Source organism: Terribacillus saccharophilus, from assembly GCF_002272745.1.
GTDB classification, from domain to species: domain Bacteria; phylum Bacillota; class Bacilli; order Bacillales; family Amphibacillaceae; genus Terribacillus; species Terribacillus saccharophilus_B.
Genome location: NZ_NPBD01000015.1, coordinates 55,839 through 110,477, shown reverse-complemented (window position 1 = coordinate 110,477; position 54,639 = coordinate 55,839). Strand labels below are relative to the sequence as shown.

Here is a 54,639-nt window from a genome sequence, read left to right as displayed (position 1 = left end):
TCATAACTCTTCTTGAGCTGCATCAGCATGAAAGGCATCAATATTAGACGTACTGCTAACGTGATTAAGATAACACTGATCCCGTAATCATCATTGAAGTTACCAGCAATCCATTTGATCAAGTAAGAGAATGGACTGATGAAGTAATGATTGAACCATCCTTCACTAGAAGCACCCCCGCTGCTGCTTTGGCAGCCGGCAAGCAAGACTATCAGAGTAATGGAGCTTAAAATAATACCGTACTTTTTAAAGAATGTGGATACAGATGTGCGTTGCAATTTGTTTTTCCTCCTTGTTGTATCGATTGGTTATCTGGATACAAACAAGAAGCTGCTTCGCCATCATCATCCGGACCGTCCTTCCGCATGGTAGTGCGAGCGAGCCAATGAACGATCGGCTTGCTGTAAGAAACATTAGTAGGAGAATGCGATTGCCAGCTGTCTAATGTACAAACATGCTGCCATTGCATCGCATCACTAGCACGAAAACGACTCGTAACTTTCGTTGTTGTTCTATGCGCCAGGATAAAAGTCATCGTCAAACCAATATAAAAGGCCATCGAAGTAAAATCATCGGCAAACATATTCCAAAAAGCATACAGCATCTGTATACACCTCCTTTCGTTCCTTCTATTTTCCTATAGAATTAGAAACTTGTCAAAGCTGCGCAGGGATTTCCGTTTTGTTTGGAGAAATGGCTAGGAGAAGCGTTTTCTCTGCTAACAGCGGTTTATTTGGACAGTTTTATGACGGAGGGGGACGAACATGATAAACTGGTTAACAAGACTACAAGCTGCAGAGGTGAAACCGATGTTCAAGATACGCGAAGCAAAGGTCTCGGATTATGACCAAGTCGCTGTTCTGTACAAGGAATTATATAATACGCATTACACAAATCAGCCGGAGCATTTTGCCAAGAAGGCAGAACCACTTGACCAGCACGTGTTTGAAAGCAATATATACTTGGATAATAAAAAAGTGTTTTTAGTGGAAAAAACAAAGGAAGTTATGGCGTTTGCCACGATACGGATAACGAATGAGACAATCTCGCACAATGCACACATTTTCATTGAAGAGTTCTGTGTCCGTTCCGATATGCGCGGCAAAGGGATCGGCGGCCACCTATTCGAAAAAATCAAGCGCCATGGAAAAAAGATAGGAGCAACGGAAATAGAACTGAATGTGTGGAATTTCAATAATCGTGCAGAAGATTTCTATGTCAAGATGGGCATGAAGACACGCTCAAAACGGATGGGAATATCATTGAAATAAGTAGAGAAATGTCGAATTAACCCCCTTTAATTAAGGGGTTTTTCTATGTCAAGTAAAAAAGTTTAATTTTTGTAAATATTTATGTAGCCAAGCCTTTTCGCTCCAATTATAATAATCTGGAATTAAATAAATATATTTCCAGGAGGATACATACGTGACAAAGAAGCTATTGGTTGGAATAATCATGGTTTTGCTTTGCCTGCAAGTAGTAGCACCACAGACTGCGTCTGCTGCTATTAAACAAAAAGACCTTGAAGCCTATGCTGCTGAGCTAGGTACAGATGTAGAAGGTTTGAACCGTTATCTCGTAGATTTTGAATGGGGAACAATTGAGGAAATGGAAGTAGGTTCTGTAGATGAATTGCGTGAGTGGCTAGGAGAGCCAGTAACAAAAAAGAATCTACAGGCTTTCTTGGATGAGACGGGTCTTACTGTTGACGATATTAATGCAAGTTTGAAAGAAATGGGTTTGGCAGATAAAGGATATACTGCAGAGGATATTTTACTTTATACGGATTTGTCCTGGGTAATGGATTATCCTGTTACTTCTGAAAATCTTCAGGAACTAGCAATGGAAGTCGGTCTGACAGAAAAAGAATTGGCTGATTTGTTCGCTGCAAATGGATTCGATCTTTACAGCTATGTAACTATGGAAGAATTATATGAAGTGATTTACAACGATATAAATGGCGTATCATTACATTTCCTACTGCAGGAAGTGGAATTGAACCAGGAGGAGTTTGACCAGCTGCTTGCGGATAATGGAGTAAAGCTGGAAGATTTCGCAAGCTATGAAGAGCTTTCAGAGTTTGTTTATGAGGCATCGGGTTATTATGAGTTTTCTCGCGAAGATTATTGGGAAATGATGAGTCCATTCCTTGATCTAATCGGCGTGAGCCAGGACGAGTTTTTCCGAGCTTATGATCATTTGGAAAGCGTAGTATCGAACGATCCAGAAGCATTCATTTCTGGTCTGGAAGATATTGCACTTCGCGCAGAAGCATTGGGAGACTTTGAAACCTCCACTGAATTAACAGAAGAGCAAGGAAAAGAACTCATCTCCATTTGGAATGATTTAATGAATATTTTCCAAATGAAAGCTGAATTCTATTTGGTAGATGGCAATACGAAAACACCTGTAACGTTTGAAGAACTATTAAAGATTACGGATATTGAGAACCGTATTCTACTTGTTGAACTGTTTGACTTGCAAGGTAATCATTTATTGAACTTTACTATCACTGGTGAATTGTTTGGATCTGATTTGCTTACAAGTGCGCCTCCAGTAGAAGCACCTGTACAGGAAAAACCTACTGAATCAGAACAGAAGCACGAAGCACCTGTATTAAAAGAAAAAGTAACACCAACTAAGACTGCAACAGAGACAGTAAAAGAAGAAGGCAAACGTCTTCCGGATACAGCATCTCCTGTTGGTAATATTCTCACAGCCGGTGCAGTATTGATGGCTGCTGGAGCAGCATTATACGCATGGAACAGACGGAAGAGACATAGTAATTAATAACGAGAGCACCACGAATCATTTGATTCGTGGTGCTTTTTCTATATAAAAATGAAACAATCTGACAAGGTGCTCCGTACATATTATGGAAGTGACAATAATGTTTCAGGAAAGGGTGAACGAGATGACAGAACCGGCTATGCAGCTGATTGGTTTGAAGAAGCAGATCGGCTCGAAACTGATTGTGAAGGGTTTGGACTTCGACATTCAGCCGGGTGAGGTATTCGGATTCCTCGGACCAAACGGAGCGGGTAAGACAACGACAATCCGAATGATGGTAGGCTTGATTCGTATTTCAGAAGGCGACGTGCGGATACAAGGAAAAAGCATCAAGACGGACTATAAAGAGGCAATCCGACATGTTGGAGCAATTGTCGAGAATCCGGAATTATATGGGTTCATGTCCGGGTACAAGAATCTGCTTGTATTTTCAAGGATGATTCCCGGGATATCAAAGGAACGCATTGATGAAGTGGTTAAGCTCGTAGGGTTGGAGAAACGCATCCATCAGAAAGTGAAGCGGTATTCCTTAGGTATGCGGCAGCGGTTAGGTATTGCACAGGCATTATTACATAATCCTTCTATCTTAATATTGGATGAGCCTACAAATGGATTGGACCCGTCAGGTATCCGAGAAATCCGTCAGTATATCCGCAGGTTAGCAGAACAAGAGAATGTGGCAGTCATAGTCTCCAGTCATTTGCTTTCGGAAATGGAGCTGATGTGTGACCGGATCGGTATTTTGAAGAATGGGGAGCTTATTTCCATCCAGCAAATTCAAAATACCGAAGAAGACACACCAGCAGAAGTCGTGCAAATCGATTGTCCTGCGGCATATCACGAAAAAGCACAGCGTCTTTTACAGGAAGAATTCGGGATTATAGCAATGGCGAGCAGCGAGAAACTCACATTCCCGATAACACGGGAAGAAATCCCATCTATCATTAAAGCGCTGGCTGTCGCCAATATCGAGCTATATGGTTTTGCTGTGGAACGGAAAACACTGGAAGATAAATTCCTACACGTGATTGGAGAGAATGTCATTGAGTAACTTTTTCCAGCTTGTGCGTAACGAGCAAACCAAGTTATACAGCCAGCTGGCGACCTGGATCATGCTTGGCATTCTTATAGTGGTGGTACTTGGATTTGCTATTTTGATGCGGACAGCAGATGGGTTTGTATCAGATTATGATGATGCGACGTGGAAGCAGCAATTACAAGAGGAAAACGAATCACTTGCGGAATTCGACCCGGCTGATTCGAATATATTGATCAATAACTATCGGATTGAAAATGACTTAAAGCCTGAAGGGATGACTGCTTGGGAATTCCTTTACCAAGGTAATTATATGACAAGTGTGCTCAGCTTGTTGACTATCATAGTTGCTGGCGGAATAATAGCAAATGAGTACCGGTGGGGAACTATCAAGCTATTATTGATTCGGCCAGCAACCAGAACGAAAATATTTTTTGCGAAGTATACAAGTGTACTTTTATTTGCTTTAACTGCATTAATTGTACTATTCATCTTTTCTTGGTTATTCGGGATGCTGTTCTTCGGTCTTGGAGGCGATGGATCCATGCTGCAAGTAAAGGATGGGGAAGTCGTCGAGATATCTGTATGGACGCGAATTGCGCAGGACTATGGGCTTCAGCTAGTCAAGTTGGTCGTATGGGCAACGTTCGCCTTCATGATATCTGCTGCGCTTCGTAATGGTGCCTTGGCAATTGGAACGTCTATATTCCTTATGTTCGCCGGCACCACCGTCATCCCGTTTATTTACGATAAGCCGTTTGCGAAGTATGTTCTATTTTCAAATTTGGATTTGACCCAATTCACAACGGGTATGAAATTAATTGATGATTTAACGCTTACATTCGCGGTAGTGACCATAATTGTGTATTATCTTATCTTTTTGGTCGTAGGATGGGTATTGTTCGCAAAACGCGATGTAGCGGGTCATTAAAATAAGAGAGGGGAATTTAAATGGTAAAAAGAACGACAGAAAAAGTGTTGGCAATTATTGGAGCGGTTTTGTTTCTTATCTTTGCGGTTTGGTCAGGTATAGGTCTTGGAGGAGCTGATGAAGCGACTACTAATGAACTCGTAAACCAAGGTTTAACGCAAGAGGATGCTTCTATGTTTACTGATCTCGTGACAGGAATGTCTATCTGGTTCATTATCCTATACGTGATATGTGCTATTCTTGGTTTTGTTTCTCTGGTTATGCTAAAACCAAATAAAAAAGCAACAGGAGCAGGCATTCTTCTTATCATAACAGCAGTGCTTGGTACGATTCTCTCTGTCTTTACAGGTATTATCGGGGGCATCCTTTACTTGATCGCAGGTATCATGGCGATTGTGCGAAAGCCTGTTGAGCAATATAATGATAGAGGAGAAACGTATTAAGAAGTAACGCAGGAAGGAGGTTTGACATGTTGAAACGAACAGCGGAGAAGGTACTTGCCATCATTGGTGCAATTGTCTTCCTCATTACTGCGGTCATGACAACAGTTCAGGTTGCTACATACGATCCAGAGGCTGCTCGCGAACAGATCCTGGAAAGTGGAGTTGATCAGACAGTTGATACTGGAATGATCGCTGATATCGCAGGTTCCATTGGAATTTTTGTCATTATTGTGAGTGTCATTAGTGCCATCTTGGGTATTGTGGCAGCAGTGAGACTGAAGACGGATCGTAAGCAGACAGGTATTGGCATCATGCTGATAATCGTGGCATTAGTAGGTTCTATTGGTACTTTCCTATCTGGTTTTATCGGCGGTATGGTTTATATTATTGCGGGCGTCATGGTGCTGGCAAGAAGACCAGCAGATGAGATCAGACAATAAGAGAGAAAGAGGGAAGAAGATTGATCAAGCGTACTGCGGAATTTGTTTTAGGGATTATAGGTGTTGCTTTCAATGCCTTAGGTGCGATTTTAGTTGGTGTATTCATTGGAGCAACCGGAGACTTTATAGCAGAAGATATTCGGAATGACCCTGAATTTACAGCAGAAGAAGCCGATATCGTCAGTAATCTTTTCGGAGGCATTGGCTGGTATTATGTGATAATCAGTGCTATTGCAGCTATTCTAGGTGTAGTTGCTCTTGTACTTTTACGTCGTAACAGCAGTTCCACAGTTTCTGGCGTTATTTTCATCGTAACGGCAGTATTATCAGCACTATTAACTATTTTCGTTGCTGCTGTTCCCGCAATTCTTTATCTGGTTGCAGGTATCCTTGCAATAGTACGGAAACCGATTGATACAAACGATAACACGATAGAGAACTATTAAATGAAAAAAGGGGCACTGCTAAAAGCAGTGCCCTTTTTATATGGATAGTGCCAGGAAAGCTAATATTATGCCAATGATATAACTGCTTAGTAAATAACTGATTGCAAGGATAATTCGCCTTCTGCTCCCCAATTGGGCGATCTCCAGGAAGAAGGTGGAGAATGTTGTAAATGAGCCGAGAAATCCGACGGCGAGGAAGTTCTGCCAGCCCGAACCCAAACCAGCTTGATACACAATTCCGATTAAAAAGGAACCTGTAATATTGATCAGGAAGGTCCCAAGCGGAAAGTCGTTCCTCCAGAATGTCTCTACTCTTCTGCTTATTTCGTAACGAGAAATTGCTCCGATCCAGCCGCCTGCAAGTACAAAGATAATACTCATATGGACTGCTCCTTTTGGACTGGATTTGGCGAAAGCCGAAGACCTAGGAGCAGCGCAGCTAAACCGCCCGTTGTACTAGAAGCGAGATAAATCAATCCGATATGTGCCATACCATTTTGGACAAGAAGAGCTGTTTCCAGGCTGACCGTCGAAAAAGTTGTAAATGCTCCAATCATGCCAGTTGTCAGTGCTTTAGATAGTGCAGGTTTATCTGCAAAGTCGCGCCTTTTCACAAAGTTAGTCAAATACCCCATAGCGAAACAGCCAATAATATTGATGCAAAGCGTTCCCGAAGGAAAATTGCCGATCTGCGGCACTAATGCTCCTACCAGATAACGGAGAAGCGCACCAATACTCCCCCCGCAGCCAATTGCGAAATACATTTTCATACACAAACCTTCTTTTTCCGCATATAATGCTGTATGCCTGTATTATACCCCATTATATGTGTTACGCTAATAGGATGGATTTAGAAGGAAAGGTAGTATGATTATGATGAAAAACGCGGCGATACTGAGTGAGGAATATTTCTTATCCTACTTTCGCCTGCTGATGAATACGCGCGGCTGTACTGAAGAACAAGCGTATCAGCTCACAGTCGAGCAGATTTTCGAAGGAGATATCAATCTCTTTGGCGAGGATACCAAAAAAAATTTCAAACTTGCCTATAAAGCAGTAAAAGGAAACTGAAGCTTCCTGACGTGCTCTATTTGACATTGAGAATTGTTATCAATTAAAATGAGAGCAGATGAAGGGAAGTGAATGAAGGTGGCAAGTGTACTGATAGCATTCACCAGTATGTCAGGCAATACAGAAGAAATGGCTGACATTATGGAACAGACTTTGGAAGAAAAAGGAGTGGAGGTAACGAAGCTCCAAATTGATATAGATCAGTTAGACGTTTTTACGATGACCGATTATGATGGTATCTTAATGGGCACCTATACATGGGGAGATGGAGATATCCCTTACGAAATAGAGGATTTCTACGATGAGCTGGATGACATAGAACTGGATGGCAAGCCGGTGGCCCTTTTCGGATCATGTGATTCTATCTATGCAAGCTATGGTGCTGCAATTGATACATTCCAGGAAAAATTCAAAGAGCGCGGAGCGGAAATCGTTCTGGAGACTCTGAAAGTTGACCTATCCCCAGAAGACGAGGATATCCGTAACTGTCAGGAATTCGCTGCTTCGTTTGCAACTGAAGTAGATAAAGAGCGTAGCATTTAAAAAAGCAGTCTGCTTCATGCAGACTGCTTTTTAATTTTTTTAATATAAAAAGGTTTATGTAGAATAATGTCGAATAAATTCGGGTATAGGAACGGATAGGAGGTAGGGCTATGGACATATTCCCTATAGTGACAAAGCACCATGATGACATGATTGAAATTACCGACTCTATTCAAAATTATATCCAATCACTCGGCATTCAGGAGGGGATAGCAGTCATTTCCTCTTTACATACGACTGCGGGTATCACAGTAAATGAGAATGCTGATCCTGATGTAAAGCGGGATTTCCTCCGCAGGCTCAGGGAGGTATATCCTTGGAAACACGAACTGGATTTGCATGCAGAGGGAAATACGGCAGCTCATTTGAAGACAAGTACAGTCGGACATGCTCAGACAGTGCTTATCTCAGATGGCAAGCTCGTATTAGGAACTTGGCAAGGTGTTTATTTTTGTGAGTTCGATGGGCCCAGATCACGGAAATATGCAGTTCAAGTACTTTCGTCTGAAAGGGATGATGCGTGATGGACCAGCTGTCTGTATGTGCAATGTGCGGGACAGTCCTTGATATACCGGAAAAGGGTGAATTGCTGATGCGGTCACCAGAATCATACAGGAATTTATCTCTAGGTAATCCGCTCAAACAGGAAGATACATATACGATTTACCAATATTTCAGCGTACAGCAGCTAGAGCAGATGCTCTTGTCTATAAGAAGTCAAAGTATATCAGGTGTAAGGTGTACCGTCGCAAAGAAAGTAACAAATAGTTACCCAATGGTATCTGTCGAAGAGTTGCTCCAGCGTGTTCAATTCCCACAATTCACAGAGATTGTCCAAAAGGGAGCATTTCAATCTTTTCTGCAGCCGATCATCTCTATGGAAGATGAGAAAATCTTCGGATTCGAGCATTTGCTGCGCGCAGACAAACGGGAAGTCTCACCGGCTGCTCTATTTAATTTTGCGGCAGAAGCAGGCCTCACTAGTATGCTCGATCAGCGTGCGAGAAAGTCTGCAGTCAGGAAAAGAGCACAGGAAGCAATATCAGATGGAGTGAAAAGCTTCATCAATTTCCTGCCATCAACTATTTATAATCCGGATTTCTGTCTAAGGCAGACATTCCATACAGTCGATGAATATGGAGTAAATCCGAAAGACCTTGTATTCGAGGTAGTTGAAACTGAGAAATTGGATGACGTTGCCCGCTTGAAACGTATTTTCAAACGGTATAAGCAAGAAGGCATGATGGTAGCCTTGGATGATGTTGGATCAGGCTATTCCACGCTTGAACTGCTCAAAGAGCTGGAACCCGATTTCGTCAAGATTGACAGAGCATACATATCTTACTGCGACAGTGATACGCAGAAACAGGAATTCCTGTATAAAGTAATTGAGGTTGCCAGCCTTCTTGGCACGAAGGTGCTGGCAGAAGGCATCGAAAGACAGGAGGAACTTTCATTCTGTAAACAGATTGGAATGGATTTGGCCCAAGGCTACTTTATCGGGAAACCTAGTTCTGAAGCTGCCTCAGGAGATTTGCTGTTCCCTTCCAGGTAATAAGAAACCCTATTATCAATTGGATTAAGTCCGATTGAAAATAGGGTTTTTAACTATATTTACAAAATGGATCAAAATATTTTACATTTTCTTAAAAATACCTTCAAGTTCTGGATAGCCTGCCGATATATTGAAAGTCATTATACAGTGTGGAAGTGGCTGTGTAATAGCTATCATCAGGGAGATGCTGGAATGAAATTATTGAAGAATGTGAAAATCAGGACAAAGATGCTTATTTTGATCCTGGTTGGAGCTATTGCGCTAGGAACCGTTGGAGCAGCTGGTATATTTTATACTCGAGAAATGGCGAAGGATGCAGAATTGATGTACAAAGAGAAACTGCTTCCGAATTTATCATTAAGCCAAATTCGCGTCAATAATAGGGCGAACGATGCGTATGTATTAGAAATGATGCTCACTTCTGATGGAGCGAGGAATGACGAGCTGAATAAAATGCTCAATGAATCCATGATAGAAGTTGAGGATGAGTTGAAAAAGCTGGAAAATAGCGGTATGTCAGCAGAAGATAAAAAAATCTTTGACTCATATAAGCAAGAACGCAGTAAACTGAACGACGTTAGGAACCGTGTTCTGAAGTTTGCATTGCTGAATGAAAATGATGAAGCCTACGATCTCTTTGTTGAAGAGCAGATACCGCAGCGTACCGCTGTGAATGATACACTGCAAGAACTGCAAGCGCAGAATACAAAGGAAGCAGAACAAACATACAATGAGGCGAACGATGACGTAAGACAGGCCACAATCATATTATCAAGCGTTATAGGTGTCGCTTTAATACTATTAATTGCGATTGGCATCCTTATATCGAAGCTTATTGTCTCTCCAGTGAAAGAACTGCAAAACTTATTGGGCAAAGCAGCAGATGGAGATTTCAGCTCTGATGGTTCGTATCAATCTAAGGATGAGATGGGAGCACTAACAGCTTCTTATAATGCTATGGCAGATGGCATGCGGTCTATTATCCGAGTTGTGAATGATACGTCCCAGCAAGTGGCTGCATCTGCAGAGGAATTGAGTGCTAGTGCAGAACAAAGCAGTTCGTCATCTGAACATGTAGCTAAAACGGTTCAGGAGCTGGCAGAGGGTTCTGTCCAGCAGCTAGAGCTAATTACAACAGCTACAGGGACAATGGGTAATATGGATCAGCATACGAATAAGCTAGCTTCAAACGCCCAGAATGTGGAAGAAGCGGTACAGAAGACATCTCAACTATCTGTCCAGGGAGTACATGCAATCAGGGATGTAAACGAACAAATGAATACAATTACTTCCCATGTGCAGGAGTTGTCAGCTTCGATTGACAGCCTGAACAAACGGTCCCGGGAAATCAGTGATATTACGAGTGTTATCACGGATATTTCTGCACAGACAAATCTTCTTGCACTGAATGCGACTATTGAGGCAGCTCAAGCTGGAGAACATGGAAAAGGATTTGCAGTAGTCGCTGATGAGGTGCGTAAATTGGCTGAAGAAACAAGAGGGGCAGCAGGGCAGATTGCTGCTTTGGTCGATTTTATCCAAAAGGATACGACGAAAACCATCGATCTGATGCAGCATGCGGCGGATGAAGTACAGGCTGGTACGCGAGTTGTGGATCAAGCTGGCGGTTCTTTCCATCAGATTGAAACTGCAGTAGCGGGTCTGGTTGATGAATTCCGGGAGGTGAGAGTTGCTCTGGAAGGCATGATTAAAGGGACAGATTCCGTCAATATGTCACTTGGTGACGTGAACGGGGTAGCAGAAGAAGGAGCAGCTTCAACGGAAAGTGTGTCAGCTGCAACAGAACAGCAGCTTGCTGCTATGCAGGAAATAGCGGCATCATCCAATTCACTTGCATTTATGGCAGAGGAGCTCCAAACTGCAATAGCTCGCTTCCGAGTGTAAGTTAATTGACTAGCAGATAGTAACCGATAAAGGATAAGATAAATAGCAGGAACACATATATCATCCATTTCATAATGAACCCTCCTCTAAGAAGTAGACGCATACTTCCTGGAAAAGGGTTCATTTTTTTACATTGTTTTCATCCAAGGTGTGCATACTAGTCGCAGTATGTACAAAGGAGGCAATGAAATGGATGCTTTTCAAGCAGGAGAAATCGTCTATGTAATTATCCGCAATCCCCATGCACAGGGAGTAGCCAATATACAGGAGGCAGCGGTCGTTCATAACCCGGAAAAGCCAGGTGAGCTGGCTTTGTTTGTGTATGAAACCTATTATCCGCTCAATGATGAGGTGGCCGTTTATCAGGATCTCGGAGAGGCGGAAGAAGCATATGTGTCCGCTTTTGGCTTAGCCGATGGTGGTTATTATGGTTAAGCCGTTTGTGCCACAGCTTGTGTATATAGAGCCTCGAGCATTGGAATACCCGCTTGGAGTGAAGCTGAAGAACAAGTTCCAGGACATGGGAGTGGAGATTCGTGAGACTACTTCTCACAATCAGGTCCGTAACCTTCCGGGCGATAATGATTTCCAGAAGTACCGTACCGCCAAATCAACGTTGGTCGTAGGTGTGCGGAAAACACTGAAATTCGATACATCCAAACCTTCAGCAGAATACGCTATTCCATTTGCGACAGGCTGCATGGGGCATTGTCATTATTGTTACCTGCAAACGACGATGGGATCCAAACCTTATATCCGCACGTATGTAAATACAGATGAAATATTTGATGCAGCAGAGCAGTACATGCAGGAAAGAGCACCAGAAGAAACACGGTTTGAGGCTTCCTGTACATCAGATATTGTTGGTATCGATCATCTGACGCACACTTTAAAACATGCGATTGAATATTTCGGCCGGTCCAAGCACGGACAACTGCGCTTTGTAACGAAATTCGCTCATGTGGATCATTTGCTGGACGCAGACCATCAGGGACGGACGCGATTCCGCTTCAGCATTAATGATGATTATGTAATCAAGTACTTCGAACCAGGCACCTCCAGATTGAAAGATCGCATCGAAGCTGCGGTCAAAGTAGCCGAGGCTGGGTATCCACTTGGATTCATCGTTGCTCCGATCTATTTACATGACGGCTGGCAGACGGGCTATCCGGAAATGCTCGAACATCTGGAAGCAGCTTTGCCTGAACATGCCAAAAAGAACCTGACCTTCGAATTGATTCAGCATCGATTCACGAAGCCCGCAAAGCGCGTTATCGAGAAAAATTATCCTATGTCGAAGCTTGAGCTGGATGAAAGCAAACGGAAATATAAATGGGGCCGCTATGGTATTGGAAAATACGTCTACCAGAATGAAGAGCAGGAAGAAATTAAGGATGTAATAGGAAGCACAATCTATAAAATGTTCCCGCAATCCAGAATTGAATATTTCACCTGATTCATCTGTTGACAATCACATCCGTGCATGTGATAGTTAAGAGGACAATTGAATTTCGAGGAAGTCCACTAGGGGTGCCGTTTGGCTGAGATAAGAGTAATCTTTATCCCTTTGAACCTGATCTGGTTAACACCAGCGTAGGGAAGTGGAGCCGGATTCGTGTATTTTCTGCACACTTAATTATACGAGTCGCTCCATACTTCTGGAGCGGCTTTTTTATATGGCCGGCGCCAATCACCCTTCCGACGGGCTTTCTCCAATAGGAGGAGAAAAACATGTTTTCTGCACAATTGAGAGAAGAAGCAACCCCGGTATTCGAAGCAATCTATGCACATCCTTTCGTAGAAGGAGTTGCAAATGGATATGTGCCACGTGAGGCATTGATCCATTATGTGAAAGCTGATTATGAGTATTTGACTGCATTTGCTCGTATCTATGGTTTGGCAGTGAGCAAATGCGAAACGCGGGAAGAGATGGAGTTCTATCAGTCCCAAATTCATTTTGTCCTGCACAGCGAGATTCATCCGCATAACGTCTTCTGCAAGGTGGCAGGTGTACGATACGAGGAATTGCAGCGCATGACACCTCCGCCTGCAGCTGACCATTATATTTCGCACATGATGAACAGTGCTGTGCAAGGAGACATCGGAGAGCTAATGGCAGCGCTTCTGCCTTGTCCATGGACGTATCAAGCGCTGGCAGCTCATATTATCGAAACGAAGGCACCCGATGAATCCAATCCGTTCCTGGAGTGGATTCAGTTTTATAGCAGCAGGGAAGATGGCATGCCGAATGTGACAGCAGAGCTTAGCAAGCGACTGGATAAGTGGGCCGAGACAGCGGGATCTGCTGCAAAAGAACGTGCACGAAAAGCTTTTCTTAAAAGCTGTATGCTGGAGCATAGTTTCTGGGAAATGGCCGCCACACAGCAAGACTGGATGATCCCATTGAAAGGGGCGTCTGTTCATGCTTGATATCAAGAGCGCTTTGACAATAGCCGGAACTGATCCATCAGGAGGGGCAGGAATTCAGGCGGATCTGAAGACTTTCCAGGAGCGTGAAGTATATGGAATGAGTGTGGTCACCTCCCTCGTTGCCCAAAATACGATAGGAGTGCAGGCAGTTCATCATGTTCCAGTCGAATTTCTTGAACAACAGCTGGAATCAATCTTCTCAGATATCACCCCTGCTGCTGTAAAAACGGGGATGATTGCATCAGAAGAGATGATGCACTGCGTTGCTGCTGCTTTGCGTAATTCAAAGGCTATATATGTGATGGATCCTGTTATGTATGCCAAAAGCGGGCATGCACTTATGGGAGAGGATTCAAGAGATGCACTGAAGACGCATCTTGTTCCGCTAGCTGCACTTATTACACCGAATATTCCGGAAGCAGAAGAACTTACCGGAATTCATATTGAAGATGAAAATAGCATGAAAGCAGCAGCAAAGATAATCGTCCGGGAGTATGGGGCTAAAGCTGTCTTGATGAAAGGCGGTCATATGGAAGGAGCAGCTGCGGCAGACTTGCTCTACGATGGTAGCAGCTTTAGTGCCTACTCTGCAGAACGTATTCAGACGAAGCATACTCATGGGACGGGATGTACTTATTCTGCAGCTATAACTGCAGAACTTGCTAAAGGGAAATCTCTGCAAGAAGCAGTCAGGATCGGTAAGGATTTTGTGACAGATGCAATTCAATATTCGCTTCAGATCGGTAAAGGAAATGGTCCGACAAATCACTGGGGATACCGTCTGCAAGGCGTGCCAGTCCAGGAGGAGCAGCATAATGAAGTATACTGATGTGATAAAGCAAGTTCGGGAAGCAAACCCTTTGATTCACTGCATTACGAATCAGGTTGTGATTAACTTTACGGCGAATGGTTTAATTGCACTTGGTGCTTCCCCGGTGATGGCGTCAGCTAAGGAAGAAGCAGCGCAGATGGTTCAGCATGCACAGGCGCTCCTAGTGAATATCGGCACACTTGCCGCAGCAGATGTAGAAGCGATGATTTTAGCCGGTAAAGAAGCGAATAGACTCGGAATACCAGTGATTTTCGATCCTGTCGGAGTTGGCGCCACAGCGTATCGGACAGAAACGGCCCGCCGCATTTTGGCGGAGGTGGATGTAACGGTCATTCGCGGAAACGCAGGTGAAATCTCTGTTCTTGGCGGCACATCAGACAAAGTGAAAGGTGTAGATGGAACTGAGGATGGTATTTCACCAAGAGTTGTCCAGCAGCTGGCCAGAGAATTGAATACGATTGTGATTGCAACAGGGAAAATAGATATCCTTTCAGATGGGAACCATACGTATAGTATTGCTAATGGACATGAGATGCTCAGTAAAATAACAGGATCTGGCTGCTTGCTTGGTGCCGTTGTGGCAGCATGCGCGGGAGCAGCAGATAATGTACTGGAAGCATGCATCGGTGCTCTTAGTTTCTACGGTATTGCAGCAGAGGAAGCGGCTAAGACCGCAAAAGCTCCAGGGAGCTTTCAAATCGCTTTTCTGGATCAGCTTTATTTGTTAGGGGATCAAGTGATTGATTCGGAAAAAGTGGAACAATTCGAAGTAGAAGTATAAAGAAACAATCAGCAGAAGTATGTCTGCTGATTGTAGTATGTCATTTTTCTGGATGAGGACCATGCCGATGCGGCTTTGGGATGAAACCATCTTGCTCTAATTGTTTAAACCTTTGATCCAAATGCTTTTCGATTTGGTCTGCCTTCTCTTCAGAAAAGACACCGTATTCTACGTACTTTTCAATAATTTGCTTTTCCTGCTCTAATGCCTGCTTCTGCAAAGCTGCTATTTCTTGCTTCTGCTGATCTGTCAGCACATCGGCAACAGCTTTGTCAGCAGCAAAACCGGCAGCTGGATTTGAAACGACTAATCCGACACATAGAGCGATTACTACTGCCCCAGCTTTCATCCATTTCAACTTTATCATCTCCTTGTAAAAAGCTTGGGCTTACTTTACGCAGTTTTGGGATTGCTATCCATCTTCCACACTTTTTCCTAAATTGGGAGAAGGAGAATTTTGACCTGAGGAATGAGAACATGTTCAACACAAAATGGGGATGTGGAATGTCTTAAATGGAAAAGGAGTAATAAACATGAAAGAAGAATTGGAGCTTTATTTCATAATGGGCAGTCAAAACTGCCAGGACAAGGATCCGGAAGACATACTGGAACAGGCGCTCGAAGCTGGTATTACCATGTTCCAGCTTCGTGAAAAAGGTGAAGGGGCTACGACTGGGCAGGAAAAAAGACAGCTGGCTGAACGGCTGCAGGCAAGATGTCGGGCGTACAGCATCCCTTTCATCGTTAATGATGATGTAGATCTTGCGATTGCGATTGGGGCAGATGGTGTGCATATCGGACAGACAGACGAAGCGATGCAGCAAGTAAAAACTCGCTGTCCAGAGCATTTCATTATTGGTGTGAGTGCTCAAAACGCCGAGGAAGCTAAAAAAGCAATCCAGGACGGAGCCCATTACATCGGTGTCGGGCCAATTGCCGCTACTCGCACGAAGATTGATGCCAAATTCCCAATCGGTCTGACAGGATTGCGGGACATTCGGAAGCAAGTCGGTGACTTCCCAATGGTTGCAATCGGCGGCATCAATCAGAAAAATGCCGAGGCTGTCCGGCAAGCAGGAGCTGATGGTATCTCGTTCATTTCCGTCCTAACCAAAGCGACGGATATCCAGAAAGCAGTAAATGAACTGAAGATGAAGATGGAAAAGGTGCACACGTGAGTGCATCTTTTTTATTTGGTGGAATTAAAATGTAAGGATTTGGTCACAATTCGTTCTATACGCTATCTATATTCTCTTATACGATGAAAGGGACATTTAAAAATTGGAGTGGTAAATATGAAGAAGCCAATGTTGGTCTTGCTGGCATTGTTCTTATATATGCTGCCGCAGGCTGTGTCCGCCCATGCAGTACTGACGGCATCGGATCCAGGACAAGGTGATACGGTGACAGAGAGCATGGATGCGTTCACTCTCACATTTAATTCTGATGTGGAGGATGTTGTAGAGACGAAAGTGACAGTCAATGGACAAGCACTCGCCACTGACTCTGCAGCCGTTGATGGAACGACTGTTACTGTTCCATTAGCTCAGGAAATGGTTGATGGGGATTATGAATTCAGCTATGAAGTAATTTCAGCAGATGGACATGAAGTCGGTAACACAGTCTCCTTTACAGCAGAAGGTCTGACCTCCGCTGAGGAAAGCGATAGCGAACAGGAATCGGCAGTCAAAAGTGAACAAAATAAACAAGTGAATGAACAGGAACAAACAGCAGCAGAAGAATCACATGAAGAAGAGGAAGGTTCCGATACGGGTTTCATCACGACGGGATTGGTAATTATCGCCTTACTTTGTGCCGCTGTTTTGTTCTTCACTTATCGTAAAAAGGGTTAACTCGCCGTGATTCTCGTTCCATTGTTGGAATTGCTGTCGTATATCGCTTTTTCTTTTCTCGCTGGCCATCTTGTTTTCCGGTTTGTACGCAAGGAAGAAGCAGCAATCCGGACACCGCGAAGTGACGTATTAGCTGCTGCAGCTTCTGCTGCACTCGTCACGAGTGGTCCTGTTATTAATCTCGTTTCTATAATTGGCGCACAGAATGGATATGGGCAAGCATTGAGCCAAGTCTTATTCCAGTTTACAGCTGGAAGAGTTTGGATTGGTATCTTTCTCCTGGCTATCTGTATCTGGCTGCTGCTTTATTTCAACAAATTTCCGCTTCTCGCGCTAATCTTATTCCTAGGTATGCTATTTCTTAGTGCGTATGGCAGCCATACAGCAGTGGAGGGTGGTTTGATCGGCGCTTTTACTCATTTCGTCCATTTGAGTGCTGCTGTTTTTTGGGTTGGTGTACTGATTCATGTATGTTTTTATGCATCAGAACAATTCAGTTGGGAAAGTTTCCTAAAATGGTTTACACCATTCGCCATTCTGCTTGTCTTGCTAGTCATAGGCAGTGGCATAATGGTCATGCTGTTTGCTATGGATATTCGAAGCTATGGAAATGCTTTGATGCTGACGTATGGCCAAATGTTGTTCGTGAAGCATGTTGTGTTCATACCAGTACTTGTATTTGCTGTCATTAACGGCATTCTTGCAAGAAAAGCTCATCGTGATTCTGCATTTCGTCCGCTTAACTGGATCCGTGCCGAAGCAATCCTGCTTGCGATTATATTCATTTGCACAGCGATACTTGGCACTTCTGCTACACCAGCGGATATTCCAGCGACCTTAAGCAATGAGGGATCTGCTTCGATATTCGGCAGCATTTTTCCTAGTGTGACAGCTGAAAGTGTCGCAACTTGGCATTGGGGTGTGCTTGGGATTGTTTGCTTCATCGGATTTGGCGTGTTTTTGGCCAGTATCGTTTATCTTTTCAAAAAAAGAGCTGCAGTAAGCTTCGCATTGGCAGCCGCATTCGTTGCTTCGGCACTTTTGTACACTGCCATAATGACTAGTTTACAATTTTAATAGATTCATAGAACGACATTATTCCACCTTTGATCACAGAAAGTTTCTATTAGGCAAACATTCTGCTGGAAAAAGGAAATAGAAATTGGAATAATGTCTTTTTTTGTGTACTGTTGTCGTCAGTTTTCCCAATACATTTCCAAGATAGCCTATGCTAGATTTACTATAATAGTTTCTGAGAGTCTAGAAGGGCAGAGGGTCGGACTCCACTTCAGTGACTATAAAATCTAGCGAGGTGATTGAATGAAAAGAAAACTGGTAAGTGTCGCTGCTGTCGCAATGATAGGGTTATCTGTATTCCAGCCGTTACAAGCTGGTGCAGCTCCTGATGAAACGGCAAAGAATGAGGAAGTCCGCGTTCTCGTTAAGCAGAAGGACGGTGTATTTTCTACTCAAGCAACCGACGAGGTCAAGGAAGAGCATGGTGTCCGCAACAGCTTCGGTAATGAAGGCTTTACAACTGAGGTATCTAAAAAAGAGCTCGAGGAGCTAAAAGCTGACAAAGCCCTGGAAGTGACCGAAGTAAGTGTATATACGAAGCAGGAAGTGTCTGAAAAACGGGATGTATCGACACAAGCTGTATCCGACCGTACACCGTGGGGAATTCAAGCAATTTATAATAACTCATCCATAACTAGAACAAGCGGCGGAAATAATATCAACATCGCTGTTCTCGATACTGGCACGTCTGTTAACCACCCTGACCTTGCTGCCAATGTGGAGCAGTGTGTCGACTTTACCCAAGCATCCAGCGGACAGGTGAATGGCACTTGTGTCGATCGTGATGGGCATGGTACCCACGTCTCTGGTTCTGCACTTGCCAATGGCGGAAATGGTTCAGGTATCTTTGGTGTAGCACCGGAAGCAGATCTTTGGGCTTATAAAGTACTTGGTGATGATGGGCGCGGCTATTCCGATGACATCGCAAACGGTATCCGGAAAGCTGCCGATGATGGAGCAAACCGTGGTGAGAAAGTCGTCATTTCAATGTCTCTTGGCGGAGGACAGGATTCTCTCATCTCCAGTGCAGTTCGTTATGCAAATAGCAGAGGTGCATTAGTCATCGCAGCTACGGGTAACTCCGGCCCGTATGAAGGTTCAATCGGCTATCCTGCTGCACTGCCAGAAGCTGTTGCAGTAGCAAACTTGGAGAACCGTCAGCAAAACGGTACATACCGAGTTGCCGATTCTTCCTCTCGAGGCTACAGTCGTACAGATGGTGATTATGTTATTCAGCAAGGTGATGTGGAAGTATCAGCTCCAGGATCAGCTATCCTATCCACTTATCCAGGAAACACATATGCGTCACTGACTGGTACATCGATGGCTACACCGCATATCTCTGGTTTGGCAGCTAAGATTTGGTCGGAAAACACTGGCTTGAGCAGCTCCCAAGTGAGACAGACATTGCAGTCCCGTGCTCGTGCTAACGATATCCTTGGCGGCTATGGTGCTGCTAGAGGCGATGATTATGCCTCCGGTTTCGGTTTCCCTCGTGTTCAATAAGTTAGGCGAAATAAAGAAGAAGGCTCACATAAGGAGCCTTCTTCTTTATTGTTCCTGCCAGAAATTCTATTACGTATATCTGAGATTGACCTAGTGCTTCTATATTTTTTCGTCAGCTATAAAACTGCCATGTTATAAGTAAGGAGATTAGCAGAATAATAGAAATGATAGTCAATAAATATAAGTAAAACTGAAACTTAGTTGTTTTATCTTGTTTAATATTAATTAGAAAGAAAGCAATAGAGATACTACTTATAATCGTTAAAATATAGTTAGTAACGATATGCGGAAGCACTTCAGTATAAGCTCTATCAATATTACGTAACATTCTTATTATCAATAGACTTACATTCAACACAAAAGCTGCACCGGCAAAGTTTAATAAGTATATCCACTTTCTTATTTTTAGAGATTGCTTTTTTCTTTTCCGACTTAGGATGTTACTTATGATTAAAACAAATGGGGATAAGATAAAAAACAGGAAGCAGTAAACGGCTAAAATAGCATTAATCGTTAACCAATAAGGACTTTTATCCATGGGCAGATAATCTGAAATGGATGTATGAACTTGTTTAATGTCACCATCGTCATTTGAGAAATAGAGAACACTTGTAGGAATAAACAAAGGGTGTCCGTTTTTCATTTTATAAACATCAGGGTATGTTTGTGTGTAAACAGCAGTCGCACCAGCAAGACTCACTTCTATTTCTTTTTCATTAATTGATGTGACTGTAAGTGGAACTAAATAAGCGTATAGATTTAGGAAGCCACTTTCTATCCTTCGAGCAGAGATATACTTACCTTCTAATGATTTTGAACTTGGTAGGTGAGATGAGGATACAGTATGCTGCTCTTTTTCTCCGACTAATTCTTTTACTAACCCATAAGAAATATCAAGCTCTGATGCTTGATTCGTTAAGATAATAACTGAAAAGTTTTCTTCAGGCACTATGTGGAAGTTACTTGAAAAAGAATTGGTATTCCCACCATGTGTAAATCCTTTATACGTACCATCATACTCCCAAAAGCCATGAGCAATACCAGGCGCATGTTCATTCGCAGAATGACTTTGCGAAAGCAATTTCTTAAGGGTATCTTCATTCTCAAATAAAACGTTCTTATTTTGGGACTGTGGCATTAGTGCATTTGAAAACTTAGCTAAATCCTGTGCTGTTCCATTTATTGCTCCGCTCGGATACAGTGACATATAGTATTCTGTTGAGCGTTCGAATTTTCCTTTATCAACAAGTTCATAGCCATTTACTTTGTTTTTTATTATCTGTTCATTGCTTTCTGGTAACAAATAGGCAGTTGAGTCTGAAAAACCTAATCTCTGAAATATATGTTCTTCTACATATTCATTAAAATCCTGATTAGTAATTAACTGAACTATATAAGCAGCTAGACTTGTTGAATAATTTGAATAAGCAACGACTTCACCTGGACGATAAATCTGGTTCGGCTCAGCTATTTGTAATCCTACATCCAAAGGTTTTAATTGGTTAGCATTCGCATTCGCATACCCTAAATCAAAAATTCTCTCCTCAAACCCAGCTGTATGGTTCATTAAATCCAGCATTGTGATAGGATCATCATACTTAAGATGCTTAATAAATCCGTTTGGTAAGTAATTCCTTATATCTGCATCTAAATTGATCTTTCCTTGCTCAACTAATTGCATAACCGATACCCAGACAAACAATTTACTTATTGAGCCCCATTCGAAAATAGAGGTACCAGAATCTATTTTCACTTGGTTTTCAATATCTCCAAAACCATATTCCTTCGAAAGCACAATTTCATTATTTTTTACTATAACGATGCTTGCACCTGCAGTTGTCTTGCCAATATAGTCACTTACATAGTCATCTACGTAATCTTCTACTTCGGATAATGGGATTCCTGATGGAGTTTCGTACTCGTTAGCATAAAGCGTTTGTGGAAATAAAGGAATTAAGGCAATCAGTAACAAAAGGAAAAGTTTCTTATACATGTAGCACCCCCTCATAAAGCCTTTTAATCAATAAGTATGTTAATCCACTTACATCTTTTACTTTTCATTAACTCAGATAATTATCGGGGTAAATTGATTTTACTGAGCTATCCTTTATTAAACATCTGTCCAGAGACTTGTTCGTGACTAAGTCTCTGGATGGAGAATGATGTTTAAATCCTTAATCTTTCAACAAGTTGGCTCCTTTATGAGGGTTCTCCTTTTATATTTTATGTGGCAATCTCCAAACAAGAAGCCCGGAGATTAAAGCGATACATCCGCCGAGTACAATTGTTAGTCCAATGCCAAACCACTCTGATAAGAGACCAGCGCAAACAGAAGCAACTGGAAGTAAGGTAAACGTAATGAAGCGGGATGTGGATTGGACACGACCTAGTAAAAACCGTGGTGTATAGCGCTGTCGAATTGTTTTCATGATCGGGTTAACGGCACCTGCAGCTGCTGTCCCAATCATATTGAAGCAAGCCGCGAGCCAAATAGTATCCGTCAGCCCGACACAGATGATGGATAAACCGCCAATCACTTTAGCAACGAATAATATCTGTTTGTACGTAGAGAACCGATCGGCAAAGAAACCCAGAGATGTACCTAGAATGGCTCCGATTCCGCCAGAAGATAATACAATGCCAAGCAGCAAAGGATCTTTTGTGAGTTGGTTTACATAGATGACCAGCAAAACAATGAGAAATTGTATTCCGAAGTTGGAGATTAGCGATATAAGATTGGTGTACCAAATTTCTTTCTGTTGATAGATGAAAGAGAATCCTTCCCTCAGCTCGTGTATGTATTGGGATATGGAGAAAGTTCTGGAGCTGGTTGTTTGTTTTTCGTATGGAAGCAGGAGCACTAACCAAACGGCCAGTAAGGAAAGACCGCTTACTGCTAATAAGCTGTAATGGATGTTGAAGAATAGAAGAACAATACCGCCTATGCTCGGACCAGTCACGATGGTTAGCTGAAATATAGCACTTTCCAGACTGTTAGCTAAAAGAAGCTGTCGATCGGCAACTAGATGTGGAATGGTAGTAAACTGAGCACCCTGATAGAATTGACCAGCGAATCCGATGCACATGGAAATGACACAGATAAGCAGGAGACTTATCTGTCCGGTTAAGGCAGATATACTTAGCAGCAAAAAACAGAGAAAGCGGGCAAAGTCAGCAAACAGCAGTACATACTTCCAGTTTGCACGGTCGAGAAAAGGACCGATAAGAGGCTGCAGTAGCATCGTCGCCCGTTCAGCCGCTATGGCGATCGTAACAGCGATAGTGGAAGAGGTTACTTCAAGCACTAGCAGCGGGAGCAGGATGCTGTAAACCTGTCCAGCCATGGAAGCCATTGTGGTACTCATCATCAGGCGTGATAACGGATGGGTTAGCGTAATTTTCTGCATAGTCATGTGATCACTCTTCCAAAAAGGTTTGCAGTTCGTGATCTAGGGAAGCAATACTCTTTTTATTTACGTAGTAAGCTTGTTTATCTGACCCGATTAGTCCAGCGGATTTGAGCATTTTCAAATGATGGTGCAGTGTTGATTTCGCAACGGGAAGCTGCTCCGTTAATTGCTGGAGCGTTTGTTCACCTTCCAACAAACGTTTTAGTAAGTTAAGTCTGGTTGCATCACCTAATGCTTTATACTTTCTTACAAGCATCGTATCCGGATTATATCTGTTTTCTGGATCGATGCTATTAGCGTGAATTGGATAATAAAAAACCTTTGTATCAGGCAGGTCTGCACTGATGGTCCACGGTCTGTAGAGATAATGCGGGATAAATAAAATCGTATCAATGGTACCGTCTGGTTCGAAGTTTGTACTGTTTGTCACCCAGCGTATGAACGTCAATTTATCCATTGCTGTCAGCTTATGTTCTTTATTTGAAATATCACGTTTCAGCATATCCTGCAGGAGCGTTTCCTTCGGTCTAATTACTTCTTTGAACCATTTTTTCATAACAGATATTAAGTGTTTTTTCAGGAAATTAATATCTGAATCGGCAATAAAAGCAATATAATGTGGGAAGAAAGGGTTGTCTGCGGTAACTTCTTGAAGAGTTGCTAGTGAGCTTTCATTTCCCTGAGCAGCCTGCGTTCGATATTTTTCAAATGCGCTTCCAATGTAGGGAAGACTTTGTTCCCGCAATGTCTGTTCCGGCATGTTGGAGAGCTCATCTGTCCATTCATCTAAGGTTGTGGCATTTGAGTGGTGCAGCAACTAGAGCAGTGCTTTCCAAGTATTGTGCTGATGGATCACATGCAGTTCTTGCTGAAGATCTGTCGAAAAGCCATTTTCGGGATCATCCCACATCTTTTCCACATGCTCTAGTGTCCCAGCAAGTGAGACATTCGTTATTGCGGCAATTCCTAAAGCTGCTTCCCATAGTAACGATGTTTCAAAACGAATGGTATAATCTTGCTTTGCCTTAAATCCTGTTTGAATTATTTTCATATCTACCACCTCATTAAATATTCTATATTATTAGAATATTATATTCAATAAAAATAGAACGGAGCGATGAAATGAATAATTATCATTGTGCATTCGGCGTTTATGCTGTTATACATAAAGAAAACGAACTGCTTGTCATCCATAAAGGAAGCGGCCCATATATCAATCGCTATGACTTGCCAGGCGGAAGTCTGGAAAGCGGAGAGGGTTTACTGGAGGCTGTCATTCGTGAAGTGAAGGAAGAAACAGGTTTAACTGCAGCAGTGAAGAAGCAGATTGGCGTTGTAGATTTTAAGCTTCCTTGGCAGTGGAAGGACTTTACCCATGTACATCATACAGCTGTCTTTTATACAGCAGAGGTAACTGGAGAATTGCGAGTTCCTGAGCAATTTACAGGGCAGGATGCGCTAGGGGCAGAATGGATGCCTATTGATGGTTTATCTATTACGAACAGCTCACCTTTGGTCACACAGGCGATCAATTGGCTATTGTCGTCTGAAATGCCAATAGAAACAATCGTTTATCCAGAGTGGGGAATCAAAGAGACGAGTTTCCAGGAAGGAGATCAGGGTATTAGATAAGGAAAAAAAGAGGGTGCAGCTTAGGTGAAAAAAGTGGGCTTGTATGTATTCAGTCTGATGTTTATTGTGGCTGGTATTTTGCATTTTGTATTGGATGATGGTTTCGTTGCCATGCTGCCAGCGTATGTACCATTGCGCTATACATTAATTTATCTGACTGGCATTGCCGAGATTCTCCTGGCTATAGGACTACTTGTACCGGCTACCAGGAAATTAACTGCTATTGTCACTATCGTTTACCTGATTGCGATCTTCCCGGCAAACATTTACAGTGCCGTCTATGATATCCCGATGCCAGGCTTTGAGGAGACCAACCAAGCACTTCTTTATGCTAGGCTCTTTGTACAGCCGGTACTTATCTGGTGGGCTTGGAAGGTTACGAGATAAAACGCATCTGCAATTCCTCGAAAGGCTTCGCATATAGTGAGAATATCATGTATGCCGAGGTGACCTATGCGCTCCATTAGTTTGTGTATGATTGTTAAAAATGAAGAAGAGGTGCTGGCAGGCTGTTTGGAAAGTGTCCGGGATTTAGTGGATGAAATAATTATCGTTGATACAGGATCTACTGATCGGACAAAGGAAATTGCAGAACAGTACACATCACGTATCTTTGATTTCAAATGGATTGACGATTTTTCTGCTGCTAGAAATTACAGCTTCAGTAAGGCAACGGGAGAGTATGTTATGTGGCTTGATGCGGATGATGTGCTGCTGCCAAAGGATCAAGAGGCTTTTCGTACTTTGTGGAGCAATTTGACTGATGAAATAGATGTCGTATCGATGTATTATCATACAAGTTTGGATGCTGAGGGCCGGCCGTTATACCTCTATAGGCGCAATCGAATCGTAAAGCGCAGCAAGAATTTTCGCTGGCATGGTGCCGTCCATGAATACTTGGAATTCGGCGGTAATATCGTGGCATCGGAAATAGCTGTCACACACCGTAAAAGCGAAAAAACTCATACGATTTCAGACCGCAATCTGAGAATTTATGAGTCCTTCGTCGCTTCTGGCAGGGAACTGACACCACGCGATATGTTTTATTATGCAAATGAGCTGAAGGATCACGGGAAGTTCGAACTTGCCAAGTCTTACTATATGGAGTTTCTTCAATCAGAAAAGGGCTGGGTGGAGGACAATATCCGGGCATGCCAATATCTGGCAGATTGTTGCAAAGCAGAAGGAGATATAGAAGGGTATCGCATGCATCTGTTCCGTTCCTTCCGTTATGACCGGCCGCGACCGGAATTCTGCTGTTTAATCGGTGACTTACTGACAGAGGATCGAAATTATGATGCAGCTGCGTATTGGTATGAGCAGGCCTTGGATTATGAGGGGAAGGAGCTGTCTGGGTTCAGTGTACCTGCTTATACAACTTGGTATCCGTATTTGCAGCTGACGCTATGTTATTCTCGGATCGGTCAGCTTGCTCAGGCAAAATCGGCCCATGAAAAAGCTGTGTCCTATAACCCCAATCATCCAAGTATCCTTCATAACACAGCATTCTTTGAGAAGCTCAGTCATTAATTTCCTTTTACTGCTTCATGTGTCATAATACGTACTATCAAGGTAAGATATGGAGGATTAGTTGTGGCATTAGATATAATTGCTTGGATTATCATTGCGGTGGCATTCATCGCTAGTTTCGCGGGAATCGTTTATCCCGTCATTCCTTCTCCGCTTATGCTTTGGATTGGATTCCTAGTTTTCCAGTTCATGCTCAGTGATGGAGATTTGTCTGTATTCTTCTGGATTGCGATGGTTATCCTGACGGTGATTCTGATTATCTCGGATATTATCGCGAACAGTTATTTTGTTAAAAAATTCGGAGGCAGCAAGTGGGGAGAACGAATTGCAGCAATCGGTGTAATTGTCGGTTCCTTCATCATCCCGCCTTTTGGTATCATTATTGTGCCGTTTGTTGCTGTGCTTATAACAGAACTTATCCAAAAAAGAACACCGAAGGAAGCTATCTATTCTTCAATTGGCTCACTTCTAGGTTTCCTTGGCGGATCGATAGCAAAGATTGTAATACAATTAATCATGATTGTGTGGTTCTTTATAGCAGCTTTCGTATAAAAAAAGCGAGCATCTCTGCTCGCTTTTTCTTATGCGTATTCTGTTTTTTGCAATCGCATATCTAAAATATAATAACCGAATGGAATGACGGATGCGAGCAGGGCTAAGATTGCCCATTTCATTCCCCAGCCAACTTTCAAGGTCGTGTAGCCGGTCCAAATGACATACAGGACGAATAAACCGCCATGGATGGCACCTATGTAGGTGACGAAGATTGGTATATCCATCATGTATTTCAAAGGCATTGCCAAGAACAATAACAAAAGTAAGGAAGTCCCCTCGAGAAATCCGATGATACGGAACCATTTCAATGTCGCTTGCATGAAAGCCCTCCCAGAAACTATTTATAAATAGTATAAGCAAGCTTGCTCCTATTTACCACTCATCGGGAGAACTTGTCATAACATTGTCAAAATATCATGTTACATCATAGATGGACGGACGTCTGTCCTGGAATACTGGGATGCGGCTGCGAACGTCGTCCACTTGGTCAAGAACTGCTTCACCATACAGAATGGTCGCTTCCTCGCCGGCTTCAGCAATGATCTCACCCCATGGTCCGATGATCAGGCTGTGTCCGGCGAATTCATTAGCAGGATCACTTCCTGCACGATTGCAAGCAACAACGTAGCATTGGTTTTCAATTGCACGGCTGAGCAAAAGAGCACGCCAGTGATCTAGTCGCGCTTTAGGCCACTCGGCAACGACGAAGAGCACTTGCTGATCATGAATCATATGCGTGCGGATGAATTCGGGAAAACGGATGTCGTAACAGATGACACCAGCTGCTCGCTTATTTCCAATCGAAAAGGAAGCAGATCTGTCTCCTTGCGTCAGAAATTTCTCTTCGTCCATCAACCGGAATAAATGGGTCTTATCATATTCATGGAGCAGCTCACCTGCTGGTCCGAAGACAAGCATCGTATTATAGACACCAGTTTCGGTCTGCTTGGCAATGGAACCAGCGACGATGTATTTTTGGTGTGTTTTAGCTAGTCTGCTGATGAAGCGCTTCGTTGTTTCTCCCTCTGCATCACTTATGCTATCAAGTCTTGTCAGGTCATAACCGGTTGTCCAAAGCTCCGGCAGCACTAGGACATCGGCATCACCCTGCGCCTCATTTATTAAATCCTCCACTTTTCTGTAATTAGCATCCGGATCACCAAAAACGATATCATGCTGGATTAAGGCAAGTTTCATTGTGTCACTCCCTTATTAGCCGCAACGAATGTCTCGACACTTCGCATGGCGTCCACGACTTGACCTGAATCGGAAACATGCATGAAATGAATGGATTCACCTGGGGCGACAGCGCCGTCTGCAGCAATCTTCATCGCTTTGTCCAAATCTTCTTTTATGCCAAGTTCTTTAAGTACCGTTGGTAATCCTAGCTTTTGATAAGTTGGAAGCAAAGTGAGAATCTCGTCAAATTTTTCTTCCAATGCAAGCTGAACAAGGATACCGTAAGCTACTTTATTTCCGTGCAGCTGCTCATGTGTTTGTGCAAGTCTTGTCAGTCCATTGTGAATGGAATGCGCACCAGCAATTCGGCCGTATTCATCACCGAAACCGCCTACCATACCTCCTGCCATGATGATTGTTTCTGCAACTCGGAGAAATGCACTGTCTGCACGTTTATTTTGTAAAGAACAAATAGCTGCATCTCCTTCGGCAATCAGGATATCCCGGCATAACTTAGCTGCATTGCGGGATATCTGAACAGCAAGCGGCTGATCCGTCATATTTTCGGTAAGTGCATCTGCTTCGTACCATTTGGCCAATGTATCACCGATTCCGGCAATCAGATATGGTACAGGTGTTGTGAGCAGCAGTTTCGGCTCGACAAGCAACATGAATGCGCTGCGTGGGAATACGGTATATTCGACGAAATTACCTTCTTCATCATAAAAAACGCTGAGTGAAGCCCATGGGGAGCAGTTAGAAACGATAGTCGGAATTAGGATGACTGGCAGCCCTGCATCGTTGGCAGCAGCTTTGGCAGTATCTAACACTTTTCCGCCTCCGACACCGATTATGAATTGAGCAGCTTCGTCTGTTGCGATGCTTGCTAACCTAGCTGCTTCTGCATGTGTGCACTGGCCGTTATAAGCGACTCGTTTCACTGGTAACTCGATAGGATCCAAGAATGGGGAAGCCGCTTTCCAGGAAGCATCTCCGTGAATAAGCAAACCATTTGTCCAATTCAATTCCGAAAGCCTTGCTGGAAGGCTTTCCAGTATATTATCCTCACAGACGTAAAGATTCGGAGCGCCTTTTATGTTGATGGTCATGTTGTCACCTCATTGATTTTTTACATAAAAAAACTCTTCCAGACGAATATGGAAGAGGGAAAGGCGTGTGTCTAGTCCCCTTATCCCTCAGCGTCTCGCTGTTGGAATTAGCACCGTGTGCAAATGCACCGGTTGCCGGGCTTCATAGGGCCAATTCCCTCCGCCTTCTCTTGATAAGAGTGTGTGATTCATGTATGATTTGTTCATTATCGCACTCTATTTCTAACACTGTCAAGATTGGTAATAGTCAGAATAAGAAGAGTGAAACAACAGGAGAGTGAGTAAGATGGATTTTCCGTTTTCGGATGCATTGAAACGACTGCCGGAACAGTTCTTTGCCGGCTTAGTACATAAGGTAGGTCTGCTGGAGAAAGAGGGGCACGATATCATCAAGCTCGGACAGGGAAACCCTGATCTCCCGACGCCGCAGCATATCGTAGAGAAACTGAAGGAAGCCTCCGATAACCCTGCTTATCATAAATATTCACCATTCAGAGGCTTTGATTTCCTCAAAGAGGCAGTCTGTGACTTCTATGCTCGGGAATACGGCGTTAAATTGGATCCAGCGACTGAAGTGGCCATCATGTTTGGTTCTAAAACAGGTTTGGTGGAGATCAGCCAATGTCTGTTGAACCCAAGTGACTTGGCACTGCTTCCAGATCCCGGGTATCCTGATTATATGTCCGGCATAGAACTTGCACAAGCACGGACGTCGCTTATGCCATTAACTGCTGAAAATGAATTCCTGCCTGATTATGGCGCTATTTCTGCTGGTGATCTAGAAGAAGCGAAGCTGATGTTCTTGAACTATCCAAACAATCCGACTGCTGCAACAGCGGATCAGAAGTTCTTCGATAAAACAGTGGAACTGGCAAAGGAACATAACATTTGTGTGCTGCATGATTTCGCTTATGGTGCACTCGGGTTTGATGGAGAAAAACCACAAAGCTTCCTGCAATCCGAAGGCAGCAAAGAAGTTGGCATTGAAATGTACACCTTGTCCAAAACGTATAATATGGCCGGCTGGCGCATCGCCTTTGCAGTTGGTAATGCATCTGTAATTGAAAGTATCAACTTAATCCAGGATCATGTTTATGTAAGTTTGTTTGGCGGCATGCAAGAGGCTGCTGCTTACGCTCTGACAACGGATCAGACATGCGTGGAGGAACTCGTACATACGTATGAAAGCAGAAGAGATGCTTTCATCGGCCATTTACGTGCTATCGGCTGGGATGTACCCGAGCCAAAAGGTACTTTCTTCGTTTGGCTGCCAGTTCCGCATGGTTACACATCTGAGGAATTCGCTGATCTGCTGCTGGAAAAGGCGCATGTGGCGGTCGCTCCGGGGAATGGTTTTGGAGAATACGGAGAAGGATACGTACGCGCAGGTTTGTTGGATACAGAAGAAAGATTACTGGAAGCAGCGATGCGAATCGAAAAGCTCGGTATCTTCTCAAAAGCATAAGAAAAGAGCCAGCCCTATGTGGGACTGGCTCTTTTGTCTGTTAGCTTGTCACTGCGCAGCGATTTGGGCCGAATTCTATATCGGCTTCGTCTGTGCTGTCAATGGTGGCTTTTCCTTGATTGGCTTCCCGAATCAGCTGGTAGCTATTCGGCTGCTGGGGAGGAATGCTATCCAAAACGGAGGAAGCAAATTGGCTCGCATCCTGCAGCTGCAGTCTGGGATTTTTTCTGTATATATCTTCCATTCGTGCTTGGACTGTACCGTCCGTTTCGATCTCTGACAGCTCGGAAAAATGGGAAGGAAGGACAATCAAGTCCAACGACAATAATGGATACTTTTCATATAAGGTGTTGTGCAGATCCTTTACCCATGGTTCTGCGTGACCGGCTAAATCTGGTCGGCCGATCGATTCGGTAAAGAGCGTATCTCCAGACAGCAGAAATGTGTCATCAACGACAAAGCTGATGCTTCCTTCTGTGTGACCTGGTGAGGCAATACTGCGCATGCCTTCCTCCGTTTTTCCGAATGGAATCGTCATACCGTCTTGTAAAGGAGAGAAGGTGAATGTCGCTTCTTTTCCATCATCAGCAGGGAACCAATATGTCGCTCCTGTTTCTTCTGCCAGCTTCCGTCCGCCAGACAAATGGTCCGCGTGAAGATGGGTATCAAGTACATGTTTGATCGTCCATCCGTTGTCTTTAGCGAAGGATGAATAGGCTTCGGTGAACCTTGCCGGATCTACTACAGCTGCTTCTCCATTGGAAACGACCATGTAGGATAGGCAGCCTTTCCCAATACGCATGAATTGATAAATTTCCCCGCCATATGTGAGATCGCCAACTTTACGGGGACTGAGTGTTTCTCCCCAAGCTTGCATGCCGCCAATGACATGGACGGTATTTTCCATTCCTGCTGCTTGTAAGAGGGAGACGGCTGTCTGAGCTGATTTGCCCCGATAGCACATTACATAGACAGGATCATGTTCTGGCAGTTCTTTACGGGCCTTATTTGGGTCTGCTTTGATAGCGGCAAACGGAATATCATATCTTTTAACGCTATCGGCTTCAATTGACCAGTCCTGTACATCCGCTTCTTGCCGGATATCAAGCAGATGAACGGTATCTTTCGCTTTTATTTTTTCTGCCAGTTCTGCTGTGTGCAATGGATTCATGCAATCGTCTCCTTTAAAAATCTTTTTTGATTATAGGAAGGAGCAATTTGACTCCTTTCTTATTCACAGGGAATATCCTGCTGTCAGCGAGCAGGTGACTTGCATAACCGGCTGTGCCGGCAAGCTGGGTGCCGAATAGGGCGGTCTCTTGTTCAAAGAATGTCATCAATATGTAGAAATAGATCAGTCCGATCAAGGAGTGAGTGTATGACCGATGGGCAAGGAAAGATGCAATTCCAATGTAACATCCGCTCATGACAACCCAGGTATGCCCCGTGTACAATCCGGTCAGCAGAACAGCGATACCTGTAATCAGCAGCATGAACTTCTTATTGATTACGCGGGAGAGGACCATAATTCCTGCTCCGATCGCTAGCCCAATATAACGATCTTGGCCGAATAAATTCCACATACTATATAGGATGAGCAATAATCCGATAAAAATTGTAATATTGCGGATGGCTTTGTGTGAAAAAGTAATTCGGTTGGAGAGGAGACCTCCTGTATCCAAATCTGGTACAAGAGCTGCAACTGCTGCCGTACAAGTCATTGTGACCGTCACAGCGCCTTCAGCATTCAAGGCGGTGGCACTGGCGAAACCTGCGCCAGCTCCGATTAATAGATGTGTGATTCCTTTCATTCTAGCTGTGCCTCCAAAAGTTAGTCTTTAAAAGCATACTAGAATCTTTATGTCATGGCTATCCGTATTGTTTCTGATGCGCTTTCTTACGGGAAAGATAATCTTCGTCTTCTCTTATTGCATCCCATCTTTTTTTGAAAATCTGTGCAGAAGCAGCTTTTTCATCATCGATTTGCCGGTCGTGTTTTTCCGTCTTGTCTGCATCCTTGTACTTTTTACCGCCCTTATAATTAGCATAGCGGCGAGCGCGGGTATAGCCCATCTGAATGTATTTCCTGGCCATATCCATCCCGACAAAATCATCCTGTTTGCGGTATTCCTCAAACATCTCCGAAATTTTATGGCAGGATTCCTCTGCAATTTCTGGTGTTTTGAAGCGCCAATGGGGAAGGATTTCACTTTTATAAGGCTCCACCATCAGCACACCCTGCTCACCGCGGCCGATGCGGTACTTATCTGGATGTTTACGAAAATCGGTCGAGGCATCAAAATGATCGTAATAGCCCATTTCCATCCTCCTGTCTCTGTTGTTAATGTATATAGTTACCGAATGTGCTCCATGTGAAACACGATTTTTTCTTATGGACATAGGAGGCAGCCGCACTCGTTTGTGATAAAATGAAAGCAATGGTCTCACGTCAGAAAGGAATGGTTACAGGTGGGTAAAACAAAAGTAGGAATCGTCTTCGGCGGAAAATCCGCGGAGCATGAAGTATCCTTACAATCTGCAAAAAATATTGCCGATGCAATTGATAAAAATAAATATGATGTTGTTCTGATTGGTATCGATAAAGAAGGAAAATGGCAGCTGAATGACAAGGCTGACTATCTGCTGAACGCACATGATCCAAAAAATATCGAACTGAAGCCTTCCGAGCAAGGAATCGCTGTTGTACCTGGTGTGAAGGAGAAACAGCTCGTTAATCCGAGTCAAGGCGCTGTCCTAGATCAAGTGGATGTTATCTTCAGTATCCTCCACGGTACACTCGGCGAGGATGGCAGCATGCAAGGGATGCTGCGTATTGCGAATCTTCCGTATGTAGGCCCGAATGTGCTTAGCTCAGCTGTGTGCATGGATAAGGACATTGCAAAGCGTCTATTGAAGGAAACGGGAATTCGAGTAGCGAATGGCTTCACATTCAAAAAACGCCAGCTTGGCTCTATCCGTTATGAAGAGGTAGCAGAAGTGCTGGGCACCACAGTCTTCATCAAGCCCGCGAACCAAGGCTCCTCTGTCGGTGTAAGTAAAGCGAAGACAGAAGATGAGTTCTACAAAGGCTTGGAAGAAGCTTTCCGCTACGATACGAAAGTTCTTGTCGAGGAAGCAATTGTTGGCCGCGAAATCGAAGTGGCGGTACTTGGCAACGAAGAACCGATCGCTAGCTTACCAGGAGAGATTCTGCCGAAAACAGAATTTTATTCTTATGAATCCAAGTATATCGACGAATCAGGAGCAGAGCTTGCTATCCCAGCTCAGCTTTCCGAGTCTGTTACAGAACAAGCAAGAAAGCTTGCGGTTGAAGTATTCCAGACACTTGATGTCGAAGGGCTTGCACGTGTCGACTTCTTCTTAACAGAAGAAGGGGAATTCGTTGTAAATGAAGTAAATACACTTCCAGGCTTCACGAAAATCAGTATGTATCCGAAGCTTTGGGACATCACTGGTATTTCCTACCCAGACCTCATTGATCGTCTGATTCAGCTTGCTATCGAACGTCATAAACGAGATAACGAACTAAGCAACGCAGCCTTTCAGCATCAGTAATCGTAGTAATTTAGTGTATTAATAAAGGGAAATACAGACTATGAAGAATCTTACGTAGAATTCTCGAAGTCTGGATTTCCTTTTTTATTCTTAAACGGCAAAAAATTTGGAACTATCGGTCCTAGAGTTACCTTTAATACTCTGTTGCTCCTGGTAAACACACAATTCAACTAGGATTGATTGGTGCAGAAGTAAAAAAATTGAGTTCGAGGCACTCGAAAACGAAACTATAAGATTTAATTGCGCAGGATTAGGAGTAATTAAAAAAAAATTCTTCGTGGTGTGGTATATTACTTTCGCTCGAAATAGATATTTATGGTTAAAGAAGATAACCTGCTAAATCAATTTTTCTAGATTTGTTTTTATAATGGATTAATAAGAAAAGTAGTATATATAAAAATAGAGAATCTACACTAGCGTAGGTGGAAAGCGAAGTATTCCGCCGGCGGGTTACTGAAGCAGTCCTAAGTAATATACCAGCCTTTTCCCATATGCAAAATTATTCAGCTGTGATACAATGAACTGCAGAAAAGAATAAAAAATCCAGGCCATCCTGGGAGAGGTTCTAGCACAACCCTCTATAAAAAACTAAGGAACTATATCCTTGGGTATAGTCTTTTTTATTTTTTTATGGATAATTGGCAGCCTCTTCCTATTGGAAGAGGCTTTTTTATTGGATTGTCTGGAAAAAAAGGAGAAACGTAATGAAGAAGGGTAAAGCCATCGTCGTATTTAGCGGCGGCCAAGATAGTACAACTTGTTTGTTTTGGGCAATGGAGCAGTTTGAGGAAGTGGAAGCTGTTACATTCAATTATAATCAGCGCCACAGTTTGGAAATCGAGGTAGCCGAACAGATAGCCAAGGAACAAGGCATCAGACATCACGTATTGGATATGTCTTTATTGAATCAGCTTGCACCAAACGCATTGACAAGAGACGATATCGAAATTGAACAGCAAGAAGGGGAACTGCCGTCCACATTCGTACCGGGACGTAATCTAGTATTTCTATCCTTTGCAGCGATCTTGGCGCATCAAGTAGGCGCGAAGCATCTTGTGACAGGTGTATGTGAAACAGACTTCAGCGGCTACCCAGACTGCCGGGATATCTTTGTGAAATCATTGAATGTATCTCTCAATCTATCAATGGATAAAGATTTCGTCATCCATACCCCGCTTATGTGGCTGGATAAAGCAGAAACATGGGAAATGGCAGATCAGCTAGGTAAGCTTGATTATGTAAAAGAAAAAACACTTACCTGCTACAATGGCATCGTTGCCGAGGGCTGCGGAGAGTGCCCGGCTTGTAAGCTGCGCCAAAACGGTCTTGATCAATATGAAGCGAAAAAGGCGGAACATGTATGATCCAGCAAATTTATCCGCAAGTGCAGCATGATTATAGCTACGAATTGAATAAGGATCTGCATTTCGCTGCAGCACACAGTATCCAGCATCCGGATGCCGGTAAATGCCAGCAAGTGCATGGCCATACGTATTTTGCCAATGTTACGATTGCTGGGGATGAATTGGATGACAGTGGATTTTTATTCAATTTCTCCACCATCAAAGCATTGATTCACAAGAAATTTGACCACACCTTATTAAATGATCATACAGACGTATTCGGGAAAGACGATTTCCCGACAACAGAAGTGATGGCACGTAAAATATATGAATTGATTCAACAAGAGCTGGATCAGCTGCCTCACCAGCCGAAGTGCCTGCAAGTATTCTTGCGTGAGACGCCAACCAGCTATTGCGTATATCGACCAAAGCGAGGAACAGAGAATGGCAAGTAAATTTCCGGTTTTAGAAGTATTCGGTCCTACTGTACAAGGAGAAGGTATGGTTGTCGGACAAAAGACGATGTTCGTACGTACAGCAGGCTGCGACTATAGCTGCAGCTGGTGTGATTCTGCCTTTACATGGGATGGATCAGCCAAGGATGACATTCGGCAACTGACTGCCGAAGAGATATGGAATCAATTGGAGGAAGTAGGCGGAGATCGTTTCCGTCACGTGACTATCTCTGGAGGAAACCCTGCATTACTTAAGAATCTAGGAGAGTTCACAGAGCTTCTGAAAAAGAAAGAAGTGAAAGTAGCTTTGGAGACTCAGGGAAGCCGGTATCAGCCGTGGTTCCTGGAAATCGACGATCTCACTATATCGCCTAAACCGCCAAGCTCGTTGATGAAGACTGATTTTCATCGTCTTGATGAGATAATTAACAATCTGAGAGAAGCAGGGCGTCTTATGCATGTGAGTTTGAAGGTTGTTATATTCGACGAAGAAGACTTGCGTTATGCAACGAATGTTCATAAACGTTATCCAGATGTGAGTTTTTATGTACAAGTCGGTAATCATGATACAGCTACTTTGGATGATGCAGCATTGAAGGATGCATTGCTGTCTAAGTATGAATGGCTGATTGATCAGGTGTCCGCTTCCAATGAACTGAATCATGTGCGTGTCCTGCCACAGCTTCATACACTTGTGTGGGGAAACAAACGCGGTGTATAAACGAAAAGACGAGTTCTTAGACTCGTCTTTTTTTTATGCCAAAAAGTGGGCAGGCACCTTCTATTCTTTAGATTAATAGTATACCAAGTCGTTAAATTAATAAAAAATGCTTGAATTTATATTAATAATAATGCATAATAATTCACATAAATAAATCGAGCATTCAGCACGGAGAGGGAGATTCATAATGGCAAAAGATAAAATCGTACTCGCATACTCTGGTGGTTTAGATACTTCTGTAGCAATCAAATGGCTGCAGGATAAATATAATTATGACGTCATCGCAGTTGGTTTGGATGTCGGTGAAGGCAAGGACTTGGATTTCGTTCAGGAGAAGGCACTTCAAGTTGGAGCTATTAAATCTTATACAGTAGACGCAAAAGCTGCATATGCAGAGGAATATGTGCTTCCAGCTTTGAAAGCGAATCTGCTTTATGAAGGGAAGTATCCGCTAGTTTCTGCACTTAGCCGGCCTTTGATTGCGAAGGTATTAGTAGATATCGCGAAAGAAGAAGGAGCTGTGGCAGTAGCACATGGCTGTACTGGTAAAGGAAATGATCAAGTACGTTTTGATGTGAGCTTCACAGCGTTGGACCCGGATTTGAAAATTGTTGCTCCTGTCCGTGAATGGGCAATGAGTCGTGATGAAGAGATTGAATATGCGGAGAAGCATGGTATACCGGTTCCTGTTGGGAAAGAGAGCCCATACAGTGTCGATCAGAATCTATGGGGACGTTCCAACGAATGCGGTATTCTGGAAGATCCATGGGAGCAGCCGCCAAGTGACGCTTTCGGATTGACTGTAGACCCGGAAAATGCACCAGATGAAGCGCAAATCGTGACAATTACATTTGAAAAAGGGAAACCAGTCGCACTTGATGGAGAAGCTTATCCATTGGATGCACTTATCTTGAAATTAAATGAAATCGCAGGTAAGCATGGTGTCGGACGTATCGATCATGTCGAAAATAGATTAGTAGGAATCAAATCTCGTGAAATCTATGAATGTCCGGCTGCAGTGACATTAATTGCTGCACATCAGGAATTGGAAGCTTTGACGATGACACGTGAAATTTCCCAATTCAAACCGATTGTCGAGCATAAGCTTGCACAAACAATCTATGACGGTCTATGGTATTCGCCGTTAACAAAAGCGCTGCAAGCATTCATTGAGGAAACGCAGCAGACAGTCTCCGGTAATGTCAAAGTGAAGCTGTACAAAGGACATGCACTTGTTGTCGGTAGAGAATCTGCTGAATCTCTATACAGCTTTGATCTGGCAACATACAAACCAGAAGATAAATTCGATCATGATGCAGCACTCGGTTTCATCCAGCTTTGGGGTCTGCCAACAAAGGTTCAGGCAGAGGTTGCTCGTAAGCTGACAGTACAAACGGAGGCACCTTCACTATTGAAAATTGATAAAAAAGAAGCTGTGAAACAATGAAGCTCTGGGGAGGAAGATTCACGAAGCCGACCAATGAATTAGTAGACGCCTACACTTCCTCCATCGGCTTTGATCAGAAACTGGCTAAATACGATATTCAAGGCAGCCTGGCACATGTAGCAATGCTCGGCAAATGCGGCATCATCGAACAAGATGAAGCAGAAACTATTGCTGATGGATTAAAGCATGTTCTGAACAAAATCCTGGCAGGAGAGGCAACGCTCTCGCAGGCAGATGAAGACATTCATATGAATGTGGAACGGTTGTTGATTGAGCAAATCGGTCCTGTAGGGGGGAAGCTGCATACTGGCAGAAGCCGTAATGACCAGGTAGCATTGGATATGCGTCTTTATTTACGGGAAGCAATTGTAGAAATTATCGGGCTGCTTGGTGCTGTTCAGACAGCGCTGACAGAACAGGCGAAACAGCATCTGGATACAATTCTTCCTGGCTATACACACTTGCAACGGGCGCAGCCGGTACTGTTCGGCCATCATCTTATGGCATATGCATATATGCTACAGCGTGATGTGGAGCGGCTTCAGGATAGCTGGAAGCGTGTGAACAAGATGCCTCTTGGAGCAGGTGCTTTAGCTGGTACGACATTCCCGATTGATCGGCATTTTGTAGCAGAGCAGCTGCATTTTGATGCTATCACCGAAAACAGTCTGGACAGTGTAAGTGACCGTGATTTCGTGGTGGAGTTCCTGGCAGCTGCGAGTTTGATCAGCATGCACCTTTCACGACTTTCAGAGGAATTGGTTCAATGGTCTAGCGCAGAGTTCAACTTCATAGAATTGGATGATGCATTTTCTACAGGCAGCAGTATGATGCCGCAGAAGAAGAACCCTGATGTAGCAGAGCTTGTCCGCGGTAAATCCGGCCGTGTTTTCGGACATTTGATGGGGATGCTGACCACCTTGAAAGGATTGCCTCTTGCTTACAACAAAGATATGCAGGAAGACAAAGAGGGCATGTTCGATACAGTAGAGACATTAAAGGGTGCACTTGGTCTTTTCGCGCCAATGATTGAGACGATGCATGTAAAGCAGGATAATATGTATCACGCTGTTCGAAATGATTTCTCGAATGCAACAGATTTAGCTGACTATCTTGTAGCAAAAGGGATGGCGTTTCGGGAATCGCATGCTGTTGTCGGGCAGACAGTGCTGTACAGTATCGAGCAAGGGAAATATTTGCTGGATCTTGGACTTGAAGAGCTTCAGCAGTTTTCTAATCTGATAGAAGAAGATATCTACGAAGCACTTGCACCGGAGACAGTCGTTGCAGCCAGGAATATCCCTGGTGGTACGGCGAGAGTTCGGGTTCAAGAGCAAGTGGATGATATAGAAGCCTTGCTAGAAACAAATAGACAGTGGACAGAAGAGCAGGCTGCCAAACTGGAGGGGTGAGCAGCTGCTCACCTTTCTTTTGTTATTTATGTATATTTATGAGATGTTTAGAATAAAGATAAAGTTCGTTTCGGAAAGGAGCAGCATGAATGGAAGAGACAAAAGGTTATTTGATGCTCAGTACAGGAGATATTTTGGAAGGTGTCTGGCTGGGGAAAACAACAGAATCAGATGGGGAAATGGTTTTCAATACAGCAATGACAGGCTATCAGGAAGTTATGACTGATCCTTCCTACGCCGGCCAGATAGTTACGATGACGTACCCATTGATCGGAAACTATGGTTTCAATACGCATGATAAGGAAAGTCATACGCCGTCTATTCATGGGCTTGTCATTTCAACTCCATGTGAAACACCGGCTCATTACCAAGCAACCCAGACATTGCAGGATATTGCCAATGAGCATAACTTTCCGATTCTGGCGCAGGTGGATACACGGAAACTGACGAAAATCATCCGTAAGCATGGGGACGTTTATGGAAAGATGACCAAAACACCAGGAGCTGTTCCGGAAAAGGCGAAAGTATCCGAAAAGATTGTAGAAAGTGTATCGGTGAAAAAGGCGCAGTTCCACTCGGCAGAAGGTCAGTCGGCAGCTCATGTGGCTATCATTGATTACGGCTATAAGCATTCGATTCGGGATATGCTGCTAGAAAATAAATGCGACGTCACAGTCTTTCCTTTTGATACGACACTTGATGAGCTAAAGAAAGAAAAAGTGGATGGTGTACTGCTGTCGAATGGTCCTGGAGATCCGAAATCTCTGCACTATTTAACTGGCGAAATCAAACGGATTGCAGAATATTACCCAACTTTAGGAATTTGTCTTGGGCATCAGCTTCTGGCGCTTGCATTCGGCGGTAATACAATGCGGCTGCCTTATGGACATAGAGGGAGCAATCATCCAGTCCAGCATTTGCCTAGCGGAAAGGTATCGATCACTTCCCAGAACCATGGATATGTCGTAGACGAAGCTTCTATTTCTCAGTCCCGGTGGAATATCCTTTACAGTAATGTGAATGATGGATCGGTAGAAGGGCTGCAGCATTGCTCTAAACCGATCATGAGCGTTCAATTCCATCCAGAGGCACATCCCGGCCCAAGCGATACGTATGATGTGTTCGAACAATTTTTGAATTCGGTACGTAATAGAGGAGTGACAGCATATGCCTAAGCAAGCTCACATCAAGAAAGTCCTTGTTATCGGTTCTGGCCCGATTGTAATCGGGCAGGCAGCAGAATTTGATTATGCAGGCACACAAGCATGCCTTGCCTTGAAAGAGGAAGGCGTAGAGGTCATCCTCGTCAATAATAACCCTGCGACAATCATGACGGATCAGGCATTTGCCGATCAGGTGTACTTGGAGCCACTCACCTGTGAATCCTTGACCAATATAATCGAAAAAGAAAGACCGGATGGCCTGCTGCCTACTTTAGGCGGCCAGACCGGCCTTAACCTGGCGGTAAGCCTGGATCAGGCAGGTGTATTGGAGGAATACAACGTTACATTGCTAGGTACACCGCTTGATGCAATCCAACGCGGAGAAGATCGGGAGCTATTCAAGCAGATGATGGAGGATATCAATGAGCCTGTCCCGGAAAGTCTTCCGATTACTTCAATTGAGGAAGCAAAAGCTTTTTCAGAGAGTACAGGATTTCCAATCATCATCCGTCCTGCCTATACATTAGGCGGAGCTGGAGGAGGAATCGCAAACAATCTGCCGGAACTGCTGCGATATGTAAAGAGCGGAACTCAGGCAAGCCCGATAAATCAGGTGCTTATCGAGCAGAGTGTGAAAGGCTGGAAGGAAATTGAGTACGAAGTTATGCGGGATGCTAATGATACATGCATCATCGTCTGCAATATGGAAAATATCGACCCTGTCGGAATACATACAGGAGACAGTATCGTTGTCGCGCCTTCCCAAACACTGACAGACAGGCAGTATCAAATGCTTCGGACTGTATCATGTAAAGTCATCCGTGAGCTAGGTGTCGTTGGAGGCTGTAATATCCAGTTTGCGCTAAATCCGCATAGTGATGAGTACGTCATCATCGAGGTGAACCCTCGGGTAAGCCGTTCCAGTGCTTTAGCTTCCAAGGCAACAGGCTATCCGATTGCTCGTATTGCTGCAAAGCTAGCACTTGGCTACCATCTGCATGAGGTACCGAACCCGATTACAGGAGATACATTTGCAAGCTTCGAGCCTGCCATCGACTATGTAGCGGTGAAAATACCCCGCTGGCCATTTGATAAGTTCACGCAGGCTGATCGTCTGCTTGGAACACAAATGAAAGCAACAGGCGAAGTTATGGCACTTTCCCGTAACCTGCCAGCCGGTCTGCATAAAGCGATACGTTCCCTGGAAATCGGCTTGGAGGAATTCCGTTTGCCGTCAGCTGAAGCGTTAACGGATACGGAGTTACAGCAAGGACTTATAGATGCAGATGATCGCAGACTGTTTCTGGTTGCTGAAGCACTGCGCCGGGGAGTATCAATCGAGACATTGCATGACTGGACAGAGATTACAACATTCTTCCTACATGAGATGAAGCGGATTATCGATGTTGAGCAAGAGTTAGAAGAAGGCGGCTGGCAGCCGAATGAGGTACTTCTCCGAAAAGCAAAGACACTTGGTTTCAGCAATGTTGCCCTGGCCAGAGTCCTCAATCAGCCTTTAGCAGCAGTGGAAGGATTAATTAAGGAGCAGGAAATCAAGCCTTCCTACAAGATGGTTGATACATGTGCAGCTGAATTCTCTGCGCAAACTCCATATTTCTATTCCAGCTGGCAGGAAGAAGATGAGGTCGAACCGTTATCTGCAGCAAATAAGAAAGTAGTGGTGCTCGGTTCTGGTCCTATTCGGATAGGGCAAGGTGTGGAATTCGATTTCTGCTCTGTACAATCGGCTTTATCTTTGCGAGAACAAGGTATTCAATCTGTTGTTATTAACAATAATCCCGAAACTGTAAGTACGGATTTCAATACAGCTGATCATCTGTATTTCGAGCCTCTCACGAAAGAAGATGTGCTGCACATTATCGAAAAAGAACAGGCCGACGAGGTGCTCGTCCAGTTCGGAGGGCAGACAGCGATCAATTTAGCGGCGGATCTGGAGGAAGCTGGCGTAACAATCGCCGGAACTAGTACATCTTCCATAGATCGTGTGGAGAATAGAGAGGCTTTCTATGATTTGCTTCATACGCTGAACATCCCGCATATTCCGGGTACGACAGTGATGGATACAGCATCATTGCACGACGAGGCTCGCCGAATTGGTTATCCGATTCTAATCCGTCCATCTTATGTGATCGGTGGTCAAGGGATGGTCATCTTACATTCTGAGGATAAGCTGGAATCTTATTTAAAAGAGCTTCAGCAGCAGATTCACACATCACGCCTGTTTCCGCTGCTTCTTGATAAATATGTGCCTGGCATGGAGGTAGAGGTGGATGTTGTTTGTGATGGTGCAGACATCCTTATCCCAGGCATCTATGAACATATTGAACCGGCTGGAATCCACAGCGGTGACAGTACAGCAATTTTCCCTGCTCCTAGTTTGAGTGAATTAGAGAAAGATATGATCGTCAGCTATGCAAGTCGAATCTCAGATTCTCTTAACGTGAAAGGCATCATGAACATTCAGTTTGTCTTTAGTGAAGATCGTAATATTTTATATGTCCTGGAGGTTAACCCGCGCGCGTCCCGTACCGTTCCTATTTCCAGTAAAGTGACGGGAATCCCATTGGTAGACTTAGCTACCAGAATACAGATGGGAGAAGCTTTGCAGGATTCTGGTTATTCACTCGGACTGCAAAAAGAAATACCGTTTTATGCAGTCAAGCTGCCTGTCTTTTCCACCACTAAATTGGCAGGTGTCGATCCGCTTCTTGGACCGGATATGCAATCGACGGGAGAGGCAATTGGATTAGGAAAGACGGTTACTGAGGCATTGAATAAGGCATTTGGCTGGAAGGAAAAGACACTCCGGTCTTTGACAGAAGATGCCATAATCCTTTTAGATGTTGAATCCTCCGATTTGGACGGACTGGAGGAATTACTTGAACAGCTGCAAGCGCATGTTGTACTGACAGAGCAGACTGCAGCACTTCTTCCGGATAGTGGTTCATTTGAGGTCGTTTCCTATGAAGAAGCAATCCTTTTGATTGAAGATCAAAAGATGACTGCTGTATGCAGTACGAGAAAAGGGTTCCAAGGTATTCGCGAATCTGCATGGAAGACAGAAACACCGTGTATGACAAGTTTGTCGACGATGCAAAGCTACTGGCTGGCTAGTCAGGAAAAATTCTCTGACAGTCTATCGATGTCGGATTACTTGGAGCAAACGGAAAAGGAGCATGTGCAATGAAACAGACGATAGAACAGCAATCCATAGCAGGCAAAAGCCTGTTATCACTGCAGGATTTGACGAAGGAAGAAATTCTCTATGTGCTGGATCTGGCTGCCGAACTGAAAAAACAGAATAAAAAAGGTGAGCTGATTCAGCCGTTGGCGGGGAAAACCTTAGGAATGATTTTTGAAAAGTCATCCACACGGACGCGTGTTTCTTTTGAAACAGGTATATATCAGCTTGGTGGTATGGGGCTTTACTTGAACTCCAAAGATTTGCAGCTTGGTCGCGGCGAACCGGTTGCCGACACGGCGAAGGTTCTATCTGGTTATCTGGATGCTATCATGATTCGTGCCAATTCCCATAAGATGGTGGAAGAACTGGCGGCGCATGCTACTATTCCGGTGATCAATGGCTTAACCGATTTGTTCCATCCATGTCAGGCTCTCGCGGATTTGCAGACGATTTTGGAGTACAAAGGAACATTGGATGGCGTGAAGCTAGCTTATATCGGTGATGCTAACAATGTTGCTAATAGTTTAATGATTGCAGCAGCGAAAACAGGAATGCAAATTCGAATTGCATCTCCTGCTGGATATCAGCCGCTCCCTGAAATTGTTGAAATAGCGAGAGAAATCAGTGATGATCCAGATTTTCTTCTTATTACAGAGAGTCCGGAAGAAGCTGCCTCAGGTGCAGATGTACTTTATACAGATGTCTGGACGAGTATGGGACAGGAGGAAGAGACACAGGCTAGGCTGACAGCTTTCCAAGGATTCCAAGTGAATGAAACGCTTATGGATTCTGCTGCGTCAGATGCTATCTTCCTGCACTGTCTGCCGGCACATCGGGGTGAAGAAGTGGCAGCAGCTGTCATTGATGGTCCGCAATCGGCAGTATTCCAGGAGGCTGAAAACCGCCTGCATGCTCAAAAAGCATTAATGCTTGCTGTTATGGGGAAATAAAGGATAAAGAAAAGAAACCACCTGTAAAAAGGTGGTTTCTTTTCTTTATCTATGCGTTCACAAGGCTCGGAAAATCATGTAGACTAAAGAGTATATGTCCACTTACTCTACGTAAGGGACTTCTAGGATACAGGAGAGAATAATTACTATGTTAACTTACGTAGCGCCAGCTATATTCTTGGCGTTTGTCTATTTATTGTCTATTATTCCGTTTCACCAGACGGTTGGTATTACCAAGAAACAACATTTATTGATGGCATCCTTCGCTATCTATGTGATCGCTGTCATCTGTCTTACATTTTTCCCATTGCCTGTGGATCAGAACCTTATCGAAGAAAATCAGCAGCTGGAAACAAGCTACCGCTGGAATACATCACCGCTCACTTCCATAATGCAAATTTGGCATACAACACAAATCGATGGCTTCGGATATGGACTTGCCCTTAAAAATCTGGGCGGTAACATTCTTTTATTCGTGCCACTTGGCTTTTATTTGCCTTTGCTCGTTCGCCGGACCAGGTCATTCTTTATTGTGGTTCTCTGCGGTCTTGTATTCAGTACAGCAATTGAGTCGACACAAGGGCTGCTCAATTATTTTGTCGGTTATAATTACCGCTCTGTCGATATTGATGACATTATCCTGAATGTATTAGGAGCTATGCTTGGCTATGCATTTTATTGGATTGCCCTGCGACCATTATTGAAAAGGGACAAGCTGTGATCAGCTTGTTTCCTGCTGGGAGGATTCTTTAAATCCAAGCAGTTCCGGCGAAAGAGAGTTGAGCGGTCCCAGTTTGCGCAATTTCGGATAGAGAAGCCACGTTATAGAAAGTAAGGCAAGGCCGATGCCTGCAGCACAAAATACCCACGACACAGGAATAAGAGTAGCTGCATAACCGCCAGCTAGTGATCCGAGTGGCATGGCAATTGTGCTGAAGCTAGCACTTGCACTTGTCACTCTGCCGATCAAGGAAACAGGAAGCAAGGTCTGTAACATTACCGCGAAGGTAACATTGATGCAGCCGACAGGTATCCAGGCAAGCCCGAAAAGGAATACGCTCAGCCAAGTCCATGGTACGAAGGCAGCTGCTGCCCAGATTGTAGAAGCCAATAACATGGTGAAAATTGTTGCTTTACCAATGGGTAGCTTGCTGAAGGAAGTTGCTAATAGTGCACCTAATAAAGCACCGCAAGACATTGCTGCTAAATACAAACCATATACAGCAGGTCCTTGACGTTCATCTGCGAAAGCAGGCATGACTGCCATTGCTGCGCCTATTGCCAAATTACATAATACTGCACCCATTAGTGCAGCTGACAATATGGTTGTGAATAGAATTTTAAGGCCTTCTTTCAATTCAGTGAAATAGGAGTTTATTGCTGTACGAGCAGTGCCGGATGTGTCGGTCTCTACTTTTTGGTGTGGAATTCTAAGGAAGCTGAACAAAAGGAAAGCGATGCAAAAGGTGAGTGAGTCGATGATGAACAAAAGGGTTGCGCCGAAGATGGCAATCATTACCCCTGCAATCGCATTAAAGATCAAATCGACACCTTGGTAAGCGAAGGAGAACAGTGCATTTCCAGCAGGCAGTTCTTCTTTTTTTAGAACGAGCGGCAATGCTTTTGTTTCTGTTGGGTAGGCAAAAGCGTCAATACTAGTCAAAATCGGCATAATAACAAGCACCAGTGTGACAGAAAGAAAGTCCAGCCAAGCCGCTAGGGGAATTATCAGAATAAGCACAGCTTGTAGTGCCTGCGTCCATAATAATGTGGCGCGAATCGGCCAGCGGTCAACTAGCGGGCCAATCAGAAATTGCAATACATTTGGAATTTGCGTCAAAAAGCCGGCCAAACCGGAATAAAACGCACTGCCGCTCAAGTCATAAACAAGCCACATTGCGGCAATGAAGTATATGCTATCACCGATATTTGTTACAATTCGCCCCGAGAAAAGCAAGCCATAATTGCGCTGTTTAAGTATAGCGAACATTTTCAGTCCTCCTCATCCATCTCTACGTGATCAAATGACGGTGTGTCAATTTCGAAACCGTAGGCAGAAAAATGATACAGCCTACCATTAGGATCATCTTCAGCTGCCTCACTTCTTTCCCGCAGTTTCTCCATCAAACCGAATAAACCCTGAATAAATTCCTGGAAGTCTGCCTCGGTGGCGCTGATTTCCCATATGCTGCCGACTTTATCCCAATCTTTCGGATCAGTGGAACCGGCCGCTTTTGCAAAGGATGATTCTGGTGCAGTTAGGATCGCTGATTTTGTCTTATTTGCCATTTGTACATATAGCTGTCTTGTCGATTCACTGAGTTCTTCCGCGTAAGGCAGCAAATCTTCTGATGGGAAAAAGCCTCTGGCCGCAGCTCGATAGAATTTCTGTACAATACCATTTTTTTCTTCAGTCCGAATTACTTCGATCAACCCGTTTTTCTCCAGCTCTTTCAAGTGATAGTGGATCTTTGGCCTGCTTGTTTCCAGTAAAACAGCAAGCTGCTGGCCGGTATAAGATGTTTCGACTAACTTCATGATCATCTCTGCACGCAGTGGATCACTAATTGCTTTCAGCTGTTCAAAGGTCGTCAATGCCATTGCTTGTTTCACTTCATGTCCTCCTCAGTAAACATTTATTGAACGGTCAACTTTATTTTACGGTTTAAGTTTATAATCAGTTCCACATATTGTCAATCGAATTTTCAGACTTTTTTCCTGCTGTACAAGTACATAAAAAATATGTTAAGGTGGTACCAATCGAATAGGTTTTCTCTTGGGGCAGGGTGAAATTCCCGACCGGCGGTGATAGACAGCTTAGCTGTCTTCAGTCCGTGACCCGTTTTTATAACGGTGGATTTGGTGAGATTCCAAAGCCGACAGTACAGTCTGGATGGGAAAGAGAAACGGCGTGCTATCCACATGCCACCAGCAGCTATTTCGTTATTTGACGATAGTTTGTTTCGCTATACTTTTAAAGCTAAAGCCCCAGAATCCAATATTCTGGGGCTTTTTATATAAAAGTTAGTGCTAAAAAGGAGCAAAATGGCAGCAACAGCCAGCTTGCACCTTATTCGAGTTATTCTTTTTCAAGAATTTTGGTAAAAGAGTTTTTGAATGTTACATCCCCGATAACCGTCACATAGCCCCGAGACGGTAATATTCCCATTCGTAATGCATGATACTAAGCATGACATTTCTTGTTTCCTTGAGAAGCGCTCAGAAGAAAAGGAGGAGAAAAGTGTTTACTGGAATCATTCAGGAAGTAGGCAGCATGATTGATGTAAAAAAACAGGATAAAGCCATGCAGCTCACAATTGCCAGCGAAAAATTGACTAAGGATATGCACATAGGCGACAGTATCGCTGTTAATGGTGTTTGTCTTACAGTTACTAGTTTCACCCCGCATGCTTTTCAAGTAGATGTTATGCCGGAGACATATCATTATAGTTCTTTGTCTCATTTGCAAAGTTCCGATGCAGTGAACCTGGAACCTGCTCTGCAGCCTAATGGAAGGCTAGGCGGTCATTTTGTAAGTGGTCATGTAGATACTACAGGGGCTATCCTATCGATTCGAGATGAGTCAAATGCTCGTTACATTGACATTGCTGTAACAAAAGGGCTGCAATATTTGATGTCCAAAGGCTCCATTTCTGTTGATGGTGTGTCATTAACAGTGTTCGAAGTCAGAGAAGATATGTTTACCATTTCGTTAATTCCAGAAACGAGGAAAGCGACGATCTTAGGTGATAAGAAAGCTGGCGATATGGTGAATCTCGAATTTGATCAGCTTGCCAAATACATGGAACGGCTGCTTGAGCATCGAAAAAGCCCTCAGCCTTCAGGCATTACAACAGAGACATTAGCACAGCACGGATTCCTGGATTAGGAGGAAAATGAATGAAAGCGACAATAGACAGTGCAATAGAATACTTGAAAAGCGGCAAAGTCATTATCGTTACAGACGATGAAACAAGAGAGAACGAAGGAGATTTGCTAGCTCTAGCAGCATATGCGAGCCCCGAGACAGTTAATTTCATGGCTTCTGTCGGAAAAGGTCTGATCTGTGCGCCTATTTCCCGGGAAATTGCCGAAAGATTGGATTTGCCCCCGATGGTAGCTACAAATACAGATCCGCACGGGACAGCGTTCACTGTCAGTATTGATCATATTGATTCTACCACTGGCATCAGTGCATTCGAACGGTCCCATACGATTTCTAAGCTGGCAGACAGTGCAAGTAAACCATCTGACTTCCAGCGTCCGGGACATATTTTTCCGCTAATCGCCAAGCAAAATGGTGTACTTGAGCGACCTGGACATACAGAAGCAGCGGTTGATTTGGCTAGATTAGCTGGAACAGCAGAAGCTGGCTATATATGCGAAATCATGAATGAAGACGGTACAATGGCGCGCATGCCAGAGCTTGAGAAACTAGCAGAAATGCACCAGCTCCCGATCATCACAATCGCTGATTTAATCGCGTATCGGCAGTTGAATGAGGTTAAGGTAGAGAAATAGAAAGCGAAAATTGCAAGCTAGCGAAGTAAGCATCACCTAATAAAAAAAGAGGACAAATTGTCCGATATATAAAGGAGTAATCACATGGTTAACGTAATTGAAGGAAATGTAGTAGGATCAGATTTGAAAATTGGGGTCGTTGTAGGAAGATTTAATGAGTTTATAACAAGCAAGCTGTTGAGTGGTGCAATTGATACGCTAAAGCGTCATGGTGTCGATGAAGCGAAAGTGGATGTAGCATGGGTACCTGGAGCATTTGAAATACCGCTTGTTGCTGAAAAACTTGCCCAGAGCAAAAAATACGATGCTGTCATCACATTAGGCACTGTTATCAAAGGCTCTACACCGCATTTCGATTATGTCAGCAATGAAGTGGCAAAAGGAGTAGCGAGTGCTGCCAGTAAGGCCGGAATCCCGATTATCTTCGGTGTGTTGACAACCAATACAATCGAACAAGCAATTGAGCGTGCAGGTACGAAAGCAGGCAACAAAGGCGCTGAAGCAGCTGTTTCTGCAATTGAGATGGCCAATTTACTAAAACAGATCTAAGCGAGGAAGCAGAGGGGGACCTCTGCTTCTTTTTTGTATTTAGAAAGTAATGTATATTTGTGGTGGGGGTGCTTATATGATAATACATTATAAATCCACAGGGGCTACGAATGAATTTAGATCACCCCGAAAAATACATATCATTGGTTCTGTAGGCAGCGGAAAGACGACACTGGCTAAAGAAATGTCCAAACTAATAGGTGCGACACATTTCGAGCTGGATAACGTTGTATGGAAACGATCCCCTGCAGGAGACACCCGCCGTTCTGACAGGGAGAAGCGAGAGATCTTGAAAGATATCATCGTTTCTGATACTTGGATTATCGAAGGTACCCATACAGATGATTGGATAGAAGACAGCCTTGTGAATGCAGATTTGATTATTTTGCTGGATCCGGCATACAAGATAAGAAATATCCGAATCATCAAACGCTTCATGTTCCAGAAATTAAAAATAGAGATAGCTAATTACACACCTTCACTTCGCATCTTTCTGCGTATGTTCAAATGGAATCGTTACTTTGAGCATACAGCTAAGCCGTTTATCTTTGATAGGTTTTCTGCATACGGTCATAAGATGATTATTGTGGAGAATAAATTGGATGTAATTGAATATTTGACCTTTCTAAAAAGGAATTCGGAAGCAGGTTAACAGCCTGTTTTTTTATTTTTGGAAAAAAGATACATAAATTACTTTGACACACAGAGTAATATGTTTTATGATTACTTTATCAGATAGAGTAATTAAGAAAGAAGGGATGCCACATTCGGAGTGATACGATTCGAGGGCATTTGGATTCCATTATCCTTCGTCTGCTGATGGACGAAGATAAATATGGTTACCAGATATCGAAGGACATAGCAGCTTGGACCAACGATGCATTTCAAATTAAGGAAGCAACACTTTATGCGGTTTTCCAGCGACTGGAGCGACGAGAATTGATTGAATCCTATCAGGGAGAAAAATCGCATGGGGGTAAGCGTAAATATTACACGATAACGACGCTTGGGAAAGCTTATTTTCATGAAGCGGCGAAAGAATGGAAAGAAGCAAAACAATTAATCGATGTATTTATGGAGGGTGTTTAATGCAGAAGATCAATATGTATGTGGAAGAGCAATTCGCAGATCTGCCGGAGACAGAGCAGGTAGTGAACTTGAAGGAAGAAATAAAGGATTCGATGGAAGAGAAGGCTGCAGATTTCATGCTGGATGGGAAATTAGAAGAGGATGCAGTGAATAAGGCAATTGTTGACTTCGGGAATTTGGCGGAAATCAAGAGAGAATTCCAGCTCCAGCATGCACCGCAAAAAACAACAGAAAAAAAGAAGAAGCAAAAAGAAGATATGAGCACCTTGAATCTGGGGTTTTCTATTTGTGGCAGTGGATTGATTATTGCTCTGCTCGTTTTTGTAAACATGTACTATACACCACATGAAATTTGGTTCGTCTTTCCAACATTCGCTATCCTTTGGTGGCCGGTGAGTATGGCTTTCGTCTGGATGAAAGCTAGGAAAAGAAAGGTGATGCAGCGATGAAGCCATGGAGATTGTTCGTTGCATTTATGTTGCTGAGTCTGGGTGGTTTCTCTGTTTATATTAACTTGATGACCACACCAGAGGAGATTTGGTATACGTATAGTTTAGGTGCCAGCGTTATTATTGCTTTGCAAGTTCTTTTCCCGAATCAATTAACAATAGTGACATGGTTGTCGGCAATCGTTGTGGGAGCAGTACTAGTAAATGAAAATATGTCTGATTCACCTTCGACACCGTGGTATTTGTACACGTTAGGTGCCTTGGGGTTATGGGCGATTGCTGTTATGCTTCGAAGACATCTGGCGAATATGGGAGTAGCTCTGGTTATCAGCTTGGCTGTTTGTGTGTATTATTTCGGTCTGCATCAGTATTTTGGTCATGAAACACCTTGGTACGGCTTCGTTATCTTCGCGTTGAGCTGGTGGCCGCTGTCTATCATCGGTCATCGCAGCTCCAATTTATTCTTCAGTGTATTAGGATTCGGTGCACTCAGTGTGTTCTTCCTGTTTGTGAATATAGCCTATTCTCCATCGGTAATCTGGGCGATCTACCCAATGTTCGCCGCAGCCTGGTGGCCGTTAGCAGCTTATTTTTACAGCTATCGCCGCCATATTAGTAACTGAAAAAAAGACACCCTGAAGGGTGTCTTTTACTTATTTTGAATACATACTTTTGGTTATCTTGCCTAGTAGACTGCTTGGAATTAGTTTCATGAGTAGAACGGCTGCGTGAATGTTCGCAGATGGGAAGACGACCCGTTTTCCTTTTACGAATCCTAGAAATCCTTGTTTTGCAACATCCTCGGGTGCGTCACGGAACGATGACATAATTTTGTCGTTGCCGGCACGTTTAAAGAACTCGGTCTGCGTAGGACCAGGGCAGAGCGCCGTAACTGTTACGCCGCTGTCTGTCAATTCCTCCGAAAGTGCTTCCGAATATCGCTGTACGAATGCTTTGGATGCGTGATATGCCGCCATATATGGACCAGGCAGGAAGGCGGCCATGCTGGAAATATTCAATATCCCATTCGGTACATTCTTGAATGGGGAGTGAATGATATCATCGATGAACAGACGAGTCAGGTTTGCCAATGAAACCATATTTAGATGCAGCAGCTTTTGCTGGGTCTCAAAGCTCGTATCCTCGAATTTGCCGCTAAGTCCGAAGCCAGCATTATTCACAAGCACTTCAACGGTCTTTCCTTCATCTCGAATCTTTTGATACAGTTCATATGCACTGTTAGGTACGGACAAATCATGAGGAATGACAGTCACATTCGAATCTTGCAGTTCTGTTTGCAGGGATAGGAGTTTATCCTTGGAACGGGCTACGATAATTAAATCATAGCCCGCTTTGGCGAACCATTTTGCTATATGGTAGCCAATTCCGCTGGAAGCTCCTGTAATTAGAGCAGTTGGTTTCATTGTGCTTCACCTCATTTTGACAATCTTTATAAATATGTACCCTGTTGCCGGGCGGAAGAAACGCTATCTGCTTTTAGTATACCCTTTGCGCTGTTTGGTTACCAACTGGTTGCAAGGTTTTTCTTTACAGAAGAAAGGGAAAGGGCTTACAAAGGAAGAAGGAGGGAAAATGATGGTACAGAAAAACGGTGCAAAAGGCGACAAAGACAAACATGGCTTTTCCAAGGCTGAAAGTGAGAATCGGGAAAAGCAGCTTGAAAATAAACAAGATATGCTGGTAGACGATGTACCTGTGGATGAAGTAGAGCGAGATCTACAAGATGATCGACATAAACATCGGACAAAGCAAGCTTCCAATTCGGATCCGGAAGAATGAACCTGCATCAAGTAGATGCGGGTTTTTTTATGTAAAAGAAAAGCAGATGCGTCATGTAGACATCATCTGCTGGACTGTTCGAGCAGTTTTTCGATTGCAGGTTTCATATCCATTGGACTAGTCTTTGGAGCAAATCGCTCGACGACATTTCCATCCGCATCTACGAGAAACTTTGTGAAGTTCCATTTGATATTCTTAGAGAATAGTCCGCCAGCCTGGCTGGTCAAATGTTTATAAAGTGGGTGGGCATCAGGTCCATTCACCTTTACTTTATCGAACATCGGAAAACTGACGCCGTAATTGCGCTGACATACAGCGGCAATTTCTTCACTGCTGCCAGGTTCCTGGTTCATAAATTGGTTACATGGGAAACCGAGTATCACTAAACCGTTGTCCTGATAATCTTTATACAGCTCCTGCAGCTGCTCCAGTTGAGGTGCGAAACCGCATTTGCTTGCTGTATTTACGATGACGATTACTTTTCCAGCGTAATCCTTTAAACTAACTTCTTTCCCGTCTATAGTAACAGCCGAATAATCGTATACTGTCATGTATGTCGTTCTCCTCCTCTTGTCTGCATTTCCAATGTAGCACAAACAGTGAAGAAGAGATAACAATCAGTCCTTTAATGGTAAAATGTAGAAAAAGGGGGTTGTTCCTATGGAGTTTTTTCTAAAGCGATTTGATCATGTGCAGCTTGCTTGTCCAAAAGGCAGCGAAGAGCAAGCGAGGGAGTTTTTCGTGGGTATTTTCGGTTTTGAAGAAATTGAGAAACCAGCTAACTTACAAGCAAGAGGCGGTGTTTGGTTCAGCTGTAACGATATTATCGTTCATATGGGTGTAGAGGAACCTTTTTCACCAGCACGAAAAGCCCATCCTGCTTTTGAAGTAGAAGGGCTGCTGTCTCTCAGGCGCTATTTGGATAAACATGATGTGGAATTCAGTGATGATGCTGACTTGCCGGGTGCTGATCGAATTTATGTAAACGACCCTTTCGGCAACAGATTGGAATTTTTGGAATGGCATTAAAAGAAGAACCCCCTCAGGGGGTTCTTTTAGTTTGCTACTGTTTCTTTATCTAATTTCGCAAGACGTGCTTCCACTTCTTCTTCAGTCAAGCCGTGTTCTGCAACGTACATGTTACGAGGAGAACGGCGGCAGCTGTCAGAACAGCCGCGAAGATATTTGTGCTCATTTTCTTCAGAGCAGATAATCTGGCGGTTACAGGAAGGATCTGCACAATTAACATAACGTTCACAAGGCTGTCCATCGAAGTAATCTTTGGCAACTATAACGTGTTCTGTTTGATTGATCGGTACAGAGATACGTGTATCGAATACGTACATGCGGCCGTCCCAAAGTTTGCCTTGTACTTCAGGATCTTTTCCGTAAGTGGCAATACCGCCATGTAATTGACCGACATCTTCAAAACCTTCGCGC

General features: G+C 43.7%; 64 protein-coding genes, 1 pseudogene and 4 riboswitches (2 of these 69 running past the window's edge). Of the genes and pseudogenes, 45 read left to right on the top strand and 20 right to left on the bottom strand.

Features of this window, described 5'->3' with window-relative positions; all coding sequences use genetic code 11:
• Both yidC and CHH58_RS18220 read right to left on the bottom strand, forming a co-directional pair.
• Positions 1–278: the 5' portion of a membrane protein insertase YidC gene (gene yidC / locus CHH58_RS14790; RefSeq protein ID WP_095228731.1), read on the bottom strand. It extends 505 nt beyond the left edge of the window; only the first 278 of its 783 coding nucleotides appear in the window; it begins with the start codon at positions 276–278; its stop codon lies off the left edge, out of view.
• Positions 227–604, bottom strand: coding sequence for a hypothetical protein (locus tag CHH58_RS18220; RefSeq protein WP_141235104.1), 378 nt, complete (start codon positions 602–604; stop codon positions 227–229). The genes yidC and CHH58_RS18220 overlap by 52 nt, the downstream gene beginning before the upstream one ends.
• A 160-nt stretch (positions 605–764) precedes the next feature.
• On the opposite strand from CHH58_RS18220, the gene CHH58_RS14785 reads away from it, so the two are divergent.
• From CHH58_RS14785 to CHH58_RS14755, 7 genes are all read left to right on the top strand, one after another.
• The gene (locus CHH58_RS14785; RefSeq protein WP_095228735.1) at positions 765–1,271 is read left to right on the top strand and encodes a GNAT family N-acetyltransferase; all 507 of its coding nucleotides are present in this window, start codon (positions 765–767) and stop codon (positions 1,269–1,271) included.
• A 154-nt stretch (positions 1,272–1,425) separates the two neighbouring features.
• Positions 1,426–2,790: a processed acidic surface protein gene (locus CHH58_RS14780; RefSeq protein ID WP_095262742.1), complete on the top strand. Its 1,365-nt coding sequence runs from the start codon at positions 1,426–1,428 to the stop codon at positions 2,788–2,790.
• Between the two features lie 124 nt (positions 2,791–2,914).
• Positions 2,915–3,841, top strand: coding sequence for an ABC transporter ATP-binding protein (locus CHH58_RS14775; RefSeq protein WP_095228917.1), 927 nt, complete (start codon positions 2,915–2,917; stop codon positions 3,839–3,841).
• Positions 3,834–4,757, top strand: coding sequence for an ABC transporter permease (locus tag CHH58_RS14770; RefSeq protein WP_095228739.1), 924 nt, complete (start codon positions 3,834–3,836; stop codon positions 4,755–4,757). The genes CHH58_RS14775 and CHH58_RS14770 overlap by 8 nt, the downstream gene beginning before the upstream one ends.
• 20 nt (positions 4,758–4,777) lie before the next feature.
• Positions 4,778–5,200 (top strand): DUF4064 domain-containing protein, encoded by a 423-nt coding sequence (locus CHH58_RS14765; RefSeq protein WP_095228741.1) that lies wholly within the window; start codon positions 4,778–4,780, stop codon positions 5,198–5,200.
• Between the two features lie 26 nt (positions 5,201–5,226).
• Positions 5,227–5,640 carry a DUF4064 domain-containing protein gene (locus CHH58_RS14760; RefSeq protein WP_095228743.1) on the top strand — a complete coding sequence of 138 codons (414 nt, stop codon included), beginning with the start codon at positions 5,227–5,229 and terminating at the stop codon, positions 5,638–5,640.
• Between the two features lie 20 nt (positions 5,641–5,660).
• A complete protein-coding gene (locus CHH58_RS14755; RefSeq protein ID WP_170937646.1) occupies positions 5,661–6,086 on the top strand; it encodes a DUF4064 domain-containing protein in 426 nt (141 codons plus the stop codon).
• Between the two features lie 36 nt (positions 6,087–6,122).
• Here CHH58_RS14755 and crcB (CHH58_RS14750) read toward each other — a convergent pair whose 3' ends face one another.
• Complete coding sequence (gene crcB / locus CHH58_RS14750) at positions 6,123–6,467, bottom strand: fluoride efflux transporter CrcB (RefSeq protein ID WP_095262741.1); 345 nt, start codon at positions 6,465–6,467, stop codon at positions 6,123–6,125.
• Positions 6,464–6,856 (bottom strand): fluoride efflux transporter CrcB, encoded by a 393-nt coding sequence (gene crcB, locus CHH58_RS14745; protein WP_095234342.1) that lies wholly within the window; start codon positions 6,854–6,856, stop codon positions 6,464–6,466. The genes crcB (CHH58_RS14750) and crcB (CHH58_RS14745) overlap by 4 nt, the downstream gene beginning before the upstream one ends.
• 97 nt (positions 6,857–6,953) lie before the next feature.
• On the opposite strand from crcB (CHH58_RS14745), the gene CHH58_RS14740 reads away from it, so the two are divergent.
• The 10 genes from CHH58_RS14740 (at position 6,954) to thiM (ending at position 15,203) form a co-directional block, all read left to right on the top strand.
• Entirely contained in the window at positions 6,954–7,157 is a 204-nt protein-coding gene (locus tag CHH58_RS14740; protein ID WP_095234343.1) for a hypothetical protein, read from the top strand.
• Between the two features lie 78 nt (positions 7,158–7,235).
• The gene (locus tag CHH58_RS14735; protein WP_095228919.1) at positions 7,236–7,700 is read left to right on the top strand and encodes a flavodoxin; all 465 of its coding nucleotides are present in this window, start codon (positions 7,236–7,238) and stop codon (positions 7,698–7,700) included.
• Between the two features lie 110 nt (positions 7,701–7,810).
• The gene (locus CHH58_RS14730; RefSeq protein ID WP_095228751.1) at positions 7,811–8,224 is read left to right on the top strand and encodes a secondary thiamine-phosphate synthase enzyme YjbQ; all 414 of its coding nucleotides are present in this window, start codon (positions 7,811–7,813) and stop codon (positions 8,222–8,224) included.
• Entirely contained in the window at positions 8,224–9,255 is a 1,032-nt protein-coding gene (locus CHH58_RS14725) for an EAL domain-containing protein (protein WP_249275148.1), read from the top strand. Before CHH58_RS14730 ends, CHH58_RS14725 begins: the two co-directional genes overlap by 1 nt.
• A 192-nt stretch (positions 9,256–9,447) precedes the next feature.
• Positions 9,448–11,160 carry a methyl-accepting chemotaxis protein gene (locus CHH58_RS14720; protein WP_170937644.1) on the top strand — a complete coding sequence of 571 codons (1,713 nt, stop codon included), beginning with the start codon at positions 9,448–9,450 and terminating at the stop codon, positions 11,158–11,160.
• A gap of 189 nt (positions 11,161–11,349) precedes the next feature.
• Positions 11,350–11,595, top strand: coding sequence for a transcriptional regulator SplA domain-containing protein (locus tag CHH58_RS14715; RefSeq protein WP_038557971.1), 246 nt, complete (start codon positions 11,350–11,352; stop codon positions 11,593–11,595).
• Positions 11,588–12,616, top strand: coding sequence for a spore photoproduct lyase (gene splB, locus CHH58_RS14710; protein WP_095220051.1), 1,029 nt, complete (start codon positions 11,588–11,590; stop codon positions 12,614–12,616). The genes CHH58_RS14715 and splB overlap by 8 nt, the downstream gene beginning before the upstream one ends.
• 60 nt (positions 12,617–12,676) lie before the next feature.
• Positions 12,677–12,777: riboswitch (TPP riboswitch) on the top strand.
• Between the two features lie 114 nt (positions 12,778–12,891).
• Positions 12,892–13,590, top strand: coding sequence for a thiaminase II (gene tenA / locus CHH58_RS14705; RefSeq protein WP_095233486.1), 699 nt, complete (start codon positions 12,892–12,894; stop codon positions 13,588–13,590).
• Entirely contained in the window at positions 13,583–14,419 is an 837-nt protein-coding gene (thiD, locus tag CHH58_RS14700; protein WP_095233487.1) for a bifunctional hydroxymethylpyrimidine kinase/phosphomethylpyrimidine kinase, read from the top strand. The genes tenA and thiD overlap by 8 nt, the downstream gene beginning before the upstream one ends.
• Positions 14,406–15,203: a hydroxyethylthiazole kinase gene (thiM, locus tag CHH58_RS14695; RefSeq protein WP_095228758.1), complete on the top strand. Its 798-nt coding sequence runs from the start codon at positions 14,406–14,408 to the stop codon at positions 15,201–15,203. Before thiD ends, thiM begins: the two co-directional genes overlap by 14 nt.
• 40 nt (positions 15,204–15,243) lie before the next feature.
• On the opposite strand, the gene CHH58_RS14690 is transcribed toward thiM, so the two are convergent.
• Positions 15,244–15,552, bottom strand: coding sequence for a YckD family protein (locus tag CHH58_RS14690; protein WP_249275152.1), 309 nt, complete (start codon positions 15,550–15,552; stop codon positions 15,244–15,246).
• A gap of 184 nt (positions 15,553–15,736) precedes the next feature.
• On the opposite strand from CHH58_RS14690, the gene thiE reads away from it, so the two are divergent.
• The 4 genes from thiE to CHH58_RS14670 all read left to right on the top strand — a co-directional run bounded on the left by thiE (position 15,737) and on the right by CHH58_RS14670 (position 19,639).
• Positions 15,737–16,381 (top strand): thiamine phosphate synthase, encoded by a 645-nt coding sequence (gene thiE / locus CHH58_RS14685; protein ID WP_095228762.1) that lies wholly within the window; start codon positions 15,737–15,739, stop codon positions 16,379–16,381.
• 117 nt (positions 16,382–16,498) lie between these two features.
• On the top strand, positions 16,499–17,056 hold the full coding sequence (locus CHH58_RS14680; RefSeq protein WP_095233489.1) for a copper resistance CopC family protein: 558 nt from the start codon (positions 16,499–16,501) through the stop codon (positions 17,054–17,056).
• Positions 17,057–17,062: 6 nt separating this feature from the next.
• Positions 17,063–18,133, top strand: coding sequence for a copper resistance D family protein (locus CHH58_RS14675; protein WP_095262738.1), 1,071 nt, complete (start codon positions 17,063–17,065; stop codon positions 18,131–18,133).
• A gap of 243 nt (positions 18,134–18,376) precedes the next feature.
• Positions 18,377–19,639 carry a S8 family peptidase gene (locus CHH58_RS14670; RefSeq protein WP_095261387.1) on the top strand — a complete coding sequence of 421 codons (1,263 nt, stop codon included), beginning with the start codon at positions 18,377–18,379 and terminating at the stop codon, positions 19,637–19,639.
• A gap of 112 nt (positions 19,640–19,751) precedes the next feature.
• Here the strand turns inward: CHH58_RS14670 and CHH58_RS14665 are convergent, their stop codons facing one another.
• From CHH58_RS14665 to CHH58_RS14650, 4 genes are all read right to left on the bottom strand, one after another.
• Entirely contained in the window at positions 19,752–21,632 is a 1,881-nt protein-coding gene (locus tag CHH58_RS14665) for a serine hydrolase domain-containing protein (RefSeq protein WP_170937642.1), read from the bottom strand.
• Between the two features lie 223 nt (positions 21,633–21,855).
• Complete coding sequence (locus tag CHH58_RS14660; protein WP_095262736.1) at positions 21,856–23,052, bottom strand: MFS transporter; 1,197 nt, start codon at positions 23,050–23,052, stop codon at positions 21,856–21,858.
• 4 nt (positions 23,053–23,056) lie between these two features.
• Entirely contained in the window at positions 23,057–23,809 is a 753-nt protein-coding gene (locus CHH58_RS14655; protein WP_095262735.1) for an ArsR/SmtB family transcription factor, read from the bottom strand.
• 57 nt (positions 23,810–23,866) lie between these two features.
• Positions 23,867–24,100, bottom strand: a complete 234-nt coding sequence (locus CHH58_RS14650) for a hypothetical protein (RefSeq protein ID WP_095262734.1) — start codon at positions 24,098–24,100, stop codon at positions 23,867–23,869.
• A gap of 71 nt (positions 24,101–24,171) precedes the next feature.
• Here CHH58_RS14650 and CHH58_RS14645 point away from each other — a divergent pair, with 71 nt between their 5' ends.
• The 4 genes from CHH58_RS14645 (at position 24,172) to CHH58_RS14630 (ending at position 26,763) form a co-directional block, all read left to right on the top strand.
• Positions 24,172–24,681 carry an NUDIX hydrolase gene (locus CHH58_RS14645; protein ID WP_095262733.1) on the top strand — a complete coding sequence of 170 codons (510 nt, stop codon included), beginning with the start codon at positions 24,172–24,174 and terminating at the stop codon, positions 24,679–24,681.
• Between the two features lie 24 nt (positions 24,682–24,705).
• Positions 24,706–25,068 carry a DoxX family protein gene (locus tag CHH58_RS14640; RefSeq protein WP_249275147.1) on the top strand — a complete coding sequence of 121 codons (363 nt, stop codon included), beginning with the start codon at positions 24,706–24,708 and terminating at the stop codon, positions 25,066–25,068.
• A gap of 66 nt (positions 25,069–25,134) precedes the next feature.
• Complete coding sequence (locus tag CHH58_RS14635; RefSeq protein ID WP_095228776.1) at positions 25,135–26,211, top strand: tetratricopeptide repeat-containing glycosyltransferase family 2 protein; 1,077 nt, start codon at positions 25,135–25,137, stop codon at positions 26,209–26,211.
• 63 nt (positions 26,212–26,274) lie between these two features.
• Positions 26,275–26,763 (top strand): DUF456 domain-containing protein, encoded by a 489-nt coding sequence (locus CHH58_RS14630; RefSeq protein ID WP_249275146.1) that lies wholly within the window; start codon positions 26,275–26,277, stop codon positions 26,761–26,763.
• Between the two features lie 29 nt (positions 26,764–26,792).
• On the opposite strand, the gene CHH58_RS14625 is transcribed toward CHH58_RS14630, so the two are convergent.
• From CHH58_RS14625 to CHH58_RS14615, 3 genes are all read right to left on the bottom strand, one after another.
• Positions 26,793–27,086 carry a DUF3817 domain-containing protein gene (locus tag CHH58_RS14625; protein ID WP_095220064.1) on the bottom strand — a complete coding sequence of 98 codons (294 nt, stop codon included), beginning with the start codon at positions 27,084–27,086 and terminating at the stop codon, positions 26,793–26,795.
• Between the two features lie 94 nt (positions 27,087–27,180).
• Positions 27,181–27,963, bottom strand: a complete 783-nt coding sequence (locus CHH58_RS14620) for a carbon-nitrogen family hydrolase (RefSeq protein WP_095228780.1) — start codon at positions 27,961–27,963, stop codon at positions 27,181–27,183.
• Entirely contained in the window at positions 27,960–29,054 is a 1,095-nt protein-coding gene (locus tag CHH58_RS14615) for an iron-containing alcohol dehydrogenase family protein (protein ID WP_095262732.1), read from the bottom strand. Before CHH58_RS14615 ends, CHH58_RS14620 begins: the two co-directional genes overlap by 4 nt.
• A 77-nt stretch (positions 29,055–29,131) precedes the next feature.
• Positions 29,132–29,234: riboswitch (SAM riboswitch) on the bottom strand.
• Between the two features lie 106 nt (positions 29,235–29,340).
• Here CHH58_RS14615 and CHH58_RS14610 point away from each other — a divergent pair.
• Complete coding sequence (locus tag CHH58_RS14610; protein WP_095228784.1) at positions 29,341–30,519, top strand: pyridoxal phosphate-dependent aminotransferase; 1,179 nt, start codon at positions 29,341–29,343, stop codon at positions 30,517–30,519.
• 40 nt (positions 30,520–30,559) lie between these two features.
• Here the strand turns inward: CHH58_RS14610 and CHH58_RS14605 are convergent, their stop codons facing one another.
• From CHH58_RS14605 to CHH58_RS14595, 3 genes are read right to left on the bottom strand one after another with little or no spacing between them, the layout of a single operon-like run.
• Positions 30,560–31,690 carry an MBL fold metallo-hydrolase gene (locus CHH58_RS14605; RefSeq protein ID WP_095262731.1) on the bottom strand — a complete coding sequence of 377 codons (1,131 nt, stop codon included), beginning with the start codon at positions 31,688–31,690 and terminating at the stop codon, positions 30,560–30,562.
• A gap of 13 nt (positions 31,691–31,703) precedes the next feature.
• Entirely contained in the window at positions 31,704–32,330 is a 627-nt protein-coding gene (locus CHH58_RS14600; protein ID WP_095228788.1) for a metal-dependent hydrolase, read from the bottom strand.
• A gap of 58 nt (positions 32,331–32,388) precedes the next feature.
• Positions 32,389–32,844 (bottom strand): DUF4385 domain-containing protein, encoded by a 456-nt coding sequence (locus tag CHH58_RS14595; RefSeq protein WP_430980846.1) that lies wholly within the window; start codon positions 32,842–32,844, stop codon positions 32,389–32,391.
• A 144-nt stretch (positions 32,845–32,988) separates the two neighbouring features.
• Between CHH58_RS14595 and ddlA the strand changes: the two genes are divergently transcribed.
• The 10 genes from ddlA to CHH58_RS14545 all read left to right on the top strand — a co-directional run bounded on the left by ddlA (position 32,989) and on the right by CHH58_RS14545 (position 45,512).
• Positions 32,989–34,095, top strand: coding sequence for a D-alanine--D-alanine ligase (gene ddlA, locus CHH58_RS14590; RefSeq protein ID WP_095262729.1), 1,107 nt, complete (start codon positions 32,989–32,991; stop codon positions 34,093–34,095).
• 553 nt (positions 34,096–34,648) lie between these two features.
• Positions 34,649–34,693, top strand: a riboswitch (PreQ1 riboswitch).
• 106 nt (positions 34,694–34,799) lie between these two features.
• Positions 34,800–35,459 (top strand): 7-cyano-7-deazaguanine synthase QueC, encoded by a 660-nt coding sequence (queC, locus tag CHH58_RS14585; RefSeq protein ID WP_095228794.1) that lies wholly within the window; start codon positions 34,800–34,802, stop codon positions 35,457–35,459.
• Positions 35,456–35,893 (top strand): 6-carboxytetrahydropterin synthase QueD, encoded by a 438-nt coding sequence (gene queD, locus CHH58_RS14580; protein WP_095228796.1) that lies wholly within the window; start codon positions 35,456–35,458, stop codon positions 35,891–35,893. Before queC ends, queD begins: the two co-directional genes overlap by 4 nt.
• Entirely contained in the window at positions 35,883–36,614 is a 732-nt protein-coding gene (gene queE / locus CHH58_RS14575; RefSeq protein WP_095228799.1) for a 7-carboxy-7-deazaguanine synthase QueE, read from the top strand. Before queD ends, queE begins: the two co-directional genes overlap by 11 nt.
• Before the next feature lie 187 nt (positions 36,615–36,801).
• Positions 36,802–38,061: an argininosuccinate synthase gene (locus CHH58_RS14570; protein ID WP_095262728.1), complete on the top strand. Its 1,260-nt coding sequence runs from the start codon at positions 36,802–36,804 to the stop codon at positions 38,059–38,061.
• Positions 38,058–39,473, top strand: a complete 1,416-nt coding sequence (gene argH / locus CHH58_RS14565; protein WP_095228803.1) for an argininosuccinate lyase — start codon at positions 38,058–38,060, stop codon at positions 39,471–39,473. The genes CHH58_RS14570 and argH overlap by 4 nt, the downstream gene beginning before the upstream one ends.
• A gap of 89 nt (positions 39,474–39,562) precedes the next feature.
• A complete protein-coding gene (locus CHH58_RS14560) occupies positions 39,563–40,648 on the top strand; it encodes a carbamoyl phosphate synthase small subunit (RefSeq protein WP_095233503.1) in 1,086 nt (361 codons plus the stop codon).
• Positions 40,641–43,844 carry a carbamoyl-phosphate synthase (glutamine-hydrolyzing) large subunit gene (gene carB, locus CHH58_RS14555; RefSeq protein WP_095262727.1) on the top strand — a complete coding sequence of 1,068 codons (3,204 nt, stop codon included), beginning with the start codon at positions 40,641–40,643 and terminating at the stop codon, positions 43,842–43,844. Before CHH58_RS14560 ends, carB begins: the two co-directional genes overlap by 8 nt.
• Positions 43,841–44,791, top strand: coding sequence for an ornithine carbamoyltransferase (gene argF, locus CHH58_RS14550; protein ID WP_095233505.1), 951 nt, complete (start codon positions 43,841–43,843; stop codon positions 44,789–44,791). Before carB ends, argF begins: the two co-directional genes overlap by 4 nt.
• A 148-nt stretch (positions 44,792–44,939) precedes the next feature.
• Positions 44,940–45,512, top strand: a complete 573-nt coding sequence (locus CHH58_RS14545) for a VanZ family protein (protein WP_095228810.1) — start codon at positions 44,940–44,942, stop codon at positions 45,510–45,512.
• Here CHH58_RS14545 and CHH58_RS14540 read toward each other — a convergent pair whose 3' ends face one another.
• Both CHH58_RS14540 and CHH58_RS14535 read right to left on the bottom strand, forming a co-directional pair.
• A complete protein-coding gene (locus CHH58_RS14540) occupies positions 45,513–46,781 on the bottom strand; it encodes an MFS transporter (protein WP_095262726.1) in 1,269 nt (422 codons plus the stop codon).
• Positions 46,782–46,783: 2 nt separating this feature from the next.
• Positions 46,784–47,404: an ArsR/SmtB family transcription factor gene (locus CHH58_RS14535; RefSeq protein ID WP_095220083.1), complete on the bottom strand. Its 621-nt coding sequence runs from the start codon at positions 47,402–47,404 to the stop codon at positions 46,784–46,786.
• A 155-nt stretch (positions 47,405–47,559) separates the two neighbouring features.
• A riboswitch (FMN riboswitch) is annotated at positions 47,560–47,700 on the top strand.
• A 332-nt stretch (positions 47,701–48,032) separates the two neighbouring features.
• Between CHH58_RS14535 and ribE the strand changes: the two genes are divergently transcribed.
• The 7 genes and pseudogenes from ribE to CHH58_RS14500 all read left to right on the top strand — a co-directional run bounded on the left by ribE (position 48,033) and on the right by CHH58_RS14500 (position 52,022).
• Positions 48,033–48,680: a riboflavin synthase gene (ribE, locus tag CHH58_RS14530; RefSeq protein WP_095228814.1), complete on the top strand. Its 648-nt coding sequence runs from the start codon at positions 48,033–48,035 to the stop codon at positions 48,678–48,680.
• A gap of 11 nt (positions 48,681–48,691) precedes the next feature.
• Positions 48,692–49,309, top strand: a pseudogene (gene ribB, locus CHH58_RS14525) (3,4-dihydroxy-2-butanone-4-phosphate synthase); the annotation flags it as partial.
• A gap of 87 nt (positions 49,310–49,396) precedes the next feature.
• Complete coding sequence (gene ribH, locus CHH58_RS14520) at positions 49,397–49,861, top strand: 6,7-dimethyl-8-ribityllumazine synthase (protein WP_095228817.1); 465 nt, start codon at positions 49,397–49,399, stop codon at positions 49,859–49,861.
• A 76-nt stretch (positions 49,862–49,937) separates the two neighbouring features.
• Entirely contained in the window at positions 49,938–50,513 is a 576-nt protein-coding gene (locus tag CHH58_RS14515; RefSeq protein WP_095262725.1) for a DNA topology modulation protein FlaR, read from the top strand.
• A 140-nt stretch (positions 50,514–50,653) separates the two neighbouring features.
• Entirely contained in the window at positions 50,654–50,950 is a 297-nt protein-coding gene (locus tag CHH58_RS14510; protein WP_255220315.1) for a PadR family transcriptional regulator, read from the top strand.
• Positions 50,950–51,399 carry a permease prefix domain 1-containing protein gene (locus CHH58_RS14505; RefSeq protein WP_095262724.1) on the top strand — a complete coding sequence of 150 codons (450 nt, stop codon included), beginning with the start codon at positions 50,950–50,952 and terminating at the stop codon, positions 51,397–51,399. The genes CHH58_RS14510 and CHH58_RS14505 overlap by 1 nt, the downstream gene beginning before the upstream one ends.
• The gene (locus tag CHH58_RS14500) at positions 51,396–52,022 is read left to right on the top strand and encodes a hypothetical protein (RefSeq protein ID WP_095262723.1); all 627 of its coding nucleotides are present in this window, start codon (positions 51,396–51,398) and stop codon (positions 52,020–52,022) included. Before CHH58_RS14505 ends, CHH58_RS14500 begins: the two co-directional genes overlap by 4 nt.
• Positions 52,023–52,052: 30 nt before the next feature.
• On the opposite strand, the gene CHH58_RS14495 is transcribed toward CHH58_RS14500, so the two are convergent.
• The gene (locus CHH58_RS14495) at positions 52,053–52,823 is read right to left on the bottom strand and encodes an SDR family NAD(P)-dependent oxidoreductase (protein WP_095233511.1); all 771 of its coding nucleotides are present in this window, start codon (positions 52,821–52,823) and stop codon (positions 52,053–52,055) included.
• Between the two features lie 169 nt (positions 52,824–52,992).
• On the opposite strand from CHH58_RS14495, the gene CHH58_RS14490 reads away from it, so the two are divergent.
• Positions 52,993–53,199 (top strand): hypothetical protein, encoded by a 207-nt coding sequence (locus CHH58_RS14490; protein ID WP_141235023.1) that lies wholly within the window; start codon positions 52,993–52,995, stop codon positions 53,197–53,199.
• 62 nt (positions 53,200–53,261) lie between these two features.
• Here the strand turns inward: CHH58_RS14490 and CHH58_RS14485 are convergent, their stop codons facing one another.
• Positions 53,262–53,750 (bottom strand): glutathione peroxidase, encoded by a 489-nt coding sequence (locus CHH58_RS14485; protein ID WP_095228827.1) that lies wholly within the window; start codon positions 53,748–53,750, stop codon positions 53,262–53,264.
• Positions 53,751–53,859: 109 nt separating this feature from the next.
• On the opposite strand from CHH58_RS14485, the gene CHH58_RS14480 reads away from it, so the two are divergent.
• Positions 53,860–54,228, top strand: a complete 369-nt coding sequence (locus CHH58_RS14480; RefSeq protein WP_095233512.1) for a VOC family protein — start codon at positions 53,860–53,862, stop codon at positions 54,226–54,228.
• 26 nt (positions 54,229–54,254) lie between these two features.
• Here the strand turns inward: CHH58_RS14480 and CHH58_RS14475 are convergent, their stop codons facing one another.
• On the bottom strand, positions 54,255–54,639 hold the 3' portion of the coding sequence (locus tag CHH58_RS14475) for a rhodanese-related sulfurtransferase (RefSeq protein WP_095233513.1). It continues 578 nt past the right edge of the window; the window shows 385 of its 963 coding nt (coding positions 579–963); the start codon falls outside the window, past its right edge; it ends in the stop codon at positions 54,255–54,257.

What these genes read in the sequence shown, in the direction of transcription:
- CHH58_RS18220 (WP_141235104.1), bottom strand. Translation starts at nt 604, where the DNA reads ATGCTGTATGCTTTTTGGAATATGTTTGCCGATGATTTTACTTCGATG.
- CHH58_RS14785 (WP_095228735.1), top strand. Translation starts at nt 765, where the DNA reads ATGATAAACTGGTTAACAAGACTACAAGCTGCAGAGGTGAAACCGATG.
- CHH58_RS14775 (WP_095228917.1), top strand. Translation starts at nt 2,915, where the DNA reads ATGACAGAACCGGCTATGCAGCTGATTGGTTTGAAGAAGCAGATCGGC.
- CHH58_RS14765 (WP_095228741.1), top strand. Translation starts at nt 4,778, where the DNA reads ATGGTAAAAAGAACGACAGAAAAAGTGTTGGCAATTATTGGAGCGGTT.
- CHH58_RS14760 (WP_095228743.1), top strand. Translation starts at nt 5,227, where the DNA reads ATGTTGAAACGAACAGCGGAGAAGGTACTTGCCATCATTGGTGCAATT.
- crcB (WP_095262741.1), bottom strand. Translation starts at nt 6,467, where the DNA reads ATGAGTATTATCTTTGTACTTGCAGGCGGCTGGATCGGAGCAATTTCT.
- crcB (WP_095234342.1), bottom strand. Translation starts at nt 6,856, where the DNA reads ATGAAAATGTATTTCGCAATTGGCTGCGGGGGGAGTATTGGTGCGCTT.
- CHH58_RS14740 (WP_095234343.1), top strand. Translation starts at nt 6,954, where the DNA reads ATGATTATGATGAAAAACGCGGCGATACTGAGTGAGGAATATTTCTTA.
- CHH58_RS14730 (WP_095228751.1), top strand. Translation starts at nt 7,811, where the DNA reads ATGGACATATTCCCTATAGTGACAAAGCACCATGATGACATGATTGAA.
- CHH58_RS14725 (WP_249275148.1), top strand. Translation starts at nt 8,224, where the DNA reads ATGGACCAGCTGTCTGTATGTGCAATGTGCGGGACAGTCCTTGATATA.
- CHH58_RS14720 (WP_170937644.1), top strand. Translation starts at nt 9,448, where the DNA reads ATGAAATTATTGAAGAATGTGAAAATCAGGACAAAGATGCTTATTTTG.
- CHH58_RS14715 (WP_038557971.1), top strand. Translation starts at nt 11,350, where the DNA reads ATGGATGCTTTTCAAGCAGGAGAAATCGTCTATGTAATTATCCGCAAT.
- splB (WP_095220051.1), top strand. Translation starts at nt 11,588, where the DNA reads ATGGTTAAGCCGTTTGTGCCACAGCTTGTGTATATAGAGCCTCGAGCA.
- tenA (WP_095233486.1), top strand. Translation starts at nt 12,892, where the DNA reads ATGTTTTCTGCACAATTGAGAGAAGAAGCAACCCCGGTATTCGAAGCA.
- thiD (WP_095233487.1), top strand. Translation starts at nt 13,583, where the DNA reads ATGCTTGATATCAAGAGCGCTTTGACAATAGCCGGAACTGATCCATCA.
- thiM (WP_095228758.1), top strand. Translation starts at nt 14,406, where the DNA reads ATGAAGTATACTGATGTGATAAAGCAAGTTCGGGAAGCAAACCCTTTG.
- CHH58_RS14690 (WP_249275152.1), bottom strand. Translation starts at nt 15,552, where the DNA reads ATGAAAGCTGGGGCAGTAGTAATCGCTCTATGTGTCGGATTAGTCGTT.
- thiE (WP_095228762.1), top strand. Translation starts at nt 15,737, where the DNA reads ATGAAAGAAGAATTGGAGCTTTATTTCATAATGGGCAGTCAAAACTGC.
- CHH58_RS14680 (WP_095233489.1), top strand. Translation starts at nt 16,499, where the DNA reads ATGAAGAAGCCAATGTTGGTCTTGCTGGCATTGTTCTTATATATGCTG.
- CHH58_RS14670 (WP_095261387.1), top strand. Translation starts at nt 18,377, where the DNA reads ATGAAAAGAAAACTGGTAAGTGTCGCTGCTGTCGCAATGATAGGGTTA.
- CHH58_RS14665 (WP_170937642.1), bottom strand. Translation starts at nt 21,632, where the DNA reads ATGTATAAGAAACTTTTCCTTTTGTTACTGATTGCCTTAATTCCTTTA.
- CHH58_RS14660 (WP_095262736.1), bottom strand. Translation starts at nt 23,052, where the DNA reads ATGACTATGCAGAAAATTACGCTAACCCATCCGTTATCACGCCTGATG.
- CHH58_RS14655 (WP_095262735.1), bottom strand. Translation starts at nt 23,809, where the DNA reads ATGCCGGAACAGACATTGCGGGAACAAAGTCTTCCCTACATTGGAAGC.
- CHH58_RS14650 (WP_095262734.1), bottom strand. Translation starts at nt 24,100, where the DNA reads ATGAAAATAATTCAAACAGGATTTAAGGCAAAGCAAGATTATACCATT.
- CHH58_RS14645 (WP_095262733.1), top strand. Translation starts at nt 24,172, where the DNA reads ATGAATAATTATCATTGTGCATTCGGCGTTTATGCTGTTATACATAAA.
- CHH58_RS14635 (WP_095228776.1), top strand. Translation starts at nt 25,135, where the DNA reads ATGCGCTCCATTAGTTTGTGTATGATTGTTAAAAATGAAGAAGAGGTG.
- CHH58_RS14625 (WP_095220064.1), bottom strand. Translation starts at nt 27,086, where the DNA reads ATGCAAGCGACATTGAAATGGTTCCGTATCATCGGATTTCTCGAGGGG.
- CHH58_RS14620 (WP_095228780.1), bottom strand. Translation starts at nt 27,963, where the DNA reads ATGAAACTTGCCTTAATCCAGCATGATATCGTTTTTGGTGATCCGGAT.
- CHH58_RS14615 (WP_095262732.1), bottom strand. Translation starts at nt 29,054, where the DNA reads ATGACCATCAACATAAAAGGCGCTCCGAATCTTTACGTCTGTGAGGAT.
- CHH58_RS14610 (WP_095228784.1), top strand. Translation starts at nt 29,341, where the DNA reads ATGGATTTTCCGTTTTCGGATGCATTGAAACGACTGCCGGAACAGTTC.
- CHH58_RS14605 (WP_095262731.1), bottom strand. Translation starts at nt 31,690, where the DNA reads ATGAATCCATTGCACACAGCAGAACTGGCAGAAAAAATAAAAGCGAAA.
- CHH58_RS14600 (WP_095228788.1), bottom strand. Translation starts at nt 32,330, where the DNA reads ATGAAAGGAATCACACATCTATTAATCGGAGCTGGCGCAGGTTTCGCC.
- CHH58_RS14595 (WP_430980846.1), bottom strand. Translation starts at nt 32,844, where the DNA reads ATGGAAATGGGCTATTACGATCATTTTGATGCCTCGACCGATTTTCGT.
- queC (WP_095228794.1), top strand. Translation starts at nt 34,800, where the DNA reads ATGAAGAAGGGTAAAGCCATCGTCGTATTTAGCGGCGGCCAAGATAGT.
- queD (WP_095228796.1), top strand. Translation starts at nt 35,456, where the DNA reads ATGATCCAGCAAATTTATCCGCAAGTGCAGCATGATTATAGCTACGAA.
- queE (WP_095228799.1), top strand. Translation starts at nt 35,883, where the DNA reads ATGGCAAGTAAATTTCCGGTTTTAGAAGTATTCGGTCCTACTGTACAA.
- CHH58_RS14570 (WP_095262728.1), top strand. Translation starts at nt 36,802, where the DNA reads ATGGCAAAAGATAAAATCGTACTCGCATACTCTGGTGGTTTAGATACT.
- argH (WP_095228803.1), top strand. Translation starts at nt 38,058, where the DNA reads ATGAAGCTCTGGGGAGGAAGATTCACGAAGCCGACCAATGAATTAGTA.
- CHH58_RS14560 (WP_095233503.1), top strand. Translation starts at nt 39,563, where the DNA reads ATGGAAGAGACAAAAGGTTATTTGATGCTCAGTACAGGAGATATTTTG.
- carB (WP_095262727.1), top strand. Translation starts at nt 40,641, where the DNA reads ATGCCTAAGCAAGCTCACATCAAGAAAGTCCTTGTTATCGGTTCTGGC.
- argF (WP_095233505.1), top strand. Translation starts at nt 43,841, where the DNA reads ATGAAACAGACGATAGAACAGCAATCCATAGCAGGCAAAAGCCTGTTA.
- CHH58_RS14545 (WP_095228810.1), top strand. Translation starts at nt 44,940, where the DNA reads ATGTTAACTTACGTAGCGCCAGCTATATTCTTGGCGTTTGTCTATTTA.
- CHH58_RS14540 (WP_095262726.1), bottom strand. Translation starts at nt 46,781, where the DNA reads ATGTTCGCTATACTTAAACAGCGCAATTATGGCTTGCTTTTCTCGGGG.
- ribH (WP_095228817.1), top strand. Translation starts at nt 49,397, where the DNA reads ATGGTTAACGTAATTGAAGGAAATGTAGTAGGATCAGATTTGAAAATT.
- CHH58_RS14515 (WP_095262725.1), top strand. Translation starts at nt 49,938, where the DNA reads ATGATAATACATTATAAATCCACAGGGGCTACGAATGAATTTAGATCA.
- CHH58_RS14505 (WP_095262724.1), top strand. Translation starts at nt 50,950, where the DNA reads ATGCAGAAGATCAATATGTATGTGGAAGAGCAATTCGCAGATCTGCCG.
- CHH58_RS14500 (WP_095262723.1), top strand. Translation starts at nt 51,396, where the DNA reads ATGAAGCCATGGAGATTGTTCGTTGCATTTATGTTGCTGAGTCTGGGT.
- CHH58_RS14495 (WP_095233511.1), bottom strand. Translation starts at nt 52,823, where the DNA reads ATGAAACCAACTGCTCTAATTACAGGAGCTTCCAGCGGAATTGGCTAC.
- CHH58_RS14490 (WP_141235023.1), top strand. Translation starts at nt 52,993, where the DNA reads ATGATGGTACAGAAAAACGGTGCAAAAGGCGACAAAGACAAACATGGC.
- CHH58_RS14485 (WP_095228827.1), bottom strand. Translation starts at nt 53,750, where the DNA reads ATGACAGTATACGATTATTCGGCTGTTACTATAGACGGGAAAGAAGTT.
- CHH58_RS14480 (WP_095233512.1), top strand. Translation starts at nt 53,860, where the DNA reads ATGGAGTTTTTTCTAAAGCGATTTGATCATGTGCAGCTTGCTTGTCCA.